Genomic DNA, 57,671 nt, shown 5'->3' on the forward strand with positions numbered 1-57,671 from the left:
ATCGCCGATGGTAGTGTGGGAGATCCCATGTGAGAGTAGGTCGTCGTCAAGCATCATACAAAGGAAGCCCTGATAGCGATGCTGTCAGGGCTTTTTTGTGTCTGCGATTTTCCTCATCTCAGGCATCAACGCATCAACTCAGTTAGATTGCGCATCCCTTTTGTGCCCCGCTTGCGCCTGTCTCATGCTTCGACGCTTCAGCGGGTGACCTCAAAAGACTGTACCTTATGACATCGATTAGAGAAGGCGTTCAGAAAAACAGAGACGTCGCACCACCTGATCCCATCCCGAACTCATAAGTGGCTCTCAACACGCCACAGGCGCTCACCATCGCCGATGGTAGTGTACGAGTCCCGCAAGGGTATAGATATCGTCAAGCATCCTACAAAGGAAGCCCTGATCGCGATGCTGTCAGGGCTTTTTGCTACTGAGATTAAGGTTCTAAGCCAGACAGTATTCAAAGCCCAAATATAAATAGCTGGTGTTGATTAGCTTAAGCGGCTAAAACTTAAAATATGGCCTTTAAACTGATTTGGCAGATAATCTGTGTGAATAGGTTTTGTCTGAACGCAATCGAAGCCAAAACTTGCCATTTTATGAGTCATTTTGTTTTTACGGCCTCGGCCTGGATCGACCAAAATAACTTTGCAGTCAGGGGAAGCATGCTCTTGAATAAAGTTCGCCAACAGTTCTATATGGCTATCCTCGTAAAGCACGTCACTACCAATAATTAAGTCAAATAGCCCTAAGGTATCGTCTTTCTCAGCCCAGTCTGCTTGCAGATAAGGGATGATTTTATCCCCATTAAGTTCAGTATTGCGATTGAGGAAGAGTCCTGACTCTGGGTGGTAATCCGTTGCTGTAATATTAACGTCTCTTTTATTTAGAAGTAAGCTCGATAGAGCCATACCGCAGCCAATCTCTAGGACCCTTTTCGTACCAGTTTCGTAATTACAAATATGATGAGCCAAGACTAAGCTTGAGGGCCAGACAATGCCAAAGAGGGGCCATGTGGCAGATGAAATGCCAAGCTTTTCTGCAATGCCATCAGGATCGTAGAACTCTTGATTATCGCGTAGCGTACATAAGTGTATATCAGTTTTGTCAAACTCGATGGTTTGATAGCGCAGTCGAAGGGTCGTCATAGATTTCTCAGAAAGAAGTAGGCGCTAGGCCAGCTATCGAAGATAAATGACGCAACGAGGGTGTTTGCAATGCCAGTATAGCACCAAGCCTATTTGCATCGGGGTTTATTTGTGTAGGGGCACTTGTCTTCCTTAAGGCTCTACTAATTGTAATAAGAAATATCTGTGAGGTAGTCACGTTTCTGTCATCACGGCGGACTAGGATGACATTTTCCTAATCGGGGTGATGTCATGAATAGTTCAGAAGCGTTACAAGCACCACAAGTATCAAGTGGAAGTCGTTGGCCGCAGTGGCTGGCAGTGTTAGTGCTGGTCTATGTGTTAATCAGTGCTGTTGGCATGATTGGTTCAGGCTTTAAAGCGGCAACGGGTGGCCAAGCAAAAGAGCTATTTGAGTTTGCTTCCAACCCGTATATAGGCCTTGTGATTGGGATTGTCGCGACGGCTTTGATACAGTCTTCTTCAACAGTCACCTCTTTGATTGTCGGTATGGTGGCGGGCGGATTACCGGTTGAGATTGCCATTCCTATGATTATGGGGTCGAACATCGGAACGACGGTTACGAATACACTGGTAAGCCTTGGGCATGTTCGGGATAAAGCCGAGTTTCGTCGAGCGTTTGCTGCGGCAACCGTACATGATTTTTTTAACTTGATGGCGGTGGCGATTTTTTTACCATTAGAAATCATGTTTGGTTTTTTAGAGCATGTAGCGCTTTGGTTATCGACATTCTTGATCGGAGCCGACAGTTACTCTATGTCTGATCTAAACGTGATTAAGGCGTTGACCAAGCCCTTTGTCGGGGCGGTTGATAATGTGACGAGCATTTTGCCAGGTACATTCGCTAGCGTAGCATTGATCTTAGCAGGCTTGGCTTTCATCTTCTTAGCGATCACCTACATTGGTAAATTATTGAAAGTTTTGATGGTCGGAAAAGCAAAAGAAATTTTGCATTCTGCTATAGGACGCGGCCCCTTAACGGGCATCGCATCCGGTGCACTGGTGACGACGTTTGTACAGTCTTCTTCAACGACAACGAGTTTAATGGTGCCTCTGGCAGGCTCAGGTTCCTTTAGTTTAAAGCAGATTTACCCTTTCATGCTAGGTGCCAATATTGGTACGACTGTTACCGCTTTGCTTGCTGCTACAGCGATTTCAGGGGCTCTAGCGGTATCGGCTTTGGAGATTGCGTTAGTGCATTTCTTATTTAACGTATTCGCTGTGGTGGTCATTTTCGGTTTGCCATTTCTGCGAGGTTTGCCTATCAAAGGGGCCGAATGGTTAGCAGCAGTTGCCGCTGAAAAGAAAGTCTTTGCTGCGGTTTGGGTGCTGGGTGTATTCATTGCATTGCCATTATTAATGATTGCCGTAAGTATGGTTTTCTAATCGCGCGTAACCTAAAGGATGAAGAGTATGTCTGATTTTCAACGTATGACAAAAGAAGAGTTACACACGATTCTAAATGAAACTGAACAGCAGATTCACGATATTCGGTCGGAATTAGAGTTACGCGATAATGATCAACAGCATGAGGAAGTGGAAAGTATTGAGCTAGGGGAAGAGTGGTCACCGGTGAAATGGCATCAAGTACGGACGTTCTTCCAAATGGTATTAGAAGAACTGCGTAAATAAACCTAAGTAGAGAGCTTCAGAAAAGTGATATAAAAGGGCCAATGAAAGCCATTAGCCCTTTTATGTGTCTTTCTTTGATGTTGTCTCAATACCTAGCTTTTCCTTTACACCTTCAATAAATTTGGGGGTTAAGCGTAAGTAAGCCATTACTAACCCTATATCATCGGGGTCACGCTTGATAGTGAAGCCAATACGCCGGCAGAAGTCGATCATGCGTTTGTTTTCCGCTAATACGGTACCTTTCATCTCCTTAATCCCTTTGAAGTGTGCGACTAAAAATAAGCGCCTCATTAAGAGTGCTGCTAAGCCATGGCCTTGATACTCATCACCAATGACCACCGCGAACTCACAGCTCTTATCATCGAAGTTGTCACTAAAGCGAGCAGCGCCCATAAGCACTTGTTCGCCTTCTTTATCTCCCACGGCAATTAATGCCATTTCTCGGTCATAATCGATATGAGATAAACTGGCGATCATCTTAGGCGTCAGTTCTTGGATGTTAGCAATGAATCGGAAATAGCGGCTTTCGTGGGATAGGTTTTTGACGAACTCTGCCATCATGTAGGCATCACGAGGCAAAATTGGTCGCAGCGTAATGTCTTGCCCATCACGAAGGGTGACTTGTTTGACCCACTGTCGAGGATAAGGCTGAATCGCTAGGTGTTCATAGCGTCTTAATTTACCGCTACTTTTTAGTTTGGCTTTGACGTTCGCAAAAATACTGCCACTTTCATGTATACGTACGTCCGCCAGCTCAACATATTCTAGCTCAGGCAGTTCGCAAATCATGGTTGAAAAACTGCGTAATAAGTCCTCTAACTCAAAGGACTCAACATTCGGAAAAGCCCGCTGGATCAAATCCTTAGACAAAATCGTATTCAGAGGCGGTAACGCTACCGCCTCAGTTTGGTGGTGCCATTGATTCGCACCTTCCAAAGATAAGCCTATCGCAGGGCCGAACACTGGGTCTCGAAAAGAGCGTAAATGGATGGGTTTTTTTAGTAAAAAATGGGACTGTCGCCGAGCAATTAAACGGAAGTTAAAGAGTTCAAAGACTTCTTTGAGATCATCAGCTGTCGGTGTTTTGTTGCCAGCTTTAATCATTTCTTTTAGCTTAGCGCGTGCCGCAGCGACATCAATATTGAAGCGAAACGCATGGCTATCAGGCGTTTGTTTAGCGAGTAATTGGTTACGGTGGAACTGTACTAAAAACTGAAAGCCTTCGATGGCGGCTTCGGGGGTGCGAAAGGTTGGTATACCAGCTTCATTGATACGAGTACGCAATGCCACCATGTGCCCACCACCTAGCATACAGACCATCACCAGCTTCTTTTGCTTCTTATGCAGCTGTAATACTTGATCGTACAAGGACACCATATTAATCAATGCGGTCGGGCTTAACATTAAAAGTACAGCGCCACATTCTTTATCAGCTAAAGCGGTTTCAGCGAGATCAACAAACAGATCAGCGTTACAGCTCGCCCATGCCGTGGTCACGCTGCCAATGCTGCCTCGTCCGTCCATAATGCCTTCAAGCTTAGTACGTAATTCTTCACTAGGGGACAGTAAGTTAACATTCACTTCTTCTGCACGCTGCGCAGCCAGTTCACCTGGACCAGATCCATTACCAATGATCATTAATGACCCTTGTTTGACTCGACGTGCATTGGTCATCACGGATGCCGCTGCCACCAGGTCGTTCAGTCGACGGCCACGTACCGCGCCAGTTCGGCTTAACGCGGCATCAAGAACTCTAGGATCCGCGCCAATGTTGTGTTCTGTCACGACGGCAACGGGCTTAGAGCGGCTGGCGGCACGTAAGCTACTGAGGAAACGTGTGGTTGAACCAATCTTTTGTAGGTACATCAGAATGGACTGGCTTTCAAAATCATTCGACAAATAGTCTAGGATTTGCGAAGGCATAACGTCGATAGGACTGCCCATTGATACGACTTGAGAAAAGCCAATGCCCTGCCAAGTCGCCCAGTCAACCAAAGCACTGGCAACCGTGCCGGATTGAGACAACAATGCTAAGCGTCCAGGAATAGGTTGAGTTAACCCTAACCATGCTGAAAAGCCTTGCTTAGGGCGACACATGCCAAAGCTATTGGGACCAATAAGTCGCACGCCATGCTGCCGTGCCGCTTTTAGTATTTCATCAGGGTTTTCATCAGAGCCAGTGAATACTAAGAGGGCTGGGATTGATAACGACCCACATTGCTCGATAATTTGAGTTAATGGACGCGGGTCTTCACCGGCCAAAATGGCTAGATCAGGTGTGTTTACTAAGCTTTCGAGTGAACTCAGTTGATCGAATGGAAGTACGCCGATACTGTCATCTGGCTGGGTGCCATATAAGAATACTTTGCCTCGACGGCCACCAAAAGAAAGGGCTCTAAGCACTGCATGAAGAATGGGGTTAAGGCGATCTTCTCCTGTAAACACTAAAATAGAAGAAGGGGCTAATAATGGCTGCAGCGCGTGTTTTGACATGCAAAAGTCTCCCTGAATAGCCTGTAGCGAACGTCTTGGCAAATGCCCTCGCTCAACGACAGAGAATGCATTGTATTTATAGCAGTCTAGACCAATGTCGGATAGGCTGCCTAGTGCTAACTATGGCTTGATATAACGCAGTTAACCGAATATCGCCTTATAGTAGCCTTACTGGCTACGACGATGAATAACAATAATAGTGACCCTTGATTTGGGTGCAGATTTTAACGGATACCGATATGACGACCGCCTACTTGACTCACCCTACGTGTGAAGAACATCAGCTTGGAGAAGATCACCCAGAATCTCCTCAACGCCTTGAAGCGATTCAGAATCGTCTCATTGCCGGGCAATTGATGGACTTCTTACGATGGCGAGAAGCTGAAAAGGCCACTGTAGCGCAGCTAAATGCGACACATGATCCTGATTATGTTGCGTCGATATTTGCTCAGGCACCAGAAGAAGGACACGTTGAGTTAGACAAAGAAACCTTAATGATGCCCAGCACACTCGAGGCTGCTTTACGTGCCTCTGGATCCGTAGTGCAAGCAGTGAATATGATCATGAGTGGGGAAGTACAAAATGCGTTTTGTGCCGTGCGTCCACCGGGGCATCATGCAGAGTACGACAAAGCGATGGGTTTTTGCTTATTCAATAATATCGCTGTTGGCGCGCGCCATGCTCTGAATGAGTATGGTATAGAACGTATCGCCATTGTGGATTTTGATGTCCATCACGGTAACGGTACGGAAAGTATTTTCGAAGCTGATGCCAAAGTGCTGTACGCCTCTAGCTATCAATACCCTTTGTTTCCGTATCCAGATCCTGGAGCCTCCCACGACAATATCGTACACATGCCTTTGGAAAAGGGCTCGAAAGGTGAGGACTTCCGTGCCGCTTATGAGTCCGAGCTGTTTCCGGCGTTAGAGATTTTTAAACCGCAGCTATTGATGATTTCAGCCGGTTTCGATGCGCTCGCAGAAGACCCTATGGGACAGTTGCGATTGCGTGAAGACGATATTGTATGGGTTACCGAGAAGTTAATGGACGTAGCAGATCGGCATTGTGAAGGGCGTGTAATTTCAGTGCTTGAAGGCGGGTACAATACCGATGCATTAGGACGTGCAGTATTCAGCCACTTAAAAACCATTATGAAGTTATAGACGCATTTTCAGAACATTACAGGTGGTAACCTTTAGTAAACTTTTCTCACAGTAATGCGCTACTCAGGGATGTGATTGCTTGATAATCTCATGTATTTCCAATGGTGAATGTTACTGGAGGGAAGCATGAGTCTTGTACGCTTAATTTATGCAAGTCGAGCAACAGCCGAATTTAAGCCATCATCAATTGAATCCATTCTTAAATCTGCCCGTTTTAATAATCAGCGGAATTCACTGACGGGGCTCTTATGCTTTAATCAGCATTGGTTTTTACAATGCTTAGAAGGGCCGCGAGATCAAGTTTGTCAGACCTATGCTCGTATTCTGAGTGATCCTCGGCACGAGAATGTCCAAATTATCGGTTATGACTATACGGCACAACGTGACTTTGATGGCTGGAATATGGGATATCTGCAAGATAACGCGGTGATGAGAGATCTCATTCGTCGTCGTACGGGATCTGAGAAATTCTCGCCACTCAGTTACACTCCTGATGATGCGATCGCAATCGTGAAAGATGTTCGTGATTTAATTGCCAGTATCTTGGAAGAAGAGTCATAGCGATGTCGCTATGACTCTACGTTGCACTACGCTATCTGAGCACGTTTCTTTCGGCTGTAAATGAACAGCGCAAGGAACAAAGCCAAGCCCGCCGTATCTATTAATACGCTATTATGTGGCCACAGCATCAGAAGTGCCGCAACGCCAGACAAAAGACGCAACAAGATAGGCAAAGGCCCTTCTAAATACCCTTCCATCAAGCCGACAAACGCATAAATACCAAACAGCGCAAAGACAAATATTCGCAGTACGTCCTGAGGCTCCCCACCGATAAAGTTGGTGTAAGCCAAGATCAACGGCACGATATACAAGCCTTTTGCGATTTTCCAAGCGGTAAATCCGGTCGCCATTGGCGGTGTTTTAGCGATAGCTGCAGCGGCAAACGCCGTTAAACACACCGGTGGTGTAACGTTGGAATCTTGTGATAACCAGAAAATGATCATGTGTGCAGTCAGCAGTGTGGCGCTTAGAACCGCTGGATCAAGCGCCTGTTCTAACAGCTGCGTTTTAAAGTCGGCCGGTACTTGAGCAATCAATGCGGTGGCGTCAGCTTGACTCATTGGCGCAGACAGCAAGGCGTACTTATCTGGATCAATCAACATAAAGATCACTTTGGCTTGCTCTGGCAAGTTGCCAGCCATGACCATATCAATCAGTTGCGATTCAGCGATCAAACTGTACAGTGCTGGTGCAGATAAGGTAGCCAACACAATGTAAGCGGCTGTCACCGGCAGCCCCATGCCTAAGATCAAAGAGGCTAGAGCGACCAAGGCCAGCATGATGAACAAGCTCCCATTGGACCATTCAGCAATCATTAATGAGAAGGTGTTACCAATCCCTGTCATGGCCACCACGTTGACGACCAACCCTACTGCGACCAGCAAAATTGCGGTCGTGGCCATATTGCGTGAACCCTGAGCCAAGGCGTCTAAGATATCGCGTGGTTTCATCGGGTTCTTTGATAACCAAGAAGCGACCACGACAGCAATAATAGAAATACCGGCTGCGTAGGTGGGGGTGAAGCCGTAAATCAGCAGTGCCACTAATACAGCGAGCGGTAGTAAAAAGTGCCAGCCTTCTTTAAATACCTCGCCCACTTTTCGGGTTTCAAATTCAACCGCATGGGCATGTGAGCGCATGGCTTCGACGCGGACATAAAAACCGACTGACATAAAGTACAGCAACGCAGGCAATGTCGAGACGGCAATGATTTCGACGTAAGGAATTTGCGTGTAGGATGCCATGATGAAAGCACCTGCCCCCATAACAGGGGGCATCAGCTGTCCACCCGTAGACGCCGCGGCTTCTACCCCTGCTGAGAAACGGGCAGGGAATCCCGCTTTACGCATCATCGGAATGGTGATCACACCGGTGGAAACCGTGTTTGCCACAGACGAACCAGAAACCGAGCCCATCAAACCTGAGCCAAGTACTGCTACGAACCCTGGGCCACCGATAAAGCGTCCTGCTGCGCAGCGTGAAAGTTCGATAATGAAATCGCCTGCGCCTGATTTGACTAAGAAGGCACCGAACAAGATGAACATAAATACGTATGTCCATGAGATACGAGCAATGGAACCAAACATGCCTTCGGATGAAAAGTAAGAGCGGAACATCACGGTTTCAAGGCTCAATCCAGCAAAGCCAAAAATACCATCAATGTAAGGCCCCCACCAAAAAACATAGGTGAGCGCGATCAGAATTAACGTTGGTATAAACCAGCCGGTTGTTCGGCGAGCCAGTTCCAAAGCAATCCCGATGGCCACAAACGAAACGATCCAATCGCTGGTGATAAACGTCACGCCACGATCATAAAGCGCGTCTTCAAATAGAACCAGATAGACCGTACAGGCAATGGCGATCACACCGATAGCGATATCGAGGCCCAATACCCAACGTTGTCCTTTTGCGGAAGAGGCTTTATAGGCGGGTACCATTAGGGCGCAAAGTAAGGCAAAGCCACTAAAGTGAATGGCGGATACATACAGCTCGGAAAACGTCCCTAAGGTGTTAAAGTAAATATGAGCAAGGGCAAACAATACACCTACCCAGTAAATCACACGGCCAACGGGTGACGACTCATCCCGTTGCTCAAGCTCTAAGCTTTTTAGCTTATCTTGTAATTCTTGGTCTTGGCTAACCTGCGTCTCTGACATAATGACGGGCCTGTTATAAAATACTAGCGCGCACGGTGAGTACGCATCTCGATAAAGAAAAGGAATTACGGATTAAAACGGTAAAAGAGGGCGGCAAAAGCCGCCCAACAGTCGTTACTCGGCGATCAAATGTGCCGGAATAGTGAGGCCTGCTTCTTTGTAGTAACGCACCGCACCTGGATGCAATGGTACAGGCATGCCAGCAATGGCTTTTTCAAGAGCCATGGCTTTCGTTGCTTTGTGGATACCGTTTAGGAAAGGAAGATTCTCGTAGATGGTTTTCGTCAACTGATAAACATCTTCTTCGGATACGTCATCACGAATAGCCAAAAAGTTTGGCTGAGCAATGGTGTTAATGGTTTCCGTCTGTCCTGGGTAGGTATTCGCAGGGATTTCAAAGCGTGTCCAAAGCTGATAATTACCATTGGCTTGTTTGATTTGCTCGTCGGTAAAATTCAGGATGGTAATGTCATCGCCAAGAGCCGCGTATGCACGCGTAATGGCGCTGGTCGGTACACCAGAAGGAATATTCATGCCTTCAACGGTACCATTTTGCAGCGCATCCGCTGATGCGGCGTAGCCCATATATGCCATATTGAGCTCATCCACTGGTACTTTCATATTATTCAGAATGGTTAAGCCTGAGCCTTCTGTGCCAGAGTTTTTCTTACCAATAGAGAATTTTTCACCGGCTAAATGGTTCATATCAGCAATGGTGCCTGAATCAGCGTGATCTGCTTTGACGACAAATTGCTCAACGTTTTGCCAAAGCATGGTGACAGAGCGTAGATGCTTTTGTGGTCCATCATTAGCGAGACGGCCCTCGCCGTCCCAAGCCCACGCACCGTACAAACCTTGTAAGATGGCCATTTGCGCTTCATTTTCGCGCATCAGCTTAACGTTTTCACCAGAGCCCGCCGAGTTAATGGCTGAGATGGAGAGACCGAGTGTCGGCTCTAATTTAACTTTCGCTAGCGTAGCTAAAGCCACACCCACTGGATAATACGTGCCACCTGTAGAGGCTGTAGCGAGTATATAAGAACGCTTTTCATCGGCTGCTTGTGCTAAGCCAATCGAACCAACGGCGGTTCCCATTACTAGAGCGGCGCTCATTGCTTTGATTAACGTACGCTTGGTCATCTTCATGATCGGTTTCCTATCTGTCTTGTTTTTATTTAAAAGAGAACTGAGAGCAATCCTGCCCGTCATACCAACAGTAATAGCAAGCATGGTGCCAATGCTATAGGAAATTAGTAGAAGGCTGATTTTATTGAGGTTTTTAAAATGAGTAGAGTAAGTCTGTTGATGTGATGAGCAAGATATTGCTTATTAGCTAGGACATTCATGAGCAAAAAATAGCTCATAAAGCTCAGAAACAGACGTCAATTGAAGGTTGGAAAGTGAAAAAAATAAAGATTAAGAGTAAAAAAACAGCCATGAGCAAAAAGTTGCCGATGGCTGTAACTGAATGGAAACCGTGACTATTCAATGTAATCTGAGCGATTCACACCAAATTTTGCCATCTTTTGATTCAGAGTGCGGCGAGGTAAATCCAGCTCATCCATAACCGCTTTGATATTGCCTTGATGGCGTTCAAGTGATCGCTTTATGATCTCTTCTTCAAAGGCGGCGACCTGAATCGCAAGCGGCAAGGGCTTGTACTCTAAATCATCAAAGCCTATGTTTGATGATTGGCCATGAATCAAATCCGCTAGACTGACACGATTGTCCAACGCAAAGCGGATGGCAATGTTTTTCAGCTCTCGAACATTCCCAGGCCATTGATGGCTTTGTAAAATGCGCTCATCGTGTTGGCTTAACTGACGACTGGCTTTGTCTCGCTCACTGGCGGCTTGATTGACGTAGTGCATGAACAATAAGGCTATGTCTTCGGGCCGTTCCCTTAAAGGCGGTAAAAAGAGCTGAGATACATTTAAGCGATAGTACAAATCTTGGCGAAAGTGCTCATCTTCTCTTAGGTCAGCTTTAGACGCCGCAATGACACGAATATCAACGGCGATGCTTTGGTTTGAACCTAGTCGCTCGATACGTCCTTCTTGTAGCGCTCTTAATATCTTGATTTGCAGATGTGCCGGCGTACTTTCGATTTCATCGAGAAACAACGTGCCGCCATCGGCGTGTTCAAACTTACCGATGCGGCGTTTCGCCGCTCCCGTGAATGCCCCTGCTTCATGACCAAATAGCTCGCTTTCGATCAAATGCTCAGGAATGGCGCCGCAGTTAATTGGGACAAAGCGTTTCTGTTTGCGTTCACTGAACTCGTGCAAACTTTGTGCGACCAGCTCTTTACCACTGCCTGTCTCACCATAGATGATGACATTGGTGTCCATATCAGCCGCTGCGAGTAGCTCACGCTTCATGCGTTGTATGGCTGGCGATATGCCGATGATTTTTGCATCAAGGCCTGAACGTGCAGCGATATCGGTTTGTAGACGATGATTTTCCATCATTAGGCGGCGTTTATCGCAGGCTCTCAAGAGCGTTTCTACTAAACGTTCAGGAACAAAAGGCTTTTCAATGAAGTCATAAGCGCCATCGCGCATGGCCTGAATAGCCATATCGATGTCGCCATGGCCAGTAATCAAAATAACAGGGAGATCAGGAATACGTTCATGAGTGGCCTTCATCAACTCTAAACCACTCATGCCCGGCATTTTCACATCGGTCAGCAAAATACCGTGAAAGTCTTCTTGTAAATATGGCAGAGCTTCTTCCGCATTACGGGTGCTGATGACGTTAAGGCCCGCCATTTGCAACCATTTCTCGGTTGCAGTACGAATCATTGGTTCGTCATCGACAAGTAAAACGGTGCCGCGTATCCCTGTGTTCATGATGCCTCTTATTGATCGTGTAATGGATTAGTTAGTATCAGTACTGGGTAACGTAAGGATAAAACGTGCGCCACCGTAGGGGCTGGCGTCTACGTGTATAGACCCCTGTAAGTCACGCACAATGGCCGCCACAATGGATAAGCCTAACCCTAATCCTTGGCCCATGGGTTTGGTGGTATAAAAGGGTTCGAATAAATGCTCTCGCTGAGACTCTGGAATGCCGGGTCCATTGTCTTCAATCATAATAGTAAGGCTTTTTAAATCATTTTGCTCACTGTGAACATAGATCTGCTTATTGGATTGATCTTGTAGTGCGTCACAAGCATTACCGATTAGATTCACCAGTATCTGTTCCATCCGTGCGTTGTCTGCCAAAACGTTATGATTGGACTGTAAACCGGTGGTTGTCAGCGAAATGTTATCTTCTTCAAGCCGAGCACGCCAAACAATAGCGCATTGATTGATGGCTGTTTGCAAGTTGACCGCTTGTAGCTGTTCGGGCTTTTTATAGGCAAATGTCTTCAATTGAGACGTAATGATGGCCATACGTTGGGTTAAATCGTCCAAAAGCGTTAAGTTCTCTTTGACGAGTTCTGGGTCGTGAAGCAACTGTTTACTGATGGCAATGTAAGTACGCATAGCCGTTAATGGCTGATTTAATTCATGGACAATGGCGGTAGACATACGACCAAGTGCCGCCATTTTACTGGTTTGAATTAGCTCTTGTTGCGCCATTTCGAGCGCTTGAGTACGCTCTTTTACTTTGTGTTCCAGTGACTCATTAGCATCCAGTAAGGCCTGTTCTAATTGTTTTCGACGGCTGATGTCTACCACAGTCACCAAGAAAGCATTGTCTTCAGAATGATGCATGTCGCGTAGAGAAATGAGCGCAGGGAAAGGTGTTTGACCATGGCTTACGCCCTTCGCTTCGGCACCAATAATCGGTGAAAATTGAGGCCGATGAAGTTGCATTAGACCTTTGCCTAAGGCACTGTCAGGTTCGACGTCCAGCAGTAAGTCGTTGAGCTTTTGTCCTATGGCTTGCGACAAAGGCAGGTTAAACTGTTGTGCGGCTTTGGAGTTTAAGAAGCCGATTTCACCTCGTGTATTTAATGTCAGCAGTCCTACTTCTGTATTGCCGATAATAGAGCGCTGTTGTTCTTCATTTCGTGCCAATACCGCACGCGTTTCTCGCTGCGAAAGGTGCTTCAAACGTCGCTCTCGTAAGAACAGTAAAATCACACCAAGAATCCATAAACCTGCCATTGTGATTGCACCGATTAAACTGGCAAAGCGCTCATTCAATCGAGCTGAAATCAGCGTGGTAAAGGTCCAGCCTAAATCATCTAAGCGAACTTGGTGAGCAATGTAGCGCTGTTGATTGAGCGTCCAAAGTTGTGCTTGAACGCCGTTTGTTAGAGACAGGTACGATGGTTCTGCAATCCGATCAAGAGAGCGCTCTAACCATTGCTCATTTGATGCCATAAAAATATGCTGTGTATCATCGCTGACGGTAAACAGTTCATCAGGTAACGTATCAGACTCAGACAACAGCGAGCTCAATTCAATACGTACGATGGCCGCACCCACAAAATCTGAGCGGTTATATATAGGGGCTGATAAATAATAATACGCTCGTTTATCTGGACTGTTTTCGTAAAAACGTCCTTCCTCTCCTTTTTCTGCGAGTTGAAAAAGAGGTAAGTCAGCGAACTCATCCGGCGCTAAGTGTTGCTGGTCGCGCCAATTACTGTAGGCCACAGTCAGGCCCGCACGGTTGACAATGAACAGTCCCGATGCCCCAGCGACAAGGTTCGTCTGCTCTAAGTAGCGGGAAACTTTTGCGGCTAAATTTTCGTCTATCGAGTGATGAGGCGATGTGAGTTGTTGAATAACATCTTCATTTTGCGTTAATAAAAAAGGTAGGTAGTGATAGGCATTTAGTTCTCCGCGTACTCTATGAATAGAAGACAGTAGTCTATCGGAGGCTTCATCGTGGAGGGTTTGGTAGCCTACATCTTGAGTTAATTGCCCCACACCAAAGCCAATGAAAATCGATGCAAAGCACCATGTAATGCCGATCCACACGATTCTCTTGCTGGTTTTTAGGGTCATAAAAAAAGCCTATCTAATGCGCGACTGATCACAGCATACAATAGATGAACAGCAATTGGCGCGTGTTCCTCATATCCGCTAGATAGGGAACACGCGACGTACGTTATTTTACCGTTTCATCTAATGAGCGAGACTGCCAAGATACTTGCTCAGGTGCTTGGTGGCTGTTTTCACGGAAGAAGTAGCCGTTACGAGGTTCGGCATAAACAATCTCACCACGCTTGACGGGATTGCGATCGTACTCAGAATGTGTCAAATCGGCTTCCCAGATTTGCTCTGATTGCCACTCATGAGGGGCCAGCTCGACACGAACTTCCGCACCAATAGGGTTTACCGCCACCACTTTCAAAGGGAGGTTGGCAATTTTACTGGCTTCAGTATGTAAAGACAGTTCGTGGGAGCGAATATAGAGCTGGCCACTGTTCATAGGCACATCACTGCTTGGCGCAGTGATCCAGGCGTTGTGATTATGCAAACGGCTTTGTGTAAGTTTGCCTTCAAAGACATTCACATTGCCGAGAAAGTCGAAGACAAAGCGACTGTTTGGTTGCGCGTACAATTGTGCCGGCTCGTCGATTTGTTCAATATGGCCATTACTCATTACAACGACACGATCTGATAGTTCAAGAGCTTCCTCTTGATCGTGTGTCACGAAGACACTGGTGAAGCCAATTTCATCATGTAGACTGCGCAACCATCGGCGTAATTCTTTACGCACTTTGGCATCAAGGGCACCGAATGGTTCGTCCAACAGTAAAACGTCAGGCTTGGTCGCCAACGCCCGCGCCAATGCGATACGTTGCTTTTGTCCACCTGACAGTTGTGATGGGTAGCGGTTGGCTAAATGCCCCAGTTGAACCATTTCCAACAAGTGTTTTACGCGATGCTGGATCTCTGTTTTGTTTGGGCGTTGTTTGGCGTCCATAACTTCTAGACCGAAGGCGACATTATCGGCCACTGTCATATGACGAAATAGCGCGTAGTTTTGGAACACAAACCCCACATGGCGATCACGTACATGCAGATTGGTCACGTCGCGATCACCGAACTGAATACGTCCTGAGTTGGCGCCTTCTAGACCTGCAATAATACGCAGGAGGGTCGTTTTGCCTGAGCCCGAAGGCCCCAAAAGACCAATCATTTCGCCTTCGTCGATGTTCAACGACATAGGCGACAACGCTTGGAATTGGCCGAATGTTTTAGAAATATTTTCTAAGCGAATACTCATAGTGTCACCTAATTAATGCAGTTGCTCGGCGCGTTCTTGGCGCCATTCGATAAAGGCTTTAAAAATCAATGTAATCAAAGCAATCAACGCCAGTAGAGAGGCGCTCGCGAAGGCGGCTGTGGCTTGGTAATCCTCGTATAACAGTTGAATATGCAGCGGTAGGGTATTGGTTTCCCCACGAATATTCCCCGATACAACCGACACCGCGCCAAACTCACCCACCGCACGGGCATTGGTTAAAATCACACCGTAGAGCAGTGCCCATTTGATATTAGGTAATGTGACGCGACGGAATAACTGCCAGCCGGAGGCACCTAAGATCACCGCCGCTTCTTCGTCTTCTCGGCCTTGTTGTTGCATCAATGGAATTAATTCCCGAGCGACAAAAGGACAGGTGACAAAAACAGTTACCATGACAATGCCAGGCCATGCGAACATAAGTTGCAAATCATGCTCGTAGAGCCACTCGCCGATCCAACCATTATTGCCGTAAAGCAATAAATACAGCAGGCCTGCCACGACAGGTGATACCGCAAAAGGAATGTCCATCAAGGTCATCATCAGTTTTCGGCCTGGGAACTCAAAACGTGTTACGGACCACGCCAGTAGTACGCCAAAAAATAAATTAATTGGCACAGTAAGTAACGCGACAAACAGCGTTAAACCAATGGCGTGTAAGGTATCAGGATCGCCAAGGCTGTCCCAATACACGGCCAGCCCATCGACAAATGCTTGTTCGAAGATACTGATTAATGGCACGACCAAGAGTAATGCTGTTAGCACCAATGTGATGCCAATCAGCGTGTATTTTACCGCTGGGCGGTCGCCCACGCGTTGTTGATGACGCTGTCCAGATGCCATATAGATTCCTCCGAATTAACGTCCGTGAAGGCGTTTTAGGTAACGCCCTTGCCAAATATTGATTGCAAACAGTAAAACCAAAGAGGCGATGAGTACCACTGAAGCAATGGCGCTAGCGGCAGGGAAATCGAACTCTTGCAGTCTAACGAAAATCATAAGAGAGGTAATCTCACTGACGTAAGGCATGTTGCCAGCAATGAAAATCACCGCACCAAATTCCCCTAAACTACGGGTGAACGACAGCGCGACACCCGTGACCAGCGCCGGCCATAGGGACGGCATAATAATACGTTGAAACACCGACCAGTCAGAGGCTCCCAAGGTAATACCTGCTTCCTCTTCTTCTGGGGAAAGTTCTTCTAGTACCGGCTGCACTGTACGGACCACAAAGGGAATGCTGGTAAATGACATGGCGACAATAATGCCCAGTGGCGTGTACGCCACTTTAATGCCCCATTGTGCTAACAGTTCCCCATACCAGCCATTTTCTGCATATAAAGTCGCGAGAGTGATGCCTGCCACCGCTGTCGGTAAAGCAAATGGCAAGTCCACTAACGCATCGAGAATACGCTTACCGGGAAACTCGTAACGCACCAGCACCCATGCCAGCAATAAGCCAAATACGCCATTAAATACCGAGGCGATAAGCGCGGCCCAAATAGTCACTTTGTAACTGGCGACCACACGCTCGTCGGTAATGACGTACCAGTATTCTGACCATCCCATGTCAGCGGTTTGCATCACTAGACCGGTCATCGGTAGTAGCAAAATCAAACTGATAAAAAATAAAGAGCTGCCAAGACTTAACCCAAAACCGGGAAGTACTCGCTTATGACGAGTTTTAGCGCTGGCAACGCTAAGAGAAGAGGGCATTGTTGTCACGCTCCTATAATAAAAACACAAACGCCGGACGCAATGCGCCCGGCGAAAACAGCGAATAAAAGCAGTGAATTAGCGACGCTGTAGTTGGTCTAGCTGCTTACCATTAGCAAAGATATCTCTCATGGCATTCGGCCAACCGCCTGCAATCTCTTCAACAGTTAGCAGTTTTACTTCTGGAAAACGATCCGCGACTTCGGCTTTAACTGTGTCATTGTGGACACGGTAATTAAAGCTTGCCAATAGACGCTGAGACTCTTCACTGTATAGATAGCTCAAGTATTCAGTCGATACGTCTAAGGTACCGTTCTTCTTAGCATTACGTTCTACAACCGCTACTGGAAACTCGGCTAGAATTGATGTTTTTGGTACCACCACTTCGTAATCATCCGCACCGTATTGTTGGCGAATGTTGTTAACCTCTGACTCAAATGTAATCAATACATCGCCGATACCGCGCTCAACAAATGTAGTCGTCGCGCCACGGCCGCCCGTATCAAACACTGAAACATTGCCTAAAAAGGTTTTTAAGAAGCTGTTTTGTTGTTCTGTTGCATTTTTACCGAACTGATCTTGTGCGTAACCATAGGCCGCAAGATACGTATAACGACCATTGCCTGATGTTTTAGGGTTCGGGAACACCAAAGCCACATCGTCTTTGACTAAATCGCCCCAGTCATGGATGTTTTTAGGGTTGCCTTTTCGGACAAGAAATGCCGTTGTTGAGTAATAGGGCGAGCTATTGTTTGGCAGCTTGCTCTTCCAGTCTTCGGCAACCAATTTGCCTCGATCCGCTAAGATTTGCACATCGGTAACTTGGTTAAAGGTGACGACATCGGCAGGCAAGCCTTGAAGGATAGAACGAGCTTGTTTCGACGAACCAGCATGAGATTGTTTGATCTCAACGGTTTGCCCCGTTTTTTCTTCCCAGTGTTTTTGGAATACTGGGTTATAGGTTGCAAACAATTCGCGCGCAATGTCATAAGACGTATTTAGGATGGTTTGATCCGCAGCGGATGCATTAACCGCTGAGCCAAGTAGCAAAGCACCCGCTACAGATTTAATCACTTTCAATTTTGATTTCATGGGAAGCCTCTAACGCGCTTGTAATGGTTGATTGTTGATCAGTAGCTTATTTAAAAGATTTGGTTATTACAATGATGAAAAATGGAAGATTTTGGAATAAAGAAATAAATTTCATTTATCTTCATTATTAATCGTGTATTAAGCCATACAAGATAGTGCGCAACCCGCATGGATATGGGCGGTTAAGTGTCTTGTGAAAGTGTTTAAGTAAGTGAAATGAAAAAAGTGACTTGAGTCGATATTTCAATCATTACGCATAACAGTGGAAGGAAACTCAGTTATAGTCGACTTTATTATCTAGGGGAGCCTGTAATGACACCACAAAAACTAATTGCCTTGATAGCTATTAAGGTCATAGTGCTGACACTCATTACATTTGCAATTGTTCTATGGGCTTAAGAGCAACTATTAGATTCAGCTTAGCAAACGGTTCGTTTCGACGATCTTTTTAAAGTAAGTCATGATGTGGCCATGCTGAGCAGTTTGTTCTATTTCTGGCGCTTTAGGATCGAGCTCGATGGTTTCGATCACTTCGGTGCCCTCTAGGCTTTCTTTGAAGTGAATACTTACTTTCCGGCCATCATTAAATCTGTATTCAATCAGCCTAAGTAGCTTTAAACGCTTAAAGATACCCTCAAAATCAACGACTTCACTGCCATCTACCCTTTCTATGCGGTAGAAAAACTTGCCGCCTTCATGAAGATCTACCTCAGCTTTAGGGCAGTACCAATCGATTGATGCACCGTTCCAGTCTTGCAGTATCGCAGGCGTTGTCCACGCTTCCCAGACAGTTTCGAGCGATGCTTTTATATGTGTTTCTACGGTGATTTCCATATGAGTGTCCTTTCTCTAATTCCATGTGTATAGATTTATAGATGAGTTATCAGGCCATGTCGAGGCGTACCTTTCCAGCTCTTTGAAACGAAAGTGTTGATATTGTGTAAAGTGTCTATCTTTAACTATTAAAAATAATTATAGATCCTCGCTGCATATTGGCCAATGAAGAAATTGTGACTGGCTGGTTATCGCAGTCTGTTTTGAATCATTGATCGATATGCACTGTGCTAATATTTCTAGAAGTAGTGAAGGTTAGCTAACCTCACTCTTTTTCTAAAGGATTGGCTAGGAGTCCCATGAGCATAAAAAAAATACTAATAATGGCCTGCGTCTGCGTTGGTCTTACAGCCTGTTCTGGGGGGCTTCTTAGTCGCGATGATGCCAAAGGATTTTCTCAACAAGGCAAAGCCAGTTTTTATGCAGATAAATTTCAAGGTCGTCTTACCGCCAATGGTGAACGGTTTAATCAACGAGCCCAAACCGCAGCCCATAAACGCTTGCCTTTTGGCGCTAAAGTACGTGTAACCAACATTGCTAACAATAAAAGCACAGTCGTCCGTATTAACGATCGAGGGCCGTTTGTCAGTGGACGAGTCATCGATCTGAGTAAATCCGCTTTCCGCCATATTGGCAATACACGTCAGGGTGTAATAGACGTCAAAATAGAAGTTCTGGATAATGGGGCATAAAAATCTAATATAATTTACCGTTTCCCTAATAAGTTTCTTTAGGGGGTATTTTCTATAAATGGATCAATTTAATTGTTCATAGTTTCACTTACTCTATTTTTAATGCGTTTATTCTAAAGCAATCAACTCCTTCGTTAGTCTTATATAGGCGCCTTCGATAAAACACATTGTGTATCTCTGACTTTATGCTAATTTATTCTAAGCATTAATAGACGTAGTCATCTTGAAATTTGGCTAAGACTATATCCTGCATACTCAGTATCAGCGTTGTTTGTTTTACTTTGAATTAATGTAATGGACTTAAGAGCGTCATATTTAATAATTACCGTAAGGACGACAAATATGCTCACATTTAAACGAAAGTTATTACTTGGCTTTGGGGTCCTAGTTGCCCTACTGGTTATTGTTGGCCTCATTGCCTTTAGTGGTATCTCTAGCTCATCCAAAGATTTTGATCATTACCGTCAGCTAGCGCGTTCTACGAAAGCTGCGAATGAGGTGCAAGGCAATCTGCTGATGATGCGTATGTATGTCAAAGATTATTTAATCACCTCGGAGTTATCCGATCAGCAAGGCTTTGCTAGTTATCTGGAAGAAACACGGAAGGATTTATTACGCGCCAAAGAAGCAATAGCGGAGCCTGCTTTTGTGCAAATTTTAGATCGACAAATGGCCACTTTGAACCAGTACTCACAAGGCTTCGATAAAGTGGTGAAGGATACCAGTACGTTTGATCAAGTCTTAGATAATGTCCTATCTGTGAAAGGAGCTGAGCTTGAGAAGCTTCTCACTAAGCTGCTGCAATCAGAGCGTGACAAGGGTGACGAAGTAGCGGTCTATCAGTTGTCGATGGCTATGCGTAATGTCCTACTAGGGCGCTTGTATGTGCTGAAATATGTTGACTCGATCAGCACCAATGATGCGGCGCGGGTGAACGAGGAGTTTGCTTACGCTGATAAATTGCTGACGACTTTGATTCAAGACGCTTCAGATAGCGAGTTGAAACAGGATTTGCAAACAGCCGATGGGCTGTTGAATGACTACATAGAAGGGGTCGCTGCTTTAATACAAGCGGGGAGTTCGCGTCAGGAAGTCGTGGATCAGCAGCTAGATGTACTAGGGCCTCAGATCGCAGCAGAGCTGAATGATCTGATTGAGCAGGAGGCTATGTTACAAGATGCTCTTGGACCGCAAGTCGAGCAAAAAAATCATCTGATAGTCATGGCGATTCTTGCCTGTGTGTTGGTCTCAATCGCTATCGGTATAGGAACCGCATGGGCGATTCTGCGTTCTACACAAAAGCAATTAGGTGGTGATCCAGCCTATGTTTCTGGTATTGCGAAGACCGTGGCAGAAGGCGACTTGAGCATTGACTTACCGCCATCAACGGCATCACCTGATAGCTTGTATGCGAATATTCGTCAGATGGTCTCGTCTTTGCAAACCAAAGCCAATCTCGCACAGAAAATTGCTGATGGAGATTTAACAGTTCAAGTGAGCCTTGCCTCTGACAAAGACGTGTTAGGGCAGGCACTGCAAGTAATGGTGGAGCGGTTACGACACGTGTTGTCTGAAGTGCAATTGGCAGGGGAGCAAATTGCCGCAGGCAGTTCACAGGTATCGACGTTCAGTCAATCTTTAGCGGAAGGAGCGACGCATCAAAAAGATAGCCTAGAATCGATTGCATCAGCTTTGGAACAGTTGTCATCACAAACACGACAAAATGCAGACAGTGCTTCAGAAGCCAATAGCCTTGCTGAAGAAGCGCAGAAGTCGGTCTCTCAAGGGCAATCGCATATGGAAGAGATGATGCTTTCTATGAATGAGATCAAAGATGCGGGTGATCAAATCAGTGATTTCATTAAAACGATTGATGAAATCGCAGAGCAAACCAATTTGCTAGCACTCAATGCGGCCATTGAAGCCGCTCGAGCAGGGGAGCAAGGACGAGGTTTTGCCGTGGTGGCCGATGAAGTACGCAGCTTGGCTTCCCGTAGTACACAAGCGGCTGAAGAAACATCGAAACTGATACACCTATCTGAAAGCAAAACAAAGAAAGGTGCTGAAATCGCCGAAAACACCGCTAAAGCACTGAACTCCATTTTTGATAGCATCAACCAAACCTCTAGCTTAGTCGCAACCATATCATCGGCTAGCAACGAGCAAGCACAAGCCGTTGATGAGGTGTCCCGTGGAGTCACGGAAGTAGATGGCGTCGTCCAAACGAATGCATCGGCTTCTGTAGAAGGTGCTGCCGCTGCTGAGGAGCTAAGCGGTCAAACACGTTCATTATCGGATATGATGCGACAGTTTAAATTTTAACGGCTAACTCTATCGGTTCACGTTTTCAGCCTCTTCTACTGACAGTGGAAGAGGCTTTCTTTGTTTTGGTTAATCTCACCCTTGTAAGAGCGTGGTAAAGTTTATTGAGAGGCGATCAGATATTCGATTACAGTACACTGCTTGAATGGCATTCCTTTGAAATTCGGGCTGTTTGAAACATTGATTAGGTGGGTATTATCCATTCAGGCTAGGAATAAACCGTGGTAAAACATAAAGGCAAACGCGTCGGGAACCGTAAAAAAGCCACTCCGCCGAAACAACCCTATGCTATTAACTATCCTCTACTCAAGAATCTTGCATTTTTTCTACCGTTTCTAAGCATTGCGATCAAAGTGATTTTAGGGAATAACTTCGTGACAGAAAAAGAGGTTCTTGATGTGGCCTTTTGGATTTCTGCCTTAGTTACACTCGCTGCACTCTGTTTATTTTACGCCTTAGCAAGTCTTAATTTACTTTACCCTAAGCCAAACTTCTCAAGTGATTCAGCGCTATGGAAAAGCGTAAAGCTGCTTGGTTATGGATTAAGTCTATTTTGTATTATTTGGCCTTGCCTGTCCTCTACAGGTCCAATGCTGTTTACCTTGAGCACGAATACGATTAAAGAAACGCTCGTTGTGGCTGAAAAGTCCACTCGAACCACCACCCGTGGCTGCAAATGGTTCATCAGAGGTAAAGGGTCATTACAGCACTTTATGCACTGCATCAGTCATGAAGAGTATTTCTATTTGCCTCAAGCGCCTGTCTTAGTCAGCATCGACGCGGCCCATTCTCAGTTTGGCTATTTTGTCGTCGATTATAATCATCTAGTTGGCACCATCGAGTCTAGATGATCTCAAAACATTAGATTAAGAGACTGGGTTGTTTCTTTAAGAGCACGCTTACTTTTCGATCATGGGGTGACTTCGAAAGATTTTCTTCCTTTTTGACGTCTTCTCCGGGTCTTGGTGAATGCAAAACAAAAGCCCATTGTTTTTTTGCCTGCAAGAAGTGTACGTCGAAAAAATATTTTGAAAAATAAGTGTGTAGTATTGCGTCTAGGAATGAAAAAATATAACGTACTAGTACATTGATACGTCAAGGTACGCCTTTGTGCAGAATTTGATTCATTACTTTTTAGACACACCTCATTCTGAAGCGATGAAAAAGAAGCTGAATGCTTTGCTGACGCCGACTGAAATCAGCGAAATGCAGCGTCGTTTGCAGATTTTTGAACTGTTAGAACAAGGTGTGTCACAACGCGAAATTGCCAAACAGCTAGGTGTGGGGATTGCGACCGTAACTCGCGGTTCCCGCGCTTTAAAGGAATTAAAAGATCATGAGTAACCTTCCGCCACGCATCGAGTTGCCACGTAAGCCTAAATACGTGACTATCAGCTCGGACTGTGACTTTTTCGACATGTTTAAAAAAGTCGAAAAGCAATTTTCCAACTGCTTTATGTTGGAGTCTCTGGGTGAAGAGAGTTATATCTCGCGTCACTCTATCATTGGTTTCGATCCGGAGAAATTGTTGTGGGCAGAAGGGAAGACTTTGTTCATACAAGAGCGCGATGGTGCGACACAATCTTATGAATCCGATAACCCTTATTACTTACTGCGCAGCATTGTGCCGCAGAATATTATCTCGCGCGGTTATGCGGGAGGGTTAACGGGCTACATTGGCTATGATGCGATGAATTACTTTGAGCCAACGCTGAATCTGCAAACCAGCGATATGTTCGACGGCTTCCGTTTTGGTTTGTACAAAGATGGCTTGATCTTGGACAAGATGACGGGGCAAGTTTTCTACTTCTACTACGATCAAGACCGATCAGAGTTAGTGCAGTCTTTATTGGATGCACCGGTTCCTGTCAATGGTTCGTTGGTCGTGACGCCAGCTGGGGAATCAATGACTCGTGAAGAGCATGCGCAAGCCGTCGCGAAAGTAAAGCAAGACATTATCGACGGTAAGATATTCCAAACCGAAGTGGGCTTTAAAAAGTGGTTCGACCTAGAGGGCGATACCATCGCTATCTACGAGCAAATGCGCATCATTAACCCATCGCCACAGATGTATTACCTAAAGTTCGGTGAGCAAAAAGTGATTGGCGCCAGTCCTGAACTGCTGTTCCGTCTGCGTCAAGGTGAGATGGAAACCTTCCCATTAGCGGGCACGGCAAAACGGGGTGTGGATGAAAAAGAAGACGTCGCCTTGGCCCGTGCCTTGTTGAATGATCCGAAAGAGATTGCTGAACACAATATGATTGTGGATCTGCATCGTAACGATATCGGACGTGTGGCACGCTTTGGTACGGTCAAAGTACGTTCTTTAATGGACATCAAGCGCTTTAGTCACGTTCAGCATATTTCCAGTGAAATTGTCGGCATTATCGCCGACGATCAAGATATGTTCTCTGCCCTAGCAAGCAATTTTCCAGCGGGGACTCTGACCGGCGCTCCGAAGATCGAGTCGATGAAAATTATTGATGACATGGAAAGTGATGGCCGCGGTCCTTATGGCGGTGCGGTTGGACAGTTTTCCTTCAATGGTGATTGTCATTTCGCGATTCCGATTCGTACGGTATTCGCTAGGGGTAATAAAGCTTACGTACAAACGTGTGGTGGCAATGTATATGACTCCAACGCCGCCGGAGAGTACGAAGAAATTCAACGTAAATTTGCTGGCACCAAGCGTGTGCTAGATCAATTCGCTCCCGTGCAGTAAGGGCTTAGCAGATGAAAGTGTTAATTATTGATAACTATGATTCATTTACCTATAACCTTTACCAATACATTGGCGAAGTCCTAATGGCTGCGCAAAGCCAAGGTAAGTTGGATCGTTTTGATGTAGTGGTGAAGCGTAATAACGAAGTGAGCTTGGCGGATGTTGAAGCGCTCCATCCAGATCGTATTATTATTTCTCCAGGCCCCGGGTCGCCAGACGATGAAGCCTACTTCGGTGTCTGTGCTGAGGTGATTCGCGAGTTGGGCAAAACCATTCCATTGATGGGGGTTTGCTTGGGTATGCAGGGTATTTGTCACGTATTTGGTGGCAAGGTGGTCAAAGCCCATGTGCCCATGCACGGTAAAGTCAGCCCAATTAGTCATAACGCGGAAGGCATTTTCCATGATATTCCAGATCAGCTGGAAATTATGCGCTACCACTCATTGATGGCCGAGCCTGAAAGCTTGCCAGAGTGCTTAGAAGTGACGTCTGCGGTTGGAGATCTAAAGGTCGAAGACTTTGCTAACCATAAAGTGATTCACCAAGGTGGGGATTACGAAATCATGGGTGTGCGTCACAAGGACTACCCGATCCAAGGGATTCAATTCCATCCGGAGTCCTTTGCGACCGAAGGCGGCCGAGATTTGATTAAGAACTTTTTGTTTCAGATGTGAAAAGTAAATGTAGACAGCTAATGTGATACGACTAAAGCCCAGCTCTAATGCTGGGCTTTGCTTATGTTGGAAACTTCTGCTTCATATGTAAGATACGCAGAATCTTGATATCGGCTTGATCAAGGTGATGCAGCACCAACAGTGACACATCAGGAATAATCAGCATTCTACCTTTTTGATTTGGTTTCACCACGCCCATATGGGGTTCATCGATAAGCAGTTTGATTTTCTCAACCAGTAGATCATCGGTTTTATCTGCGGCGATGGGGTTAAACTCGTATAAGAATTCGTAGAGGCGTTTACGATCCTTTAGGGCGTCCTTTTCCCATAAAATCATACTTACACCTTAGCCTTAAGTGCGGCTTTGAAAGCTTCCATTTCAGCGTCTGCTTGCTCAGCGTCTACAAATTCGGCTTGCTGTGATTCAAGCTTGTCAAATGCGCGCTCAACTTGTTCTGCTAGCCATTGATCGTGTGATAGACGCTTCCGTTGTTGCTCGGCCAGTTGCTCTGCAAGTGCTCGGCAAGCGCCACTTAAGGTAGTTCCTTGGCTTTCTGCCATCATCTGAGCTAAACGCTTAGTTTCTTCATCCACACGAAATTGAATACGTGTCTCCATCAGTTTGCTCCTTCATAATGGTGTCTGACAAATGTTAGCACAGGATTTATAAGGGGGCGGTTTTTTCTCTCTTTAGCCTGTTTTTTGCTTTAAAATACAAACTAACCAAATAGTTAAGTTTTCTAAAATGGCAAACCCTTGCTAACTTTTAGAGAGCCATAAAGACAACAATACATTCCATCGAGAAAGCATTAAGTAAGGGGAGAGTCATGACCAGCTCTGAAGCATTATTAGATTTGGCAATGAAAATGCCAAAGGCGGAGCTGCATTTGCATATTGAAGGCACGTTTGAGCCTGAGCAAATGTTCGCCATTGCCCAACGTAACCACGTGGCGCTTAAGTACGATTCGGTGGCAGCGCTGAAAGCGGCATACCAGTTTGAAAACTTACAAGACTTCTTAGATCTGTATTATCAAGGCATGTCTGTGTTGCTCAATGAGCAGGACTTCTATGATCTGACGATGGCGTATCTTAAGCGTGCCCACGAAGACAACGTAGTGCATGTGGAGATCTTTTTTGATCCGCAAGGGCACCTCAGTCGTGGAGTAAGCTTTGACACGCAAATCAAAGGTATCTATGGCGCCCTGAAAGACGCTGAGCGTGACTTTGGTATGACGTTTAAGTTAATCATGTCATTTCTACGTCATTTAGACGAAGCCAGTGCGTTTGAAGCGTTAGCGTTAGCCAAGCCTTATTTGGAGATGATCGACGGAGTAGGGTTAGACAGCTCTGAAGTCGGTCACCCACCGGTTAAATTTGAAAATGTATTCCGCGAGTGCAAAGCACTTGGCTTGCTTATCACGGCGCACGCGGGTGAAGAGGGCCCTCCTGAGTATGTTTGGCAGGCGCTGGATGTGATTGGCGTGGATCGCATCGATCACGGTAATCGTGCACTTGAAGATGAGGATTTGATTGCCACGATTAAACATAAAGGCCTGACATTGACAGTATGCCCTCTATCAAATCTAAAACTATGTGTCGTGGAGACTTTAGAAGAACACCCGATCCGAAGCATGTTGCGCTTAGGTCTGAATGCTACCGTGAATTCTGATGATCCTGCCTACTTTGGCGGTTATATGAATGATAATTACGCAGCCTTAGTTCAAGAAACACAGTTGACCAAGGAAGAATTATATCGCTTGGCATGCAATGCGTTTACTGGGAGCTGGTTAACAAAGGCGGAACAGGCTCCTCATTTAGCGCGTTTAAAAGCGCTATTCGAAGCGTAAAAAAGCAAAAAAAAAGCCCAGCATAAGCTGGGCTTTTAAGCATTGATTCAGTACGAAATTTAAGCGTTGTACTCGAATGGACGGTCGCCATCTTCGTCTTTAATACGAGTTGGCAGTCCCATGGTATTCAATAGCGCTAGGAACGGACGTGAATCCAATTGTTCTACGTTACGCATCTCAGCACAGTCCCAAGTGCCGTTCGCCACAAGAATCGCCGCCGCAACCGGTGGTACGCCCGCCGTGTAAGAAATACCTTGGCTACCCACCTCGTTATAGGCGTCTTTGTGATCGGCTACGTTGTAGATGAAGACTTCTTTTTCTTTGCCGTCTTTCATGCCTTTCACAACATCGCCGATACAGGTGTTGCCTGTGTAGTCTGGTGCTAAAGAAGAAGGGTCAGGCAGCACTGCTTTAACTACTTTAAGTGGGACTACTTCTAGACCTTCTGCGGTTTTCACTGGTTGCTCAGACAGTAACCCGAGATTCTGTAGAACAGTGAAGACATTGATGTAATGCTCACCAAAGCCCATCCAAAAACGTACGTTAGGTACGTCTAGGTTTTGCGAAATCGAATGAACTTCATCATGGCCGCTCATGTACGTCGTTTGCTTGCCTACTACAGGCAAGTCGTCTGTACGGCTGACTTCAAACATTTTGTTGACGTTCCATTCGCGATTCTGCCAAGAGTAGACAACGCCGGTAAATTCACGGAAGTTGATCTCTGGGTCGAAGTTGGTCGCGAAGTACTTGCCATGGCTGCCCGCGTTTACATCAATGATGTCGATGTCTGTGACTTTATCGAAGTAATGGTTGTAAGCAAGCGATGCATAAGCGTTTACCACACCTGGATCAAAACCTACGCCAAGAATAGCGGTTACACCTTTTTCTTTACAGGCTTCACGGCGCTTCCACTCGTAGTTTGCGTACCATGGTGGGGTTTCACAGATTTTGTTTGGCTCTTCGTGAATCGCTGTGTCTAGGTAGGCTACGCCTGTTTCCATACACGCTTCAAGCACTGACATATTAATGAACGCAGAACCTACGTTAATTACGATTTCAGAGTTGGTTTCTTTGATTAGCTTAACTGTTGCTGGGATGTCCAATGCGTTTAGGGAATATGCCTCGATGCGGCCCTCAACTTTCATGGCTCCTTTTTCTTTCACACTGGCAACGATCTCTTCGCATTTGGCAACGCTGCGTGAGGCAATGGCGATATCGCCCAGTGTGTCATTGTGTTGGGCGCATTTATGTGCCACAACACGGGCTACCCCTCCGGCACCGATAATCAGTACGTTCTTTTTCATAATAGTGCTATCTCCAGTTTAGAAATGATGCAGCCTTAGGAAAGGTTGTGCATAAAGTCGTCGTAATCAAATTCACGAACCAGTTCTATTGTGCCGTCTAATTGTTTCACCGCGATGGATGGCATTTTGACACCGTTAAACCAGTTCTTTTTCACCATGGTATAACCGGCCGCATCCTCGATGGAAATGCGATCGCCTACGTTGAGCGCTTGATTAAACTTAAATTCGCCGAAAATATCGCCCGCTAGGCAAGACTTACCGCAGATCATATATTCGTGTTCGCCGTCGCATGGCGTCATGCGCGCGTTTTCACGATAGATTAATAGGTCGAGCATGTGGGCTTCGATGGAGCTGTCGACAATGGCTAAGTGTTTACCGTTGTAAAGCGTATCCAAAACCGTGACTTCTAATGTCGTGCTTTTCGTGATGGATGCTTCGCCAGGCTCCAGATAAACCTGCACACCGTATTTGTCAGAGAATGCCTTCAGGCGAGCGCAGAAGCGATCAATTGGGTAATCGTCACCGGTAAAATGAATACCGCCACCCAGACTGATCCAGTGCATTTTCTCGATTAAATAGCCAAAGCGCTCTTCGATCAGTGTCAGCATTTCATCGAAGCGGTCGAAGTTATTGTTCTCACAATTATTGTGGAACATGAAGCCAGAAATGTCGTCGATCACAGTTTCTATACGCTTTGGATCCCACTCACCTAAGCGGCTAAACGGGCGAGCAGGATCGGCAATAATGAATTCAGAGGTGCTGACCTGTGGGTTGACTCGAAGCCCACGAGTTTTATCTTGGCTGGCCTCTTTGAAACGCTCGAATTGCCCGATAGTATTAAAAATTATTTTATCGCTGTGTGCTAATACTTCGGCGATTTCATTATCAGCATAGGCGACACTGTAAGCGTGAGTTTCGCCAGCGAACTTTTGTTTGCCGAGCTTCACTTCGTATAAGGAAGAGGAGGTCGTGCCGTCCATGTACTCTTGCATCAGGTCAAATACGGACCATGTTGCAAAACATTTCAACGCCAACAAAGACTTCGCGCCAGACTGTTCGCGCACGTAAGCAATTTTCTCAAGGTTTTTGAGAAGTTTGGCTTTATCAATGAGGTAATAAGGTGTCTGTAACATGGCCGTCAGCCTCAAAATGTGAAAAGGCGGTATTCTAGTAGAAAGGGCATCACGTGACTAGCGCGAAAAATGTACTTTATACTCACATTTGCTGAGTTTTGGCGTGATATAGGTGCAATCTAGAATGAATGTTATGTTTTGGTAGAAACAAAAAACGGCCCTTGAAAGGGCCGTTTTGAAAGATATTTAAAACGTAATCAATGAGTTGTGATCTGCAGCGCTTTCATTTCATCATGGCACTCTTTCATGCGTGCCTGTACTGCGCGTAGTGCTCGCTCACAACCTGCAGGCTGATCTAGCTTAAGCGCTTCATCAAGTTCTTCGAGTACCTTGTCTTCCACTTCTTCTAATTGATCAACGTAGGTGTGCTCAGTTGAATCTCGGCTCACTTTATCAAGTACTTTGGTGTACGCCTGACGAGCACTGACCTCAAAGCTTGAATCGTTTTCTGGCTCGCCATTTTCAGCGATTGCAAACGGTTGTAGCTCTGTAACAGCAGATTCTTTAGCGTCGATCATTTTATCAAACATACGCTGGATTCTAGGGCTGTCTACTTCCTGTTTCGCCTTTTCATAAAAATCGATGCCACCGTTCATTACTTTAATGATGTCTGCTACGTGCTTTGTTTCAATCGCTTGTGTTGAGTTATTCATCTTACTCTCCTTCGTTTCATCCAATCTTTCGGTCGAGTAGGCGTTTCGCAACGTGTTGGTAACTAGGATTGGCGTAAAGGCGAAAAGATTCAAGCGAAGTTGCGAGACTGCACGCTTGCTTCACTTGAGCTTTTTATTTCTGACACATTGTCTTGTATTGCGCACGAATGAAACAGAATGTTGATGGTTTTCTGTTTGTCGAACTGTCAATTTCGAGAGAGATGTCTTATTATAAATATCTAATATATTATAAGCTTATTCTTTTTGGTTATTTGTTTTTGGTTTACCTATTTGAATAGGCATCAGAGAGCACCTTGGAGCCAATATGAGACATATCACACCTACATTCTATGTTGCTGAGCAACTGACGCTTGAGCAAATTCCTGAACTAGCCAAAGAGGGGGTTCAGCACATCATTTGCAACCGCCCAGATAACGAAGGAGAGAATCAAGCAAATAGTGAAGTAATACAGCAAGCGGCTGAACGACATGGGATGAGTTTCCATTATCTAGCAACGGAGCCGGGGCAGTTTGATTCGAGTTTAGTGTCGCAATTTGGCGATCTAGTAGGACAGCTAGAGGGGAAAACGCTTGCCTACTGTCGAACTGGGACGCGCAGTTTGTCGTTATGGACTCTGGCAAACCCAGAGAGCAAATCGCGAGGCGACTTATTGTTATTGGCGGAGCAGGCGGGCTACAACATGTCAGGTTTAATTGAGCGTGTGGCAGACGTAGAGGGCTGAAAATGAATTCAACAATGCAGAATAATCACCATGAAGTAGTCATTGTCGGTGCAGGGGCCGGCGGCTTAGCTGTCGCAGCCAGTCTCTTGAAGCGACAGCCTGGTTTAAATATTGCCGTAGTTGATCCATCCATGGAGCATTCTTATCAGCCTGGCTGGACATTAGTAGGTGGAGGTGTCTTTAAACGCGAGCAAACTCGTCGACCAATGGCCTCAGTGGTGCCTTCTAAAGTGAAGCACTATCAACAAGCGGTTGTTGCCTTTCAGCCAGATTTACATACCATCGAAATGGACTGTGGCGAGCATCTACATTACGGTGTTTTAGTTGTTGCTCCTGGGCTGAAGCTTAATTGGGACGCGATTCCGGGTTTGCAAGAAACATTAGGCAAAAATGGTGTTGCGTCGAATTATGCGTGGGACTATGCACCTTATACGTGGCAAAACGTTCAGCAATTGAAAAAAGGCAAAGCCATTTTTACACAGCCACCGATGCCTATTAAATGTGCTGGCGCGCCACAAAAGGCGATGTATCTCGCTTGCAGTGAGTGGCTGTCGAAAGGTGTTTTACCCGACATCGAGGTCGAGTTCTGTAATGCTGGCGGCGTATTATTTGGGGTTGCGGATTACGTGCCAGCGTTGGAAAGCTATATAAAAAAGTATGGGATTGATCTGAATTTAGGCCAAAACCTAGTGGCGGTCGATGGGGAAAATAAGATCGCAACGTTTGAAACGGTATCAGAGCAGGGCGAAAAAGTTCGTATCGAAAAAGAATTTGACATGTTGCATGTTTGCCCTCCCCAAGGGCCTCTAGATGTTATTAAAGATAGCCCATTGTCAGACGATGCGGGTTGGTTTGATGTGCACCCAGATACGCTGCAACATAAGCAATATAAGGACGTGTTTGGTTTGGGGGACGGTACCAATACCCCTAATGCAAAAACAGCCGCTGCTGTGCGTGCTCAAGCCCCCGTCGTGGCAGAGAATGTTTTGTCCGTTTTGGTTAATCAGCCGCCTCGTGCAATATACGATGGCTACGGCTCTTGCCCGCTTACTGTCGAGCGAGGCAAAATTGTTTTGGCGGAGTTCGCCTATGGCGGCAAGATAAAACCGTCGTTCCCAAAATGGTTTATTGACGGTACTCAGCCGTCGTATCTAGCTTGGCTGTTGAAAGAGAAAAGTTTACCATGGGTATATTGGCAAGGCATGTTGAAAGGACATGAGTGGTTGGTAACGCCAACGATTTCGTCGAAACCACCGCGACAGTAACTTAGTCTAAAAGGCGCTTCCTAGGCGCCTTTATTACGTGTAACCCCTGCACGAGTATTTCTTGAAAAAATAGATCAAAAGCCAGTCTTAGTAAAAGGTCAAACTTGAGAGGTAGAAGCATAGACGGTTTATCAATTTAGCCGATTCGAAGAATAGGTTTTGTTCGAATAGACATTTCATTGCTATGCTAAAGCATGAGAGAGCAAGAGCATGAAGTGTTTTGCTGGAAAGTAAGCACTATGTTGTCATGCTGTAGTCCATGGAAGGCTTAATTTTTTAATGATAAGTGACTACATATTTATGAGTGATTCTGTCCCGAATAAGGCCAGTCGACGTTTCTATAGTTTCAGTATTATTGTTTTCCTAATTGTTTTTGCTCTGGGTCTAAGTGCATCTTATGCTTGGCAATTACAACAGACTAAGGTGAAGCGTACGCATGCGGTTTCGGTAGCTCAATCTTATGCCTATCAATTAAAGCAAGTGTTGGATCATAACTTGTCTGCGAATTACACCTTAGCGGCGCTCGTTCATGAGTTTGGCGGGTTTACACGTTGGTTTCCTCCTGTCGCTCAGTCATTACACCGTATTTATCCCGAAGTGAATAACTTTGCGTTGTCACCTGGCGGTATCGTTAAGCAAGTGTACCCAACAAAAGGTAATGAGCGCGCAATTGGTTTTAACCAATTAATGGATATTGAACAAGGTACTGAAGCATGGTTGGCCATGAAGCAGCAGAAAACGATCCTGTCGGGGCCGCTAGACTTGGTTCAAGGAGGTAAAGGGCTCATTGCGCGTTACCCTATTATGTTAGAAGACCGAGACGAAGGACCGGAACAGTTTTGGGGTTTTAGTAGTGTTGTGATACGGATTGACTCATTACTTAAAAGTACTCACCAAATTGGGCTTTCTGAACAAGGTTTTGCCTACAGTCTGCAACGGGTCGACACAAACGAACCTTTGCTAATTGTGGAAGATAAAGCTGAGCAGATAAACGACCCTGTCTCAATCAATCTTAGTTTTCCAGGTGTTAAATGGCGGTTAGACATTGCCCCCGCGGATGGCTGGATACCGACCTATATGTTAGTTACTTATTTGCTAGCAAGTTTTGTATTGGCATTGTTAGTGGCTCGGTTTGCATTCATGGCGTTACGCTTACGTGAACAAAAGCAGATGCTGACACATTTGTTATCCGAAAAAACTAAATATGCCAACCAGTCTGATTATCGACTGAGCAGTACGCTGCAGGCGATCCCCGATCCATTGATAGAGCTAGATGCTGATGGCGTTGTATTAGAGGTCCGTTTGCCAAATGATGAAACGGATCTCCAAGCGTTTTTTGTTAGCGGCGAGCACTTCAGTACTCATTTACCAGAGTCTGCGGCCCAAATTTTAGAGCTAGTGTTTAATGAAGCAGGGCAAAGCCAGACGAACAGTTATCGTGGTGCATTGTTTAGTTTACTGTTGTCCGAAGGAAGGACGCTTTGGTTTGAAGTTTCCGCAGTCTACCGTCCTTTTTCCGAAGAAGTAAGTACAGGGCATTTTATTGTTCTGCTACGGGATATCTCCCAGCGTCAGGAAGCCGAGCAACAGCAGCGCATTGCTGCTACAGCGTTTGAAACTCAAGATGGGATTTTGATCAGTGATCGCCAAAACAGAATCATTCGGGTTAATAAAGCGTTTCAGAAGCTCACGGGGTATACCGAAAATGAAGTATTAGGGCAAACGCCGGCGATTTTACAGTCAGGAAGACATAGCCCTGAGTTTTATCAAGACATGTTTGCCGATCTCAGGCAGAAAGGCGCTTGGGAAGGAGAGGTTTGGAACCGCCGCAAAGATGGTGAAATCTATCCAGAGTGGCTGAGTATTTCTACGGTTCACGATCTTCAGGGGCAGGTGAGTCATTTTGTTGCAACGTTTAAAGATATTTCGGAACGTAAAGCCTCTGAACGCAAGATTCAACAGTTGCATTACTATGACAGTTTAACTCGCCTTGCGAATCGAACGCTCTTGCTCGAAGAAATGAATGACCTATTACAAAACAATGGCTTGCAACAGTCTCAAGCCGCCATTTTGTTTATTGATCTGGACCACTTTAAAGACATAAATGATGTTTGGGGACACAGCATAGGCGACCAGCTACTGCAAAAAGTAGCCACGCGTTTATCGGATACCACACGTACAAAAGACATTGTCGCTCGATTTGGTGGCGATGAATTTCTTGTAATGTTGGAGCCAGCAGATGTGTCGGCTAACCCCGATCGTATGGCTTATCGCGCGAGCCAAGTGGCGGGTAAATTGCTTCGATCGCTTGAGCGGCCATTCACGATAAACTCTGTGGATTATCAAATGGCAGCCAGTTTCGGGATTGCTTTGTTTGATGACCAATGTAATGACCCGCTGGATGTCATTAAGCAAGCTGAGTTGGCAATGTATGAAGCAAAATCCGCGGGGCGATCCAGTTTCTGTTTTTACCAGCAAGGTATGCAAGAGCGCGTGTTAGAACGCGTGCAGTTGGAGAGTGACCTAAGGCATGCATTGGAGAATGAAGAGCTTGTGGTGTATGTACAGCCCCAGTGGGATGCGCAGAAGCGTATGATAGGAGCGGAAGGCCTGTTACGTTGGCTACACCCAGAACGTGGCATGGTATCGCCAGGCGTTTTCATTCCGTTGGCGGAAGAGTCTCGCCTTATATTACCGATTGGTGACTGGGTATTGAGGCAAGCTTGCAGGTGGTTGTCAAAATGGCACAAAGAACAGCAAATGGCGGGTTTTGTGTTGTCCGTTAATGTGAGTGCCGTACAGTTTGCGCAGGAAGGATTTGTGCAACAAGTAGAGAGTATACTCAATGAATATCAAACGCCGCCTTCAGCATTACAGCTTGAATTGACAGAAAGCATGTTGGCGCATGACCAACAAGACATCATTAGCAAAATGGAAGCCTTAAAAGCGTTAGGTCTACTGATATCACTTGATGACTTTGGTACTGGGTACTCATCGCTGAGTTATTTGCATCGGTTGCCAATTGATCAGTTGAAGATAGATCAGTCTTTTGTGGCGAATATTGAAAAAGGCACGAAAAATGCTTCACTTGCAGAGTCGATCATCAGCCTTGGGCATAACTTAGGGATGGAAGTGATTGCCGAAGGCGTAGAAACCTCTGCCCAGTTTGATTGGTTGAAACAGCAAGGGTGTGACTTATTTCAAGGTTTTGGCTTGGCTAGACCAATGACAATAGAAGACTTGATCTTGCTCTATCGTAGCGCGGATTAAACGTCATTACTTAGAAGGGTATAGAGTGGCTCGTTGGGGATTAAGGTGGAAATCACTGGTAGTGCTGTTATTAGCAGGCGCTGTGGCATCTGTATTGGCGCTATCGCTGGGCTGGTATGTTGTCGCCGAGGGACGTCAGTACTCAGCTAAAGCGTATGCGGAAAATTTTACCGAGCTTAACTACCAAAAAATACTGACGCCCATGGCTCGTGAGCTAGCCTTAGCACGTCGTTTTGCCGAACTGAGTACACTGCAGCAGTGGTTTAAAGAACCTGAAAACGCAGCTCGTAAAGCACAAGCGCTTCAAGATGTAGCACACTTCCAGTCTGCTTTTGAAGACGGTGCCGTCTTCTTTGTTTCTGATAAAAGCTTAGCGTATTACTACTATGATGATCAGTTACCGATAGACGGAGACCCTCAATACCACCTTGACGAGCAGGTGGAAGCTAATAAATGGTATTTTTTAACCCGAGAACAGACTAAGCCTTATTACATAAACATCGATTTAAACGAGTATCTAAATAAAGCGAAAATTTGGATTAACGTTCTAGTCCGAGATGAAGAGACATTTCTAGGTATCGCTGGGACAGGGTTTGAGTTGGGACGTTTTATTGAAAGTTTTGCTTCGTCACCGCAGCCAGGAGTGCAGCCGTTTGTCATCAATGCAGATACGCTCCAAATTGAAGCCCACTCAAACACCGATTTAATTGCTATCGACGGTATTGCTGGTGCAGCAGGTGAACAAAACTTATACAGTTTGGTCGATAGTGATAACGATATTAAAGCGTTGCAAAAAAGCATTATTCAAGCGAAGCAGAATAGACAAGTTGAAACATTAAAACTTCGTATGGGTGGGGAGGATTTTATCTTATCCATACGCTATATGCCGGATCTGAATTGGCTGGTCGCGACCAGTGTGAATCTCGATGAAGTTCGCTTGCTGAATACCGACTTGATTATGGGTGTCGGGGTGGTCTTTGCGCTGTTACTCGCCATTGTTCTTTTGTTATTTGGCTTTGCGGTGGATCGCTTAGTATTACAGCCTCTGCGTCATTTACAAATGTCTGCGAAAGCGATCTCTCAAGGCTCTTACGAAGTTCGCTTACCAGTTAAATACGATGATGAAATTGGTGACCTAAGCCGTACTTTTAATTTGATGGCGCAGCAGGTAGAGAGTCACACTGCTGAGTTAGAATCTCGTGTAAAAGAGCGGACTTATGAACTTGAGCAAAGTAATGCTCAAATTAAAGCGGCAAACCGCAAAATCGGTGACTCGATTGATTACGCCAGTCTAATCCAACGAGCCATATTACCAGACCGGCAAATGCAGCAATTCTTAGGCGCTCATCATAGTGTTGTGTGGCGTCCACGCGATATCGTTGGTGGCGATTTTTATGTGTTTCATACCAATGATGAAGGCTGCTTGTTAGGCATTGTGGACTGTGCCGGACATGGGGTTCCTGGCGCACTGATGACCATGTTAATGCGTGCTGCGATAGACAAGGCGATCAATGAATTAGGCATCGCTGATCCCGCTAAACTGCTATATGCTATAGATCAGACTGTTCGGTCAATGTTGCATGAAGAGGCGACTGGCAACCAAGTTGCCACCAATGCGGATGTCGGATTGGTATTTATTCGCCATCAGGGTGACCAGCTACGTTTTAGTGGTGCTAAAATTGCTTTGTATGCAAGCGACGGCATATCAGTCGTCAAGCATGCGGCCAGCAAGCGCGCCTTAGGCGATCGTAAACTCGGTCAATATGAGAATGTCGATTTACCACTGACAGGTTGGACCTATTACATGACCACAGATGGCTACCTTGACCAAGCCGGTGGAGAGAAGAGCTTTGGTTTTGGTAATAAACGTTTTGAGCGATTGTTAGTTGAGAATGCGCAAGCTCCTTTGCATGAGCAAACCGCACGTTTTGCCCAAGCATTGGACGACTACATGGGGGATTTGCCACAGCGTGATGATGTCACCTTGTTGTCTTTCCGCTTTGAGCATAATTCAAGTGAAGGAGGAGAGTAGTATGTCAGCGCCAGATCTGTTCGACTTACGTGAACGCTTTGATAATGAAAAAATTCTTTTGTGTTTCAATGGCCCTATCTCACGCAGCTTGATTGAAGAGATCGGCAACGCGCTGCGCAACTACATGAAGTCTGAGCAGGCATCGCCAGCCGCAGCATTAGACGTGTTTGCTGTGTACATCGAGCTGACGCAGAACATTCGCCATTATGCCGTTGCATCACAATTGTTGGATGCCGATACCGCTACGGTCGTTGTAAGCTATCGGGATGGCCATTATCACGTATCTGCAGGCAATATCGTGCGTCAGGAAGATGGCCAAATATTGATGGATAAAGTCGTCGCACTAGCGGCTTTAGATAAAGTGGAACTGAAAAAAGTCTATAAAGAACAGTTGCGTAAACCCAGAGAAGCGGAGGCCACAAGTGGTGCAGGATTGGGGTTAATTGACATTGCCCGAAAGGCCTCTGCGCCAGTTGTTCCATCTCTAAAATTACTAGACAACGGCACCGGCTATTTTAGTTTGAGTGTGCAAATTTGAGTAATAAAGCATGAAAGATTTAAAAATTGTTTCCACCCAGTCAACACCTCTAATTGAAACCGACAGTCATCGCGGTGTGGTGTATATGGAAGGTGATTCGTACCCCGAGAATTCGTTTGAGTTTTATTCCGAATTGGTGGCGTGGGTCACAAGCTACCTTAAAGACAACGAGCGACCAATGACGGTCGAGTTAGCGCTGCTCTACTTAAATACCAGTAGTATCAAAGTGATGATGGATATTTTTGATGAGCTGGAAGAGCATCATCAAAAAGGCCGTGATATCACGGTTAACTGGCGTTACGACGTGGATAATGAGCGTGTTGCAGAGCTGGCAGAAGAGTTTAAGGAAGACTGCAGCTTTGCGTTTAATATTATAGGCCAAGAATGAAACACAATATTAAAGCGCTTGAGCAACGTGTCGTCGCGGCTCTCGAAGACGAGACCAACCAAGGGCATCCATTACATGAGGTATTGGAGGCCCTATGGCAATACAATCAAGATCAATGGTCACGTATGGAGCATTTGATTCGAGTGTCTGATTCTTATCAGGACATGATGATTCAGCGCGAGAAAACCTTGAGCGAGCGCTTTGATAAGCACCTTCGTCAATTAGATAAAATTACCCGTATTTCAGACCGTTATCAAACCGCTTTGCGTGAAGCGAACCTTGAACTTGAACAAGCGTCTTACGTGGACGCACTAACTGGGCTACCTAATCGTCGTAAAATGCTGCGCCGCTTAAAAGCAGAATTTGATATGCGCCCCGAATCGGTTCGTCTTGCAATGATCGATATTGATTATTTTAAACGCATTAATGATGAGTTTGGCCACTTAATTGGTGACGACGTTTTAGTGTCTGTTGGTAATCTGATTGAACTTACGGTGGGTGAATTGGGGCATATTTCGCGCTGGGGAGGCGAAGAGTTTCTCGTGATCTTCTCGCAACCGGATCAGGCAGAGATTGAAGCTTGTTTGAAACAGCTAGCGAACACCATCCGAGAAACGCATTTTGAAAGTGGTGATCACGCTAAAATTCGTACTACGATCAGCATTGGTGTCTCTCATTATCAAGCCGGGGACTCCGCCGATACTCTGATCACACGTGCTGATGATGCACTTTATCGCGCTAAGAACAGAGGCCGTAATCAAGTTGTGTTTGGCTAAATTGTCAAAGCGCGACTAAATTTACCGCGTTCTTGTCTTGAATCCTTATACCTTGGTATTAATTCTTTATCCGTGGTGGTAACTGTGGGTATCTCGACGTATCTTTAAACCAATAAAAATAACACTAGGTATTTGGTTTATGGCCGCAATAGATATCCCAGAAGTCCTAAAATTTATAGACAGCACGCCACCGTTTTCAGGCCTAACGTCAGTACAGCAAAAACAGTTACTGGGTGGCGTTGAACTGACGTATGTGCGTCAAGGCGAAAAGCTTAACCTAGAAGGTACACGCGCTACGCTGCATTTGATCCGACGCGGTGCCTGTGAAATCCGTTCAGCGAAAGGTGGGCTAGTGGATAAGCTGGCCGATGGCGATTGTTTTGGTGTTTCCAGTGTATTGGAGCAGAATCCAGATGGGTTGCAAGTCGTCGTGCTAGAAGACAGCCTTATCTATCGTTTTCAAAAAGAGGGCTTTCAAACACTACTTCAAGAAAATGAAGAATTTGCTTTGTTTTTTGCCCATACGCGTAGCAGTCGACTGCGCAAATTATCCCGAGCTCACGCAACAGATTTAGCCACTCCAGTATTGCAGCTGTCCACCTCCATTAGCCAGATTATGGCGCGTAACCTAATCACTGCAAGTGTTACCGATACCGTGCAGCAAGCCGCCTCAGTCATGACTGACGCTCGAGTCAGTTCGATTCTAGTGTTGGAGAAGGATCGGCTGGTGGGCATTGTCACAGATCGAGATTTACGCTCACGAGTGTTGGCTGTCGGAGCATCAGCCAACTTGCCTCTTTGCGATGTGATGACGCATGCTCCGGCCTCGATTGATCCAAGAAGTTTGGTCATGCACGCGCAGACCTTAATGAGTGAAAAAAACATTCATCACTTACCTGTTGTCGAGTCTGATCATACGCCTGTAGGTATGATCACAGCGGCAGATTTATTGAGACATCAAGAGCTTAGCCCATTACTTCTGATCAATCAGATCAACCGTCAGACAGATATAACCAGTCTTCGAGAAGTGTGTCAGCAGTTAACTAATTTGATTGTTAACCTGATTCTGACTGATATGAAAACCACAGACATTGGTAGCGTTATTGCGGCAATCAGTGACAGCTTGACGCGCCGAATTATTGAACTCGGCATCGAGCGGTATGGTACAGCGCCTTTTGCTTTTCAGTTTCTAGTATTTGGTTCGCAAGCGCGTAAAGACCAATCGCTTGGCAGCGATCAAGATAATGGCATGATGTTGTCCCAAGAGCCGACACCGGAACAGGCCGAGTATTTTGCAAAACTGGCTCAGTTTATCTGTGATGGATTAGCGCAATGCGGTATACGCAGCTGCCCTGGGGATATCATGGCGTCGAATAAGAAGTGGCGCTTAACCCAAGAAGGTTGGAAGAAAGCATTTGCCAATTGGGTTGAGGCCAGTTCACCTTCGTCCTTACTGAACGCCAGTATTTTCTTCGACATTCGCTGTGTCTATGGTGATGAAAACGGCGTAACAGAATTGATTCAAGATATGCAATCACGTGTTGCCAAAACCTCGTTGTTTTTAGCGACCCTAACTCGCACCGCCACGGCCTCTAAACCTCCGATTGGTTTCTTCCGCAATTTTTTGCTGGAGTCCTCAGGTGAGCACAAGCATCAATTAGATCTAAAGCATCAGGGCTTAGCACTGATTAACGATTTGGCCCGAATTTATGGGCTAGGTTGTAAACGCTATCATGTGGCGACAAAAGATCGCCTAGAACAGGCCGCCCGAGAAAAATTGATGGGCTTAGACATCGCCCGAAACTTGATGGACGCGTGGGATGGGCTGAATGAGCTGCGTCTTCAGGCGCAACGTCAACATTGGCAAACCACTGGTGAGCCGAGTGCTTATTTAGATCCTACTGAACTAAGTTCGCTTGAGCGCAAACACTTGAAATCGACCTTTGCCATCATCGCGGATGGGCAATCTGCCGCTCTGCAGCGTTTTGCCAGAGGTTATGCTTAAGATGCCAAAACGTATTTTTCAAGCCATTGACAGTTGGCGTGAGCGGCGTGAAGAGCAAACGAAACCTTGGCATGAGCATTCTTATTTTGTGTTAGATATGGAAACCACAGGGCTCGACCCAAAGCAGCATCAGGTGGTTAGTTTAGGCTGGGTGTTGATTGAGAATGGCGCGGTTCAACTGGATACGGCTCAGCATTTATTATTAGACTCTGCTGAGATTGATGACGTCAGTGTGGGGATTCATATGATTACCGATTCTGATGTGATGGAGCAGGGGCGTCGTCACGAGAGTGTGCTGCGTTACTTGCGACAGATTATGAAAGATAAGGTGCTGGTGGTGCATTACTCACCATTAGAATTGGGGTTTCTAAAATCCCTCTGGCAGACGCAGCCCATGCCAGCGTTGGCATTTGATTGGATCGATACCATGCAGGTGGAAATGCAACGCCGCAGCCGTGCTCAAGAGATTATTGGTGACGGTGGCTACCGCTTGCCTGCTTGCCGTGAGCGTTATGGTTTACCTGACTACCCCGGACACGATGCGCTCACTGATGCCATGGCAACCGCGGAACTGTTGTTAGCGCAAGTGGCATATTTCAATGATCACGAGCCTAGCTTACAGGAATTAGTTCGGATCGGCGGTGGCCGCGCTCGTTTATCGTCCAATAATAAGACGTCTTAAACACAGGCCACACGCTCTTATTGATTAAGCCAAGGAAGGCGTTGCTTCGAGTGTTTCGTGGCTGGGTTCACTGGCAAGGAAGCAAGGTTGTTCTGACCAATGTAATAGCTGTAATTCGCCATCCTCATGTTCTACTAGTGCGGTACAGTGTTCTACCCAGTCCCCATCGTTGCAGTACAACACATCTCCTTGACGCTGAAAGCGTGCAAAATGGATGTGCCCACCAATATACCCGTCTAGTTTTTTATTTCGTGCAGTTTTGATCGCCGCGGTTTCAAAGCGCGTGATGAACTCTTGTGCTTTACTTACGTGCTGTTTGAGATAGCCTGCAAAAGACCAGTAGGGGCGACCAAAGGCGCGCCTAATACGATTGATATGGCGGTTTAAAGACAGCATTAAGCCATGGGCTTTGTCACCAATCGCTAGCATGATAGGGCTGACTTTTACCATCTGATCGAACTCATCCCCATGGCTAACCAGAAAGCGACGGCCATCCGCTGTGGTGTGGATGGCTTGTTGCTCCAATGCGACGCCTGAGAGTGTCTGACCACAAAACTGACGAAAGAACGCATCATGGTTCCCTGGGATGTAGGTTACCTTGGTGCCTTGCTTCGCCAACTCTAAAATTCGTTGTACGACGTGCTGTTGCGTATCGTTAAAATAAGCGCGTTTGCGCATTTCGATTAGGTCGATGATGTCTCCAACCAAATAGAGATTTTCGGTCTCTATTTTATAGAGAAAATCGAGTAAATGTTCCGCTTGGCAGGCTTTCGTGCCAAGGTGGACATCTGAAATAAACACCGCGCGGAATTGAGTTTTCATAGGCTAACCTCTCTAGCTAATAGCTTTAGGCTAGAGAGGTTACGTGACGCTTTCGTGAAGCCTAGATGTCGAATTGATGAGACTAGCTGCAGCAGCGGCTAAGTTCTGCAGGAATGTCTTCTTCAAAATGATATTGATAAGGCTGTTGATAGATTTGATTACCGCCTCGTTGCTTGGCTGATTTCTTAGCTTGAGCCGCTAACTCAGCAACGAAATGATGGCTATCGCACACCTTAGGGTTTGGGTTCACAACGCCAATGGCCAAACTGAGAACGTCAAAAAAAGCATGATCGCCATCACGGCTTTTAGTCCAAATACCACCTTCATCAAGGTCATTAGGGTTGTAGAATTTAACCACTTCCGCTGCAAATCGTTTAAGAATAGTGTGGCATTGATCACACCAATCTTCATCATGAAAGATCACGACAAAATCATCGCCGCCAACGTGTCCAATGAAGTTCTCTTCTGAGGTTACAACGCTCCGTAAAATACTACCGACCAATTGGATGATGGCATCACCTTTAGCGTAGCCATAATAATCATTAAACGGTTTAAAGTTGTTTAAATCAAAATACGCCACATAGAAATCGTGCTCGGATAATAAACGCCGGTCAATCTCACGGTTAATCGGCACATTACCTGGCAAAAGTGTGAGAGGATTTGAGTAGGTTGCATTTTGGATTTTGAGTTCTGTAATACGTTTAAGTAAGTCTTTTAAGTGCCCCAATCCAAAGTATAGGCCTTCATGTACGATCACGATTTCATTATTGACCAAGTCAGTATCTTGATCAGTAAACATCGTCGAAACACTGGCTAAGGAGACATTGCTTTCGACAATCAGCACATCGGTTGATGTAACCGCTAATGCTGATTTGTTTTCGTACAGTGCGCGGCCGTAAGGGGTGGAGAACAGCTCATGCAGCGCATGTCGGCGAATAATGCCTAACGGTTTACCATTTTCCACAACTGGCAGCGCGAAAATGCCTTTATTTTCTTTGAATAGCTTTGCAACCTCGCTCAGAGGACGAGTGCTTTCCACAAAAACAGATTCGCGGCTCAACGATTGAACGGTTTCCTCTTGCTGGGCATGCTGTTTCATGCGCTTCGTCACATGGTTAAGCAAGTATTCATGCGGCTCTGTATTCGGTAATGGGCTAGGGTGTTGTAAAAAGAAGCCTTGTCCATATTTAACCCCCATTTCAAGAAGCTGATCTAATTCTTCTTTATGCTCAATGCCTTCAGCCACTAGCGCGCAGCGTAAACGCTGAGAAATATTGATGATTGAGCGAACGAATTCACGTTTTATGGCGTCCTGATGAACCCCTTCAATAAAATGCTTATCAAGCTTTACAATATCAGGCCGTACTTCTGACCAGAGGCGGAGTCCAGAGTAGCCGGCACCCAGATCGTCTATGGCGACCTGAAACCCCATTTCGCGATAATGCTCAACACTTTGATGAGTCAGGCCATTCTGATCGTAAGGGTGCTTCTCAGACAGCTCGATGACAATGTTGTGTTGCTTCAATCCAAGGTCTTTCAAAATGGATAAGGTCATACCTTTCTGGTGGTCAGGTGAGCTAAGCAGAGAGGCGCTGACATTTAGAAACAGTTGTCCCGGAAGTTGCAGTTCGACAAAACGTGAGATGGCGCGCTCTCGGCACAATAACTCAAGCTCGTGTAATCGTCCTTGTGCTTGAGCAAATGGGAACAACACATCCGGAGCGAAAAGCTCGGTGTCTTTTGGTCCCCGAGACAGCGCTTCATAGCCGTAGACATGGCCTGACGTCAGGTCATAAATTGGCTGAAATAGAGGCGTGATAAGACCTTCCTCTAGAATCCTATTGAGTAGTGATGTGCTGTCTAGTTGCATGTCCGTGCCGCTACCGTGTGCCAAGAGTAAGTCGCTATGATATGAACGAATGATGACAGATATATGACAATTAGTTGTAAGGCAGGGATTGATTCAAAAACTGAGTGTAAGAATTGAGAGGGCTGATGTTGATCAAGAAAACGGGAAAGGAGAGCAGAGGAGGTGCTTCGTTATGCTGATCGTATTTTTGTTTTTACTGTTGCGATCAGTAACGAATATTGGCAAAAATGCCAATCAAGGACGCCAAACTTAGTGAGCTGGGTTACCTTGTAGGGGTGCAGAAGTTGAACGTTTGCCAGAAGTTAGAGCAGATTTGATGCGGGCAACAAGAGACTTTACAGCGGCGGCAACGTATTCACTACGCAGTTGGTAAGCACGTTCTACATAGTATTCTGTATCTAAGTGATCGAATGAGTTGTTCATAGTTTTTTCCAGAAAAGTATTGGCTTTAAGATGATTAAATAGTAATCACTGGCCACTTAATAAACAAACGATCAATTTTCAGTAGATAGATGAAAAAAACTAACCATTTATTTTTTTGTTTTAATAATCAATTTCTTAGGTTTTTTGGAGTGCTAGAGTTGCTGTCTGTACTGCCCAGGTGTGATGTTTTCACAGCGTTTAAAAAATCGTGAGAAATATCCGGGGTCTTTGAAGCCTAAATCGTACGCAATTTGTTCAACCGATTTCTGGGTATATATTAGATGACGTTTGGCCTCCATTAATAAATGCTCGTGTGTGAGCTGTATAACGGTCTTGCCAAAAGCGTGTTGGGTGAGCCGGTTGAGCTTTTTATCCGACACATTGAGCTGTGTTGCATAGTCCGCTAATTTCCAATGATCCGTAAGATGGTTATTCACGAGACTTTTCAATCGCTGCAATGTGAGTTCGTCTTGGGTTTGTCGTTGGGCAACGTTGACTGTGTGGTGTCGCTCGACAAATATCAGTATGGCTTTTAGTAAATGCTCAATAAGCGTATTTTTATGATCTTTCACATGATGAAATTCATGTTCCAGTAACGTAATCAGTTGCCACAAGTGACTAAACTCTTCAGCGTCCCCATTGAAATTAAGGCATCCCGACGTAGTCACAAAGGCACTATTGGCATATTCATCTCCTAATAGCGCATCTGAGATAGATAGCACACGTCCATCTGTTTGAGGGGCAAACCGAAAGCTATGCACGGTACCAGGAGGAATAATGATCCCCCAGCAGCCTTCTAGGAAACGTGTTTGGGTATCTAGTTGTAGTTGCACCGAGCCACTTTTCAGTAACAGCAGTTGCACTAATTGAGTGTGTTGATGTGCTTTTATATGCCAACCCAAATGGCTACTGCGTGCGGCAATATCTTCTATATGAACAAAGTCTGGATGATCGATCCAGCGTCCCTCACCGTATAAACCGAACTGCGGAATTGTCTGATTCATAATGTTTCTACTGAAAAATTAATGTCATTACCAAAAACCAATAATGCACTTAAAAACCTCTTAAAAGCGCTTTTTTTTGGTTTTTATGTCTTTAAATTACGCTATTTTTATACTTTTTATTAAAGCTCTGTCTGTCCGAAAAGTACAATTTATTGTCCTGAAAGTTCCTGATTATTTTGTTCTTAGTTGTCCATTATTAAGTCATTGAGAAATGATAGCGAACAAAAATAATACAGGTAAAAAGTCATGAAAACACAAGTAGCGATAATTGGCGCGGGACCTTCAGGTTTATTACTGGGGCAATTACTGGCGAAGCAAGGCATCGACAATATTATTGTGGAGCGCGTCAGTGGTGAATACGTGTTAGGGCGTATCCGCGCTGGCGTACTGGAGCAAGGTATGGTCGATCTACTCCGCGAAGCCGGTGTGTCTGAACGAATGGACCGTGAAGGTGAGGTGCACACGGGGGTGGAATTGGCATTCAACGACAAGCGTGTACGCATCGCTCTAGATGAACTGACTGGGGGTGATACCGTCATGGTGTATGGTCAAACAGAAGTGACGCGTGACCTTATGGAGGCTCGTCAAGCGTCAGGTCAAACCACAGTCTATGAAGCCAGCAATGTACAGTTGAATGATGTGAAAACCGATGCGCCGTATGTCACATTTGAAAAAGACGGTGAATCGGTACGTCTTGATTGCGAGTTTATTGCAGGCTGTGATGGCTTCCATGGTGTGTCACGTAAAACCATTCCTGATGACGTCAAAACCGAGCACGAGCGAGTGTACCCATTTGGGTGGCTAGGTTTACTATCCGATACCAAGCCTGCCCACGACGAGTTGATCTACTGTAAAACCGATCGAGGTTTTGCCTTAGCCAGCATGCGTTCGGCGACTCGTTCACGCTACTACCTCCAAGTGCCTCTGACGGATAAAATAGAACAGTGGAGCGATGACGCGTTTTGGACCGAATTAAAGCGTCGATTACCGACGGATGTGGCCGCTTCCATGGAAACCGGGCCAAGCATTGAGAAAAGCATTGCGCCCCTGCGTTCCTTTGTCTGTGAACCCATGCAATATGGCAATATGTTTTTAGTCGGAGATGCCGCGCACATCGTACCGCCTACCGGTGCGAAAGGCTTAAACCTAGCGGCGTCCGACGTGGCGACACTCTACAAAATCCTGACACGAGTGTACCAAGACGGAGATCGAGACTGTATAAATCAATATTCAGAAGTCTGCTTGCGTCGTGTGTGGCATGGAGAGCGTTTTTCTTGGTGGATGACCAATATGATGCACGACTTTGGTAATGTGGAAGTCAACGGGACAGACTCTCAGACCTTCTCACGCTTTATGGAATCTGAATTGAGCTTCTACACAGATAATGAAGAAGGTCGTCGTGTGATTGCCATGCAATACGTTGGTTTACCGTATGAAGAAATCAAGTAGTGATGTAGCCGGAAGGTAGCGATTAAAGAAGCCGGTCATCGTCAAACGGTTGCGATGGAATGTGCATAACTTGTTGGCTTTTCAACAAGCATAGTCATGGTTGGTCATGCTCAGTTTTTATTCAGAAATTCTTGTAGAAACAGCATGCCAATCATGCCCATACAAACTAAATACAACAGCATCCAGCGCATCTTCATGCAGTAGGGGCAAGGTTTACGTTTTTTCTTAGCCATAAGTGTTCCTGCTGAGGCCAAACAAACGCCTCAATAATGATATTACCTGATGATGGTAGCAATTATTCCCCTCCAGTACGACCCGACACCGTTTGGGGAAGCGATATCGCAATCTTGTGGGGCCGCGCTGCGCGCAGGAACTTATCTGCATCTTCAGCGGTAGTAAGTTAACCCCGGCTTTTGTAGGCAAGCGAGCTTCCATGCAATTCAATTCGCTTGCGCACATCTTCGGTCGTGCCTCCCTTCGACCGACAGCGCGAATCAAACACATGGAATCTTTATCAAGATTGGTTTCAATGTACGACCCGGCTTCGTCCGGGGAAGCAATCTTGCAACCTCAGCAACAATCAGTATGAGCCCCAGTTTTTGTAGAACCGCGCTGTGCGCGGGAACTTATCTGCATCTTCAGCGGTAGTAAGTCTTAACCCCAACTCTTTTAGACATGGAGCTTCCATGCAATTCAATTCGCTTGCGCACATCTTCGGTCGTCAGCGCGAATCCAAAGCATGAAGCTCCCTTATCAGGACTGAATCCTCTTTTTTACGACCCGATTGTATCGGGGATAGGGCGTATATGAGCTGGCATAGACTGAGGGGCTAGGCTTGCCAATCACGAATATTAGCAGTAAAAAGAAAGTCAGAAGGTCGAAAACAGTGCCGCAAGGTCGTTTCATTCGGCCGCTTATGGCGGACATTACCACTCAAGGAGCGAAAGTGTTTATAGCTGTTTATGAGTTTCAGATAAAAGACAATATGGAATTGCTTTTTCGAGAGGCATGGCTTGAGGTTACCAAATCAATTTACCAGAATTGCGGCAGTTTTGGTTCTAGGCTTCATACATCAGAGACCCCCAATATTCTTATCGGCTATGCCCAATGGCCAAGTCGTGAGCAGTGGGAAAAAGATCATGAGCTGACAGATGCGTTATACGCAAAGGCTCGTAATGGCATGCGTCGCTGCCTCGTACAGACGAAAACGGTTTACAAACTAGAAGTCTGTGATGATTACTTGCAGACTGTTTTGGCATGAATGCGCTAACAAAATGCTGTCGCAAGATGATGTGTAATACTTTGCTCTTATGTCGTGCTACTTTCGATGAGTTATCATCTCCAACAATTTATGCTTCAATACGGCCAAATTTTTGACCCGCTAGAAGGATAGAATGTTTCATGGATGAGAAGTACGAATATAAAGTACGACAAGTCGAAAAAGATTTGTCAAAAGAGTTTCGTTTTGGCGAGGGGCGAATCAGCGGAGTCGCGTCGCTTGCACTGGGGATATTGAGTCTTTTAGCTGTTCTAGCGTATTTATATCCTTCCCACCTTACCACGACAGAATTACGTCAGATATACGACGCCGAGCAATTACAGATTGTGCTGAAGTACGGCATGTATTTTTCGCTGTTCTTAGGTGTATTAACCTTTTTGCTAAATAAGGCGAAATATAAAGCACTCGGAATGTGTGGCATTGGACTCACATTATTGGCGTTTACATTGGGCGGCTACAATGTTCCAGTTGGGCCGGTAGAGCCAAAGGCGCTTTCTCTCGGAGTCGATTGGTTAATTCTGGCGTTTATGGGGTCCGTCTTTATCTTTTTGATTCTGGAAAAGTTATTCCCTCAGTATCGCGATCAACTCATTATGCGACCTGAATGGGACATGGATATGTCCTACTTCTGTTTTAACCACTTGGCTATTTCCGCCATTTTATTGTTCGCAAACTATCATACCAGCCACTTTAGTTGGGCCATGAGCTCTTCCTTCCAAGACACCATTCAATCCGTTCCTGTGTGGATGCAATTTATAGTGATCGTGCTGTGTGCAGATTTTGTCTTGTACTGGGAGCATCGTTTGTATCATGAGGTGACGTCGCTCTGGCATATTCATGCGGTACACCATTCAGTAGAACACATGGATTGGCTGGCAGGGTCCCGAGCGCATTTTATTCAAGTATTTTCAGAGCGTGCGATGGTCATGGTGCCTTTGTATTTGCTAGGCCCAGATGAAGCCGCGTTGAATGCTTATGTTGCCTTTGCGGCATTACAAGCCATTTTAATCCATTCGAATCTATCTATTCCGTTTGGGCCGCTAAAATACATCTTTGTCACGCCTCAGTTCCATCATTGGCATCATAGCTCTGAAAAGCCAGCACTTGATACGAATTATTCTGCGCACACGATTTTATTTGATGTGTTGTTTAAAACGATACATATGCCTGGAAAGCATTGGCCTGCGCAGTTTGGTACGACTGTACGCTTACCTGCATCGGTGATCGGACATCTGCTATATCCATTAGTGGCAAACATGAAAAAGCTAAAAAAACGAACTGTGAGATAGATTGATGTTGGAGAAACACAGTAGGGCTTTTACCGTGATGATGTTAGCAACTATTGATCTCTGACCTTATATGGGTCGTACCGTTCGCCTAGGCTCCATTCGGGGAGCGATCGTTGAATCTTAATACTAACTGTAAAAGGAAACACCATGACTCCAATTTTAAAATCCAAAATCATCGAAGTCTGCGATAAGAAAATCGCCACTAAAGGCGAGGGTGTCGGTGTTTCTTTCTATGCTTTCTTCAAGAACAAAAACGATGATCCTAAGTTGTTGATGGAAGCTGCTGAGTGGTGGATTAGAACGCATCAGTTAGACCACTTTGAGAAGGCGATGAAGGTCAAAGCTCTGGTTCAATCTGGCGGGTAAGCAATTCCCGTGCACAGCAAAGTCCTGCAAAACCCCATAAAAAAATCCGATTAAGTCGCCTTAATCGGATTTTTTATTTGAAACGTTGGCGGTGGCGATTATTGAGTCGCTTCAGCCGTTTCTTTTTGTTGTTGCTGTAGGTTTTCTAGGTACAGTGCATCAAAGTTAATTGGCGCAAGCATCACTGGGTTGAAACTGCCTTTCGTGATAACAGAGTCAATCGCTTCACGTGCGTAAGGAAACAATGTACCAGGGCAGAATGCGCCAAGAGCGTGATGTAGTTGGCGCTCTTCAAAACCAGCAATGGTGAACAATCCACCTTGTAAAACTTGTACTAGGTAGGCTGGTTCATCGTTGTTTTTAACGTTCACTGTGATGTCTAGAACGACTTCGTACAGGTTCTCACCTACTTGACGGCTTTTAGTGTTTAGCTCAAGGCCTACTTCTGGCTTCCACTCTTCTTGGAATACAAGTGGTGAGCGAGGAGATTCAAACGATACATCTTTTAGGAAGATACGTTGAATTTGCAGTTGTGGTTGAGCTTGGTTTTCTTCAGCCATGATAGTTCCTTGGTTTATTTAGTTAGAAGCAAGCAGAGCATCAAGCTCGCCAGCATTGTCGAGAGCAAATAGGTCGTCGCAACCCCCTACATGACGCTCGCCAATCCAGATTTGCGGTACAGTGTGGCGACCGCTTTTTTCCATCATTTGTTGACGTGAAGCATGGTCGCCATCGACACAGATTTCACTGAAGTCCGCTTGCTTGTGTTGCAACAGTTGTTTTGCACGAAAGCAAAATGGGCAATAGTTGCTCGAATAAATAGTGACATTTGCCATTGCGGACCTCTCAATTATTTTTTAACAAGTGGTAGACCAGCGCTCTGCCACTCAGTGACGCCACCTTGTAGTTTGTAGACATCAAATCCTGACTTGATCAGCTCTTTGGCACTTGAGCCAGCCGTCATCCCATTTTTACATACTAAGATGATGGGGGATGATTTGTATTTTTCTAGGGTATTCGATGAATCTTTTAGTTTTGCAGAAGGAATGTTGATTGAGCCAGTTAAGTGGCCTGTACGAAATTCGTTTGCTGGACGAATGTCGACGACAACCGCTTCTTTATCGTTGATTAAGTTGGTCGCTGCGGCCGCAGTCACGGTGCGAGCACCCCCTCGGGTTTCTATAAAAATCACAGTAGCAGCGATGGCAATAAAGACCGCTACCATTTCCCAATGGTTCAAAGAAAATTCAATTAGTTGGTTCATCATTTCGTTTCAAGCCTGTCAAAAAACTGCGAAGCATTATACACGGTGAGGGTAAAGGGTACATACTAGCAAACCAGTGGAGCAAAAATGGAGTGAAAGCAGTGTTTTATAACAGTTTAAAGGCATTATGTTGCATTCTTTTTATCAGCAGCCTAATTGCCTGCAGTGGTATCAAAACTAAGTCAGTGGTTGAGCAGACACGTGAGCAGCAGCAGATCGAATTGGCCACCTTGCTTGATCGGCTTTGGCAGCGAGCACATATTATTCCAACCTTGCAGCAGGGCGCGCCTTTAATTAGCACGGCCAAGGCTGGCCAGAAAGCGATAGCGGAACAAAATCAGCACAATATCAGGGTGGCTAAAGCAGCGCTTTCTAAGCTCGATCAAGCATTAGTTGAGCGTAAACAACAGCCTTCTACTGGAGATCTCGCTGTGTTGACGGCGGTGAATATCCGCGATGCGAAGCAACAAACTTACCATGCTGAGCCATTAACATTGTTCCGTTCAGAGAAAACCCAGTGGCGGTTGATGAATGCAGCTGGACAAGAAATTTCTCTTAGCGTGGTTTGGAACGAAGAGGGCAACTTGTACATTGAAGGTCAAGATACAATGGATTTAAGCCCAAGTAGCCCTGATACGCCCATCACGCTACAAGTGTTTTACTACGCTGGAAAAGTCTTAGCCCAGGCCTCACTGACCTTGGAGCTGCAAGCAAAAGTACCGCGTTTAGGCTAACGCAGTACTTTTTACGGAGTTAGCTTGCGGTGTTCGTTGAGTCAAAAATTTTATCGGCGTTGCCTTCGATAAAACTATCGAATAATTCGCCGTTAGGTTGCTTGTGGCGTAATGCAAACTCATAGAAGCAGCTAGGGATAACGCGTGTCTCGCCTCCTGCAAAGGTGACACTCACTTTGTCTGCCATGGTCGAAGACTGTTCTAAATACAATTCTGGTGAGCCTTTTACCAATCCACCAGTTTGATTCAACGTGTAGCCCTCGTCCATAAGGAGCTGGTTAACCTGCTCAATGGTCGGGGTTTTACTCAGATGGTTAATGCTGACGGTAAAGTGGTTAGCCTGCATCCCCATCGTACTTAACCATGCAGCATATTCACTGTGCTCTAGCAGCGTGACGTAATCCTGCTCCGAAATAGGTTGCCAGAGACATTTAGACCAGAAGATTTCTGGTCCAGTTACGGCATCATTTGGGATTTGCGCTACTAGTTGGCCAATGATCGCTTGGCACGGCTCTGGTAGTTCCTCTGTAAGCAGTTCGGATAAGAATATTTTTGGGGCATCGGTTTGGCTCTCATGCTTATAGCAGCGTGCCTTCAAGTGCTTACCCTCAAAGCGAAACGCTCCGTAAGCATGATAACCAAGGCTTTCTAAGACTGGCTCCAGTTTTTCAAGAGCAATAGGCGAGTGGGCAAAGGTGCGAAACGCAATGTGGTCATTGATGACCTGCTCACCTTGCTGGGTGAACAATGTTTGAATGCGCTGCGCTTGGGGAGCGACTTGAGTATAAACGTCCCATAGCGACGCGAAAAATTGATCAACTTGCATGTCTTACTCCTGTGAAATCGGCATGATAGATCTCAATGTAAGGGGGGGGATTCAGCAATACAAAAGGTAAAATGACATCTGGTAATGCATAAAACTCATGAGCTAGCCGGTATTGTTGTATTTTTGTTATTCATTAGTGGCTTTACAGACAAAATCGTATTGATTAAATGTGCGGGTAGATTAATGCCTTTATTGTGTGCAATACCGACAACGCGTTTTAACGCCACATCATTAAGGGGACGAATGGTGACGTCCTGTCTTCCTCTTAGCGAATGCTCTGGGATCAATGAGATGCCCAGTCCCGCAGCGACCAGATCCAGCGCGTATTCTTCGGTTTTTACTTGGGCTCTTATGTCCATGTTGATGCCCTGCTTTTGTACCAAATAATTCCAAGATTCTTGGATGTCACAGGGACGGCGAGAAATAAACGCCAGTTTGTCGATCTGTTTAATTGACAGTGATGCGAACTCAGTGAGCCAGTGATCATTCGCCATGGCAATTACGTAATTGTCTTCCCACAGTTGATAGAACACATCGCTGTCCGTGATGTAACTACTACAGGTAAAACGTAAATCTGCGTCTTCTGAAGCATCGACCAAACTAAATGTGAGCCCTGGGATTTCATCTAATAAGCGCTTGAGCACTTGGCTAACTAGGGCGCCGGATAAAAACGGCGTCAAGGAAATTGAGACATCTAGAGGCGCATGGGAATCGACGAACAGACTGCGCATGGTGTTCATGTCATTCACCATGCGACAGGCATGTGGATAGAGTTGCGCGCCACTGTCGGTGGGTGTGACGCCTTTTGAGTGACGGACAAAAAGCTGCGTACCTAAGTCATTTTCCAGCTGCGCAAGTGTTGTGGAAATGGACGGCTGAGCGACAAAACAACGCTTTGCTGCTGCACTTAAACTGCGTTCTTCAAAAACCGCTATAAAATATCGCAGTGAGCGAATGTCCACATGAGCCTCCTTTTTATTGGGTCGCTTTTAATATAGCTCGATCTGGCTATAGGGCAAGCCTATACCAGAGCAATAAAATCAATATTTCTCATCAATATGTAGAGTGAGTACAGTGGAATCAAACTTACTTGATGAAAACTGATGGGGATAAACCATGACATTAGCATGCTTAGACACACTGGGTATAAACAGCTTAAAACAAGGTGATACGTTTTACAGCGTATTAACAGGTAATGCTGTTGCTTTGGGTGAAGGCAGTGCTTTTTCTGCGCACAGCCCAATCGATGGTGCGACACTGTCTACTTTTAATAATGCAACCCCAGCGCAGCTGGAAAGCGTTAATGCTCAGCTGCAAGACGCCTTTAAGACATTGCGATCCATTCCAGCACCACGACGCGGTGAGCTAGTGCGTCGTATTGGTGAAGAGGCACGTAAATACAAGACAGAGCTGGCGCAGGTGATCTCGTTAGAGGCGGGCAAAATCCTTCCTGAGGCATTGGGTGAAGTACAAGAATGGATTGATGTTTGTGACTTTGCAGTGGGCCAATCACGCATGCTGCATGGCTTGTCGATCGTTTCTGAACGCCCCGGCCACCGTATGATGGAGCAATGGCACCCACTTGGCCCTGTGGCCGTGATTACCGCATTCAACTTCCCGATGGCAGTATGGGCTTGGAACGCTATGTTAGGTCTCGTATGTGGTGATCCTATTTTGCTTAAGCCTTCTGAAAAAGCCCCTCTATGTGCTATGGCAATGTACAAAATTGCGCAAAATGTGATTGCTGATATGCCTGACATTCCAAAAGCCTCGGTCAGTGTGATGATCGGTGGTCGTGACTTAGGTGAAGCGATTTCAGCGAGTCCTGTTTTCCCACTTGTCTCGGCAACGGGTTCAACGGCGATGGGCGTAGCGGTAGCGAAAACAGTGGCCGGTCGTCTGGGTCGTTCTTTGTTAGAGCTGGGTGGCAACAATGCCATGATCGTATCCGATACGGCGGATCTAGATCTTGCTTTACGTGCCATCGTATTCTCGGCAGCGGGCACAGCAGGTCAACGTTGTACGACATTACGCCGACTGATTACTCATGAGTCTGTCGTAGATGGCTTAGTCGAACGAGTTGCAAAATCTTACGGAACATTGCGCATTGGTAACCCATTAGAAGATGGGAATCTAGTCGGGCCTTTGATTGACGAAGGCAGCTACAATCGTATGCAGCAAGCATTAGAGACGGCCAAAGCACAGGGCGGCGAAGTTATTTGCGGTGGCGAGCGTGTGACTGAAGGCGTACCAGCAGGCGGTTTCTATGTGAAGCCTGCGATTGTTCGTATCGCACATGATGCGCCGATTGTTCACGAAGAAACCTTTGCGCCTATTATGTATGTGTTGACGTACAAAACTTTCGAAGAGGCGATCAACATTCAAAACGAAGTACCTCAAGGGTTGTCTTCTGCGGTATTCACCGAAAGCATGCGTGAAGCTGAAATGTTTATGTCTCCGGATGGTTCTGATTGTGGTATTGCCAATGTCAACATCGGTACCTCTGGTGCTGAAATTGGTGGCGCGTTTGGCGGTGAGAAAGAAACAGGTGGTGGTCGTGAATCGGGCTCCGATGCATGGCGTAACTACATGCGCCGTACCACCAATACGGTTAACTACGGTGGTGATTTGCCACTGGCTCAAGGCATTGTTTTCGAATAATCGAAGCGTTCCTAGCCCTGTAAAAAGGCGAGCCTTTGCTCGCCTTTTTTGATTCTCGTATAAGTCTTTTTATCTTTTTGCGTTATAGGAGTTCGTCCCTATGTTGATGCAGCCTTGTGATTCTTTATGGCGTGCCAGCGCCCCAGCAGCGCCAGAGTTACCGATGCTTGATCAAGAACTGACGGTAGATGTTGCCATCGTAGGCGGTGGGTTCACTGGATTATCTGCGGCGTTGCATTTAGCGAAATTGGGTATCAATGTCGCGTTGGTCGAGGCCGAGGAAATTGGCTTTGGTGGATCTGGACGTAATGTCGGCTTAGCCAATGCCGGATTGTGGCTAGAGCCTGATGAGTTGGATCGACAGCTAGGCGCTGAGGCGGGACGCGTTTTGTATGATGCGTTGGCCGTTGCGCCCGATTATGTCTATGGCCTTATCGAAGAGTACAGCATTGAATGCGAAGCAACACGGCATGGCACATTGCATTGTGGCGTCGGCAAATCTGGACTTACACAACTTCAGCGTCGCTGTGAGCAAATGCAACGTCGTGGAGCGCCAGTAGAATTATTATCCGCTGCAGAGGCTCAAGAACGTATTGGTTCAGAGAAATTTAATGCCGCATTGTTTGACCCTAGAGCCGGGACGATTCAGCCGCTTGCTTATGCTCGAGGCTTAGCACGCGCAGCATTAAAAGAAGGCGCGCAGCTATTTGATCACTCGCCAGTTGAAAATATTGTACCAGAAGGGGATTTATGGCGTGTTAAAACGGCTCAAGGTCACCTCAAAGCAGAGCGAGTGATACTCGCGACGAACGCTTATGGCGAATACGGTGTTAAAGACCAAGCGCGTAAATTTGTGCCTATTTTTTACAGTCAACTGGCGACGAAACCATTAACCGACCAGCAATTGAACGACGTTCTACCTAATAAAGAAGGCTGTTGGGATACTTGTACGGTCATGAGTTCGTTCCGTATGGATCAGCACGGGCGCTTAGTCTTTGGTGGTATGGGTGGGGAGTCGCATTATCATGCAAGTTGGGCATCGCAACGTGTAAAAGAGCTTTGGCCGATTCTTGAAAAAGTCGAGTGGGATTTTTCTTGGACCGGCAAAATTGCTTATAGCGAGGATCATTTGCCACACTGCCAACAACTTCAGCGCGGCCTATTTAGTATTGCTGGTTACAGCGGTCGAGGTATTGGTCCTGGAACGGTTGTAGGTAAAGAGCTAGCAGAATGGTTTGCTGGGCAGCGCGACAGTTTATCTGTACCGATGACAACTTTGCGTGACATACCATTACGCGAGGTGAAGCGTATGTTCTACGAGGTCGGTGCACACGGCTATCATTATGGTCAAAGTGCGCATGTTTTAAAGTAGTGCAGAATGATGAACGAAAGTTCGGAGATTTTTGACATAAAAAACGAGGAAGCCGCAATGACAACGGCTTCCTTTCGCGTCACAATGGCCGAGTTTTAAAAGTTAATGTAAAGTCACTCCCCCATTATTCTAAAAACGGTCGCCCGATGCGCAGATACATTCCATCCTCTACGGCGCTCAAGTGCTTTGAAGCGTCTGTTCGACACTTAAGTTTTACGCGTGCAGCACAAGAGTTACACCTTACCCAAAGTGCGGTAAGTCG

The 57,671-nt window shown here is 45.9% G+C and carries 54 protein-coding genes (1 of these 54 running past the window's edge); 28 read left to right on the forward strand and 26 right to left on the reverse strand.

Going from position 1 to position 57,671, the window contains the following annotated elements:
* Window positions 1-488: 488 nt before the first annotated feature.
* Window positions 489-1,145, reverse strand: coding sequence for a class I SAM-dependent methyltransferase (locus AYW76_RS13760; protein WP_067221277.1), 657 nt, complete (start codon window positions 1,143-1,145; stop codon window positions 489-491).
* 231 nt (window positions 1,146-1,376) lie between these two features.
* Here AYW76_RS13760 and AYW76_RS13765 point away from each other — a divergent pair, with 231 nt between their 5' ends.
* Both AYW76_RS13765 and AYW76_RS13770 read left to right on the forward strand, forming a co-directional pair.
* Window positions 1,377-2,531 (forward strand): Na/Pi symporter, encoded by a 1,155-nt coding sequence (locus tag AYW76_RS13765; protein ID WP_067038417.1) that lies wholly within the window; start codon window positions 1,377-1,379, stop codon window positions 2,529-2,531.
* A gap of 27 nt (window positions 2,532-2,558) precedes the next feature.
* Window positions 2,559-2,777, forward strand: coding sequence for a hypothetical protein (locus AYW76_RS13770; RefSeq protein ID WP_067038418.1), 219 nt, complete (start codon window positions 2,559-2,561; stop codon window positions 2,775-2,777).
* A 60-nt stretch (window positions 2,778-2,837) separates the two neighbouring features.
* Here the strand turns inward: AYW76_RS13770 and AYW76_RS13775 are convergent, their stop codons facing one another.
* Window positions 2,838-5,270 carry a bifunctional acetate--CoA ligase family protein/GNAT family N-acetyltransferase gene (locus AYW76_RS13775; protein WP_067221280.1) on the reverse strand — a complete coding sequence of 811 codons (2,433 nt, stop codon included), beginning with the start codon at window positions 5,268-5,270 and terminating at the stop codon, window positions 2,838-2,840.
* Between the two features lie 239 nt (window positions 5,271-5,509).
* On the opposite strand from AYW76_RS13775, the gene AYW76_RS13780 reads away from it, so the two are divergent.
* On the forward strand, window positions 5,510-6,433 hold the full coding sequence (locus AYW76_RS13780) for a histone deacetylase family protein (protein WP_067221283.1): 924 nt from the start codon (window positions 5,510-5,512) through the stop codon (window positions 6,431-6,433).
* A 126-nt stretch (window positions 6,434-6,559) separates the two neighbouring features.
* Window positions 6,560-6,994: a BLUF domain-containing protein gene (locus AYW76_RS13785; protein WP_067221286.1), complete on the forward strand. Its 435-nt coding sequence runs from the start codon at window positions 6,560-6,562 to the stop codon at window positions 6,992-6,994.
* Between the two features lie 26 nt (window positions 6,995-7,020).
* Here the strand turns inward: AYW76_RS13785 and AYW76_RS13790 are convergent, their stop codons facing one another.
* The 9 genes from AYW76_RS13790 to AYW76_RS13830 form a co-directional block, all read right to left on the reverse strand.
* A complete protein-coding gene (locus AYW76_RS13790; protein ID WP_067221289.1) occupies window positions 7,021-9,150 on the reverse strand; it encodes a TRAP transporter permease in 2,130 nt (709 codons plus the stop codon).
* A gap of 114 nt (window positions 9,151-9,264) precedes the next feature.
* Complete coding sequence (locus AYW76_RS13795; RefSeq protein WP_067038423.1) at window positions 9,265-10,296, reverse strand: TAXI family TRAP transporter solute-binding subunit; 1,032 nt, start codon at window positions 10,294-10,296, stop codon at window positions 9,265-9,267.
* Window positions 10,297-10,631: 335 nt separating this feature from the next.
* Window positions 10,632-12,002: a sigma-54-dependent transcriptional regulator gene (locus AYW76_RS13800; RefSeq protein WP_067221291.1), complete on the reverse strand. Its 1,371-nt coding sequence runs from the start codon at window positions 12,000-12,002 to the stop codon at window positions 10,632-10,634.
* A gap of 27 nt (window positions 12,003-12,029) precedes the next feature.
* Window positions 12,030-14,117, reverse strand: a complete 2,088-nt coding sequence (locus tag AYW76_RS13805; RefSeq protein WP_067221294.1) for a PAS domain-containing sensor histidine kinase — start codon at window positions 14,115-14,117, stop codon at window positions 12,030-12,032.
* A gap of 103 nt (window positions 14,118-14,220) precedes the next feature.
* Window positions 14,221-15,345, reverse strand: coding sequence for a sulfate/molybdate ABC transporter ATP-binding protein (locus AYW76_RS13810; protein WP_067221295.1), 1,125 nt, complete (start codon window positions 15,343-15,345; stop codon window positions 14,221-14,223).
* Window positions 15,346-15,357: 12 nt separating this feature from the next.
* Entirely contained in the window at window positions 15,358-16,206 is an 849-nt protein-coding gene (gene cysW / locus AYW76_RS13815; protein WP_067038427.1) for a sulfate ABC transporter permease subunit CysW, read from the reverse strand.
* A 15-nt stretch (window positions 16,207-16,221) separates the two neighbouring features.
* Window positions 16,222-17,079, reverse strand: a complete 858-nt coding sequence (gene cysT, locus AYW76_RS13820) for a sulfate/thiosulfate ABC transporter permease CysT (RefSeq protein WP_067221298.1) — start codon at window positions 17,077-17,079, stop codon at window positions 16,222-16,224.
* A gap of 78 nt (window positions 17,080-17,157) precedes the next feature.
* A complete protein-coding gene (gene cysP / locus AYW76_RS13825; protein ID WP_067221301.1) occupies window positions 17,158-18,171 on the reverse strand; it encodes a thiosulfate ABC transporter substrate-binding protein CysP in 1,014 nt (337 codons plus the stop codon).
* A gap of 414 nt (window positions 18,172-18,585) precedes the next feature.
* Entirely contained in the window at window positions 18,586-19,005 is a 420-nt protein-coding gene (locus AYW76_RS13830) for an SRPBCC domain-containing protein (RefSeq protein WP_067221303.1), read from the reverse strand.
* Window positions 19,006-19,304: 299 nt separating this feature from the next.
* On the opposite strand from AYW76_RS13830, the gene AYW76_RS13835 reads away from it, so the two are divergent.
* From AYW76_RS13835 to AYW76_RS13860, 6 genes are all read left to right on the forward strand, one after another.
* The gene (locus AYW76_RS13835) at window positions 19,305-19,697 is read left to right on the forward strand and encodes a septal ring lytic transglycosylase RlpA family protein (protein WP_067221306.1); all 393 of its coding nucleotides are present in this window, start codon (window positions 19,305-19,307) and stop codon (window positions 19,695-19,697) included.
* A 342-nt stretch (window positions 19,698-20,039) separates the two neighbouring features.
* Complete coding sequence (locus AYW76_RS13840) at window positions 20,040-22,019, forward strand: HAMP domain-containing methyl-accepting chemotaxis protein (protein WP_067221309.1); 1,980 nt, start codon at window positions 20,040-20,042, stop codon at window positions 22,017-22,019.
* Window positions 22,020-22,240: 221 nt separating this feature from the next.
* Window positions 22,241-22,870, forward strand: coding sequence for a hypothetical protein (locus AYW76_RS13845; protein WP_067221312.1), 630 nt, complete (start codon window positions 22,241-22,243; stop codon window positions 22,868-22,870).
* Window positions 22,871-23,177: 307 nt separating this feature from the next.
* The gene (locus AYW76_RS13850; protein ID WP_156489083.1) at window positions 23,178-23,363 is read left to right on the forward strand and encodes a Trp family transcriptional regulator; all 186 of its coding nucleotides are present in this window, start codon (window positions 23,178-23,180) and stop codon (window positions 23,361-23,363) included.
* Window positions 23,356-24,741 (forward strand): anthranilate synthase component I family protein, encoded by a 1,386-nt coding sequence (locus tag AYW76_RS13855; protein WP_067221317.1) that lies wholly within the window; start codon window positions 23,356-23,358, stop codon window positions 24,739-24,741. Before AYW76_RS13850 ends, AYW76_RS13855 begins: the two co-directional genes overlap by 8 nt.
* A gap of 11 nt (window positions 24,742-24,752) precedes the next feature.
* Window positions 24,753-25,415, forward strand: coding sequence for an anthranilate synthase component II (locus AYW76_RS13860; RefSeq protein ID WP_067221320.1), 663 nt, complete (start codon window positions 24,753-24,755; stop codon window positions 25,413-25,415).
* Window positions 25,416-25,476: 61 nt separating this feature from the next.
* Here the strand turns inward: AYW76_RS13860 and AYW76_RS13865 are convergent, their stop codons facing one another.
* Entirely contained in the window at window positions 25,477-25,752 is a 276-nt protein-coding gene (locus AYW76_RS13865; RefSeq protein WP_067221322.1) for a type II toxin-antitoxin system RelE/ParE family toxin, read from the reverse strand.
* A gap of 2 nt (window positions 25,753-25,754) precedes the next feature.
* Window positions 25,755-26,033: a type II toxin-antitoxin system RelB/DinJ family antitoxin gene (locus tag AYW76_RS13870; protein WP_067221325.1), complete on the reverse strand. Its 279-nt coding sequence runs from the start codon at window positions 26,031-26,033 to the stop codon at window positions 25,755-25,757.
* Window positions 26,034-26,242: 209 nt separating this feature from the next.
* Here AYW76_RS13870 and AYW76_RS13875 point away from each other — a divergent pair, with 209 nt between their 5' ends.
* Window positions 26,243-27,262: an adenosine deaminase gene (locus tag AYW76_RS13875; protein WP_067221328.1), complete on the forward strand. Its 1,020-nt coding sequence runs from the start codon at window positions 26,243-26,245 to the stop codon at window positions 27,260-27,262.
* A gap of 59 nt (window positions 27,263-27,321) precedes the next feature.
* Here the strand turns inward: AYW76_RS13875 and AYW76_RS13880 are convergent, their stop codons facing one another.
* The 3 genes from AYW76_RS13880 to AYW76_RS13890 form a co-directional block, all read right to left on the reverse strand.
* A complete protein-coding gene (locus AYW76_RS13880; protein ID WP_067221331.1) occupies window positions 27,322-28,566 on the reverse strand; it encodes a saccharopine dehydrogenase family protein in 1,245 nt (414 codons plus the stop codon).
* A 35-nt stretch (window positions 28,567-28,601) separates the two neighbouring features.
* On the reverse strand, window positions 28,602-29,699 hold the full coding sequence (gene nspC / locus AYW76_RS13885; protein ID WP_067038443.1) for a carboxynorspermidine decarboxylase: 1,098 nt from the start codon (window positions 29,697-29,699) through the stop codon (window positions 28,602-28,604).
* 197 nt (window positions 29,700-29,896) lie between these two features.
* Window positions 29,897-30,352 carry a PA2169 family four-helix-bundle protein gene (locus AYW76_RS13890; RefSeq protein WP_067038444.1) on the reverse strand — a complete coding sequence of 152 codons (456 nt, stop codon included), beginning with the start codon at window positions 30,350-30,352 and terminating at the stop codon, window positions 29,897-29,899.
* Between the two features lie 325 nt (window positions 30,353-30,677).
* Here AYW76_RS13890 and AYW76_RS13895 point away from each other — a divergent pair, with 325 nt between their 5' ends.
* The 9 genes from AYW76_RS13895 (at window position 30,678) to AYW76_RS13935 (ending at window position 42,050) form a co-directional block, all read left to right on the forward strand.
* A complete protein-coding gene (locus AYW76_RS13895) occupies window positions 30,678-31,094 on the forward strand; it encodes a TIGR01244 family sulfur transferase (RefSeq protein WP_067221333.1) in 417 nt (138 codons plus the stop codon).
* A gap of 2 nt (window positions 31,095-31,096) precedes the next feature.
* The gene (locus tag AYW76_RS13900) at window positions 31,097-32,359 is read left to right on the forward strand and encodes an NAD(P)/FAD-dependent oxidoreductase (protein ID WP_067221336.1); all 1,263 of its coding nucleotides are present in this window, start codon (window positions 31,097-31,099) and stop codon (window positions 32,357-32,359) included.
* A gap of 300 nt (window positions 32,360-32,659) precedes the next feature.
* Window positions 32,660-35,629: a bifunctional diguanylate cyclase/phosphodiesterase gene (locus AYW76_RS13905; protein ID WP_067221340.1), complete on the forward strand. Its 2,970-nt coding sequence runs from the start codon at window positions 32,660-32,662 to the stop codon at window positions 35,627-35,629.
* A gap of 25 nt (window positions 35,630-35,654) precedes the next feature.
* Window positions 35,655-37,661: a biofilm regulation protein phosphatase SiaA gene (gene siaA / locus AYW76_RS13910; RefSeq protein ID WP_067221342.1), complete on the forward strand. Its 2,007-nt coding sequence runs from the start codon at window positions 35,655-35,657 to the stop codon at window positions 37,659-37,661.
* A 1-nt stretch (window position 37,662) separates the two neighbouring features.
* On the forward strand, window positions 37,663-38,199 hold the full coding sequence (siaB, locus tag AYW76_RS13915; protein ID WP_067221344.1) for a biofilm regulation protein kinase SiaB: 537 nt from the start codon (window positions 37,663-37,665) through the stop codon (window positions 38,197-38,199).
* A gap of 10 nt (window positions 38,200-38,209) precedes the next feature.
* Window positions 38,210-38,587 (forward strand): biofilm regulation phosphoprotein SiaC, encoded by a 378-nt coding sequence (gene siaC / locus AYW76_RS13920; RefSeq protein WP_067038450.1) that lies wholly within the window; start codon window positions 38,210-38,212, stop codon window positions 38,585-38,587.
* On the forward strand, window positions 38,584-39,363 hold the full coding sequence (locus tag AYW76_RS13925) for a diguanylate cyclase domain-containing protein (RefSeq protein ID WP_067221347.1): 780 nt from the start codon (window positions 38,584-38,586) through the stop codon (window positions 39,361-39,363). The genes siaC and AYW76_RS13925 overlap by 4 nt, the downstream gene beginning before the upstream one ends.
* A 139-nt stretch (window positions 39,364-39,502) precedes the next feature.
* On the forward strand, window positions 39,503-41,368 hold the full coding sequence (locus tag AYW76_RS13930) for a DUF294 nucleotidyltransferase-like domain-containing protein (protein WP_067221349.1): 1,866 nt from the start codon (window positions 39,503-39,505) through the stop codon (window positions 41,366-41,368).
* A 1-nt stretch (window position 41,369) separates the two neighbouring features.
* Window positions 41,370-42,050, forward strand: a complete 681-nt coding sequence (locus tag AYW76_RS13935) for an exonuclease domain-containing protein (RefSeq protein WP_067221352.1) — start codon at window positions 41,370-41,372, stop codon at window positions 42,048-42,050.
* A gap of 24 nt (window positions 42,051-42,074) precedes the next feature.
* Here the strand turns inward: AYW76_RS13935 and AYW76_RS13940 are convergent, their stop codons facing one another.
* From AYW76_RS13940 to AYW76_RS13950, 4 genes are all read right to left on the reverse strand, one after another.
* Entirely contained in the window at window positions 42,075-42,872 is a 798-nt protein-coding gene (locus tag AYW76_RS13940; protein WP_067221354.1) for a UDP-2,3-diacylglucosamine diphosphatase, read from the reverse strand.
* Window positions 42,873-42,954: 82 nt separating this feature from the next.
* Entirely contained in the window at window positions 42,955-44,766 is a 1,812-nt protein-coding gene (locus tag AYW76_RS13945; protein WP_231872618.1) for a GGDEF domain-containing protein, read from the reverse strand.
* A gap of 225 nt (window positions 44,767-44,991) precedes the next feature.
* A complete protein-coding gene (locus tag AYW76_RS19120; protein WP_156489081.1) occupies window positions 44,992-45,165 on the reverse strand; it encodes an RSP_7527 family protein in 174 nt (57 codons plus the stop codon).
* Between the two features lie 152 nt (window positions 45,166-45,317).
* Entirely contained in the window at window positions 45,318-46,169 is an 852-nt protein-coding gene (locus tag AYW76_RS13950; RefSeq protein WP_067221360.1) for a helix-turn-helix domain-containing protein, read from the reverse strand.
* 246 nt (window positions 46,170-46,415) lie between these two features.
* On the opposite strand from AYW76_RS13950, the gene pobA reads away from it, so the two are divergent.
* The gene (gene pobA / locus AYW76_RS13955) at window positions 46,416-47,618 is read left to right on the forward strand and encodes a 4-hydroxybenzoate 3-monooxygenase (RefSeq protein WP_067221362.1); all 1,203 of its coding nucleotides are present in this window, start codon (window positions 46,416-46,418) and stop codon (window positions 47,616-47,618) included.
* 110 nt (window positions 47,619-47,728) lie between these two features.
* On the opposite strand, the gene AYW76_RS19545 is transcribed toward pobA, so the two are convergent.
* Window positions 47,729-47,851: a hypothetical protein gene (locus tag AYW76_RS19545; RefSeq protein WP_269447795.1), complete on the reverse strand. Its 123-nt coding sequence runs from the start codon at window positions 47,849-47,851 to the stop codon at window positions 47,729-47,731.
* A 602-nt stretch (window positions 47,852-48,453) separates the two neighbouring features.
* Here AYW76_RS19545 and AYW76_RS13960 point away from each other — a divergent pair.
* The 3 genes from AYW76_RS13960 (at window position 48,454) to AYW76_RS13970 (ending at window position 50,552) form a co-directional block, all read left to right on the forward strand.
* The gene (locus AYW76_RS13960; RefSeq protein WP_231872619.1) at window positions 48,454-48,879 is read left to right on the forward strand and encodes an antibiotic biosynthesis monooxygenase; all 426 of its coding nucleotides are present in this window, start codon (window positions 48,454-48,456) and stop codon (window positions 48,877-48,879) included.
* Between the two features lie 140 nt (window positions 48,880-49,019).
* Complete coding sequence (locus AYW76_RS13965; RefSeq protein WP_067221365.1) at window positions 49,020-50,186, forward strand: sterol desaturase family protein; 1,167 nt, start codon at window positions 49,020-49,022, stop codon at window positions 50,184-50,186.
* Window positions 50,187-50,333: 147 nt separating this feature from the next.
* Complete coding sequence (locus AYW76_RS13970; protein WP_067221368.1) at window positions 50,334-50,552, forward strand: DUF6500 family protein; 219 nt, start codon at window positions 50,334-50,336, stop codon at window positions 50,550-50,552.
* Between the two features lie 98 nt (window positions 50,553-50,650).
* Here the strand turns inward: AYW76_RS13970 and secB are convergent, their stop codons facing one another.
* The 3 genes from secB to AYW76_RS13985 are packed head-to-tail and all read right to left on the reverse strand — an operon-like array spanning window position 50,651 to window position 51,819.
* Complete coding sequence (gene secB / locus AYW76_RS13975; RefSeq protein WP_067038459.1) at window positions 50,651-51,112, reverse strand: protein-export chaperone SecB; 462 nt, start codon at window positions 51,110-51,112, stop codon at window positions 50,651-50,653.
* Between the two features lie 18 nt (window positions 51,113-51,130).
* Entirely contained in the window at window positions 51,131-51,388 is a 258-nt protein-coding gene (grxC, locus tag AYW76_RS13980; RefSeq protein WP_067038460.1) for a glutaredoxin 3, read from the reverse strand.
* Window positions 51,389-51,402: 14 nt separating this feature from the next.
* Window positions 51,403-51,819, reverse strand: coding sequence for a rhodanese-like domain-containing protein (locus AYW76_RS13985; RefSeq protein ID WP_067221371.1), 417 nt, complete (start codon window positions 51,817-51,819; stop codon window positions 51,403-51,405).
* An 89-nt stretch (window positions 51,820-51,908) separates the two neighbouring features.
* Here AYW76_RS13985 and AYW76_RS13990 point away from each other — a divergent pair, with 89 nt between their 5' ends.
* On the forward strand, window positions 51,909-52,550 hold the full coding sequence (locus AYW76_RS13990; protein ID WP_156489082.1) for a hypothetical protein: 642 nt from the start codon (window positions 51,909-51,911) through the stop codon (window positions 52,548-52,550).
* 19 nt (window positions 52,551-52,569) lie between these two features.
* Here AYW76_RS13990 and AYW76_RS13995 read toward each other — a convergent pair whose 3' ends face one another.
* Together AYW76_RS13995 and AYW76_RS14000 are read right to left on the reverse strand one after the other, a co-directional pair.
* The gene (locus AYW76_RS13995; protein WP_067221377.1) at window positions 52,570-53,376 is read right to left on the reverse strand and encodes a DUF1338 domain-containing protein; all 807 of its coding nucleotides are present in this window, start codon (window positions 53,374-53,376) and stop codon (window positions 52,570-52,572) included.
* 95 nt (window positions 53,377-53,471) lie between these two features.
* The gene (locus AYW76_RS14000) at window positions 53,472-54,338 is read right to left on the reverse strand and encodes a LysR family transcriptional regulator (protein WP_067221380.1); all 867 of its coding nucleotides are present in this window, start codon (window positions 54,336-54,338) and stop codon (window positions 53,472-53,474) included.
* Window positions 54,339-54,492: 154 nt separating this feature from the next.
* Between AYW76_RS14000 and amaB the strand changes: the two genes are divergently transcribed.
* The 3 genes from amaB to AYW76_RS14015 form a co-directional block, all read left to right on the forward strand.
* A complete protein-coding gene (amaB, locus tag AYW76_RS14005) occupies window positions 54,493-56,037 on the forward strand; it encodes an L-piperidine-6-carboxylate dehydrogenase (RefSeq protein ID WP_067221381.1) in 1,545 nt (514 codons plus the stop codon).
* A gap of 100 nt (window positions 56,038-56,137) precedes the next feature.
* Window positions 56,138-57,409, forward strand: coding sequence for an NAD(P)/FAD-dependent oxidoreductase (locus AYW76_RS14010; RefSeq protein ID WP_067221383.1), 1,272 nt, complete (start codon window positions 56,138-56,140; stop codon window positions 57,407-57,409).
* A 146-nt stretch (window positions 57,410-57,555) separates the two neighbouring features.
* Window positions 57,556-57,671: the 5' portion of a LysR substrate-binding domain-containing protein gene (locus AYW76_RS14015; protein ID WP_067221385.1), read on the forward strand. It continues 781 nt past the right edge of the window; the window shows 116 of its 897 coding nt (coding positions 1-116); it begins with the start codon at window positions 57,556-57,558; its stop codon lies beyond the right edge, outside the window.

It is taken from the genome of Marinomonas gallaica (assembly GCF_001639745.1).
GTDB lineage: Bacteria > Pseudomonadota > Gammaproteobacteria > Pseudomonadales > Marinomonadaceae > Marinomonas > Marinomonas gallaica.

Bases quoted from the DNA above. Each gene is read 5' to 3' on its own strand.
- AYW76_RS13760 (WP_067221277.1), bottom strand. From the start codon at position 1,145: ATGACGACCCTTCGACTGCGCTATCAAACCATCGAGTTTGACAAAACT.
- AYW76_RS13765 (WP_067038417.1), top strand. From the start codon at position 1,377: ATGAATAGTTCAGAAGCGTTACAAGCACCACAAGTATCAAGTGGAAGT.
- AYW76_RS13770 (WP_067038418.1), top strand. From the start codon at position 2,559: ATGTCTGATTTTCAACGTATGACAAAAGAAGAGTTACACACGATTCTA.
- AYW76_RS13775 (WP_067221280.1), bottom strand. From the start codon at position 5,270: ATGTCAAAACACGCGCTGCAGCCATTATTAGCCCCTTCTTCTATTTTA.
- AYW76_RS13780 (WP_067221283.1), top strand. From the start codon at position 5,510: ATGACGACCGCCTACTTGACTCACCCTACGTGTGAAGAACATCAGCTT.
- AYW76_RS13785 (WP_067221286.1), top strand. From the start codon at position 6,560: ATGAGTCTTGTACGCTTAATTTATGCAAGTCGAGCAACAGCCGAATTT.
- AYW76_RS13790 (WP_067221289.1), bottom strand. From the start codon at position 9,150: ATGTCAGAGACGCAGGTTAGCCAAGACCAAGAATTACAAGATAAGCTA.
- AYW76_RS13795 (WP_067038423.1), bottom strand. From the start codon at position 10,296: ATGAAGATGACCAAGCGTACGTTAATCAAAGCAATGAGCGCCGCTCTA.
- AYW76_RS13800 (WP_067221291.1), bottom strand. From the start codon at position 12,002: ATGAACACAGGGATACGCGGCACCGTTTTACTTGTCGATGACGAACCA.
- AYW76_RS13805 (WP_067221294.1), bottom strand. From the start codon at position 14,117: ATGACCCTAAAAACCAGCAAGAGAATCGTGTGGATCGGCATTACATGG.
- AYW76_RS13810 (WP_067221295.1), bottom strand. From the start codon at position 15,345: ATGAGTATTCGCTTAGAAAATATTTCTAAAACATTCGGCCAATTCCAA.
- cysW (WP_067038427.1), bottom strand. From the start codon at position 16,206: ATGGCATCTGGACAGCGTCATCAACAACGCGTGGGCGACCGCCCAGCG.
- cysT (WP_067221298.1), bottom strand. From the start codon at position 17,079: ATGCCCTCTTCTCTTAGCGTTGCCAGCGCTAAAACTCGTCATAAGCGA.
- cysP (WP_067221301.1), bottom strand. From the start codon at position 18,171: ATGAAATCAAAATTGAAAGTGATTAAATCTGTAGCGGGTGCTTTGCTA.
- AYW76_RS13830 (WP_067221303.1), bottom strand. From the start codon at position 19,005: ATGGAAATCACCGTAGAAACACATATAAAAGCATCGCTCGAAACTGTC.
- AYW76_RS13835 (WP_067221306.1), top strand. From the start codon at position 19,305: ATGAGCATAAAAAAAATACTAATAATGGCCTGCGTCTGCGTTGGTCTT.
- AYW76_RS13840 (WP_067221309.1), top strand. From the start codon at position 20,040: ATGCTCACATTTAAACGAAAGTTATTACTTGGCTTTGGGGTCCTAGTT.
- AYW76_RS13850 (WP_156489083.1), top strand. From the start codon at position 23,178: ATGAAAAAGAAGCTGAATGCTTTGCTGACGCCGACTGAAATCAGCGAA.
- AYW76_RS13855 (WP_067221317.1), top strand. From the start codon at position 23,356: ATGAGTAACCTTCCGCCACGCATCGAGTTGCCACGTAAGCCTAAATAC.
- AYW76_RS13860 (WP_067221320.1), top strand. From the start codon at position 24,753: ATGAAAGTGTTAATTATTGATAACTATGATTCATTTACCTATAACCTT.
- AYW76_RS13865 (WP_067221322.1), bottom strand. From the start codon at position 25,752: ATGATTTTATGGGAAAAGGACGCCCTAAAGGATCGTAAACGCCTCTAC.
- AYW76_RS13870 (WP_067221325.1), bottom strand. From the start codon at position 26,033: ATGGAGACACGTATTCAATTTCGTGTGGATGAAGAAACTAAGCGTTTA.
- AYW76_RS13875 (WP_067221328.1), top strand. From the start codon at position 26,243: ATGACCAGCTCTGAAGCATTATTAGATTTGGCAATGAAAATGCCAAAG.
- AYW76_RS13880 (WP_067221331.1), bottom strand. From the start codon at position 28,566: ATGAAAAAGAACGTACTGATTATCGGTGCCGGAGGGGTAGCCCGTGTT.
- nspC (WP_067038443.1), bottom strand. From the start codon at position 29,699: ATGTTACAGACACCTTATTACCTCATTGATAAAGCCAAACTTCTCAAA.
- AYW76_RS13890 (WP_067038444.1), bottom strand. From the start codon at position 30,352: ATGAATAACTCAACACAAGCGATTGAAACAAAGCACGTAGCAGACATC.
- AYW76_RS13895 (WP_067221333.1), top strand. From the start codon at position 30,678: ATGAGACATATCACACCTACATTCTATGTTGCTGAGCAACTGACGCTT.
- AYW76_RS13900 (WP_067221336.1), top strand. From the start codon at position 31,097: ATGAATTCAACAATGCAGAATAATCACCATGAAGTAGTCATTGTCGGT.
- AYW76_RS13905 (WP_067221340.1), top strand. From the start codon at position 32,660: ATGAGTGATTCTGTCCCGAATAAGGCCAGTCGACGTTTCTATAGTTTC.
- siaB (WP_067221344.1), top strand. From the start codon at position 37,663: ATGTCAGCGCCAGATCTGTTCGACTTACGTGAACGCTTTGATAATGAA.
- siaC (WP_067038450.1), top strand. From the start codon at position 38,210: ATGAAAGATTTAAAAATTGTTTCCACCCAGTCAACACCTCTAATTGAA.
- AYW76_RS13925 (WP_067221347.1), top strand. From the start codon at position 38,584: ATGAAACACAATATTAAAGCGCTTGAGCAACGTGTCGTCGCGGCTCTC.
- AYW76_RS13930 (WP_067221349.1), top strand. From the start codon at position 39,503: ATGGCCGCAATAGATATCCCAGAAGTCCTAAAATTTATAGACAGCACG.
- AYW76_RS13935 (WP_067221352.1), top strand. From the start codon at position 41,370: ATGCCAAAACGTATTTTTCAAGCCATTGACAGTTGGCGTGAGCGGCGT.
- AYW76_RS13940 (WP_067221354.1), bottom strand. From the start codon at position 42,872: ATGAAAACTCAATTCCGCGCGGTGTTTATTTCAGATGTCCACCTTGGC.
- AYW76_RS19120 (WP_156489081.1), bottom strand. From the start codon at position 45,165: ATGAACAACTCATTCGATCACTTAGATACAGAATACTATGTAGAACGT.
- AYW76_RS13950 (WP_067221360.1), bottom strand. From the start codon at position 46,169: ATGAATCAGACAATTCCGCAGTTCGGTTTATACGGTGAGGGACGCTGG.
- pobA (WP_067221362.1), top strand. From the start codon at position 46,416: ATGAAAACACAAGTAGCGATAATTGGCGCGGGACCTTCAGGTTTATTA.
- AYW76_RS19545 (WP_269447795.1), bottom strand. From the start codon at position 47,851: ATGGCTAAGAAAAAACGTAAACCTTGCCCCTACTGCATGAAGATGCGC.
- AYW76_RS13965 (WP_067221365.1), top strand. From the start codon at position 49,020: ATGGATGAGAAGTACGAATATAAAGTACGACAAGTCGAAAAAGATTTG.
- AYW76_RS13970 (WP_067221368.1), top strand. From the start codon at position 50,334: ATGACTCCAATTTTAAAATCCAAAATCATCGAAGTCTGCGATAAGAAA.
- secB (WP_067038459.1), bottom strand. From the start codon at position 51,112: ATGGCTGAAGAAAACCAAGCTCAACCACAACTGCAAATTCAACGTATC.
- grxC (WP_067038460.1), bottom strand. From the start codon at position 51,388: ATGGCAAATGTCACTATTTATTCGAGCAACTATTGCCCATTTTGCTTT.
- AYW76_RS13985 (WP_067221371.1), bottom strand. From the start codon at position 51,819: ATGATGAACCAACTAATTGAATTTTCTTTGAACCATTGGGAAATGGTA.
- AYW76_RS13995 (WP_067221377.1), bottom strand. From the start codon at position 53,376: ATGCAAGTTGATCAATTTTTCGCGTCGCTATGGGACGTTTATACTCAA.
- amaB (WP_067221381.1), top strand. From the start codon at position 54,493: ATGACATTAGCATGCTTAGACACACTGGGTATAAACAGCTTAAAACAA.
- AYW76_RS14010 (WP_067221383.1), top strand. From the start codon at position 56,138: ATGTTGATGCAGCCTTGTGATTCTTTATGGCGTGCCAGCGCCCCAGCA.